The 57,671-nt window shown below is 65.3% G+C and carries 39 protein-coding genes (1 of these 39 running past the window's edge); 12 read left to right on the top strand and 27 right to left on the bottom strand.

Annotated elements, in window-relative coordinates; translation table 11 throughout:
- The 6 genes in view from ATE70_RS14700 to ATE70_RS14675 are tightly spaced (at most 52 nt apart) and all read right to left on the bottom strand, a layout consistent with a single transcriptional unit that may run on beyond the window.
- A protein-coding gene (locus ATE70_RS14700; RefSeq protein ID WP_037517121.1) for an HlyD family type I secretion periplasmic adaptor subunit crosses the window boundary here: on the bottom strand, positions 1-1,120 show its 5' portion. It extends 137 nt beyond the left edge of the window; 1,120 of the gene's 1,257 nt are visible here — the first part of the coding sequence; its start codon is at positions 1,118-1,120; its stop codon lies beyond the left edge, outside the window.
- Positions 1,121-1,122: 2 nt separating this feature from the next.
- Entirely contained in the window at positions 1,123-2,214 is a 1,092-nt protein-coding gene (locus ATE70_RS14695) for a cell wall hydrolase (protein ID WP_082639569.1), read from the bottom strand.
- Positions 2,211-4,358: a type I secretion system permease/ATPase gene (locus tag ATE70_RS14690; protein ID WP_058538654.1), complete on the bottom strand. Its 2,148-nt coding sequence runs from the start codon at positions 4,356-4,358 to the stop codon at positions 2,211-2,213. Before ATE70_RS14690 ends, ATE70_RS14695 begins: the two co-directional genes overlap by 4 nt.
- Before the next feature lie 35 nt (positions 4,359-4,393).
- Positions 4,394-5,788 carry a TolC family protein gene (locus tag ATE70_RS14685; RefSeq protein ID WP_058538911.1) on the bottom strand — a complete coding sequence of 465 codons (1,395 nt, stop codon included), beginning with the start codon at positions 5,786-5,788 and terminating at the stop codon, positions 4,394-4,396.
- Positions 5,788-6,504, bottom strand: a complete 717-nt coding sequence (locus ATE70_RS14680; protein ID WP_197411467.1) for an OmpA family protein — start codon at positions 6,502-6,504, stop codon at positions 5,788-5,790. Before ATE70_RS14680 ends, ATE70_RS14685 begins: the two co-directional genes overlap by 1 nt.
- Positions 6,505-6,556: 52 nt before the next feature.
- Positions 6,557-20,623, bottom strand: coding sequence for a VCBS domain-containing protein (locus ATE70_RS14675; protein ID WP_058538652.1), 14,067 nt, complete (start codon positions 20,621-20,623; stop codon positions 6,557-6,559).
- A 492-nt stretch (positions 20,624-21,115) separates the two neighbouring features.
- Here ATE70_RS14675 and ATE70_RS14670 point away from each other — a divergent pair, with 492 nt between their 5' ends.
- The gene (locus ATE70_RS14670) at positions 21,116-21,610 is read left to right on the top strand and encodes a PilZ domain-containing protein (RefSeq protein ID WP_197411466.1); all 495 of its coding nucleotides are present in this window, start codon (positions 21,116-21,118) and stop codon (positions 21,608-21,610) included.
- A 46-nt stretch (positions 21,611-21,656) separates the two neighbouring features.
- Here ATE70_RS14670 and ATE70_RS25770 read toward each other — a convergent pair whose 3' ends face one another.
- From ATE70_RS25770 to ATE70_RS14655, 3 genes are all read right to left on the bottom strand, one after another.
- Positions 21,657-22,511: a (R)-mandelonitrile lyase gene (locus ATE70_RS25770; protein ID WP_058799814.1), complete on the bottom strand. Its 855-nt coding sequence runs from the start codon at positions 22,509-22,511 to the stop codon at positions 21,657-21,659.
- A gap of 48 nt (positions 22,512-22,559) precedes the next feature.
- Positions 22,560-23,567, bottom strand: a complete 1,008-nt coding sequence (locus ATE70_RS14660) for an alpha/beta hydrolase (RefSeq protein ID WP_058538649.1) — start codon at positions 23,565-23,567, stop codon at positions 22,560-22,562.
- 112 nt (positions 23,568-23,679) lie between these two features.
- Positions 23,680-24,759: an alpha/beta hydrolase gene (locus ATE70_RS14655; RefSeq protein WP_082639556.1), complete on the bottom strand. Its 1,080-nt coding sequence runs from the start codon at positions 24,757-24,759 to the stop codon at positions 23,680-23,682.
- A 110-nt stretch (positions 24,760-24,869) separates the two neighbouring features.
- Here ATE70_RS14655 and ATE70_RS14650 point away from each other — a divergent pair, with 110 nt between their 5' ends.
- Both ATE70_RS14650 and hutC read left to right on the top strand, forming a co-directional pair.
- The gene (locus ATE70_RS14650; RefSeq protein WP_058538648.1) at positions 24,870-25,766 is read left to right on the top strand and encodes a LysR family transcriptional regulator; all 897 of its coding nucleotides are present in this window, start codon (positions 24,870-24,872) and stop codon (positions 25,764-25,766) included.
- Positions 25,767-25,978: 212 nt separating this feature from the next.
- Positions 25,979-26,779, top strand: a complete 801-nt coding sequence (gene hutC / locus ATE70_RS14645) for a histidine utilization repressor (protein ID WP_058538647.1) — start codon at positions 25,979-25,981, stop codon at positions 26,777-26,779.
- A gap of 11 nt (positions 26,780-26,790) precedes the next feature.
- On the opposite strand, the gene ATE70_RS14640 is transcribed toward hutC, so the two are convergent.
- The 8 genes from ATE70_RS14640 to ATE70_RS14605 form a co-directional block, all read right to left on the bottom strand.
- Complete coding sequence (locus tag ATE70_RS14640; RefSeq protein ID WP_058538646.1) at positions 26,791-27,525, bottom strand: PepSY domain-containing protein; 735 nt, start codon at positions 27,523-27,525, stop codon at positions 26,791-26,793.
- Positions 27,522-28,226, bottom strand: a complete 705-nt coding sequence (locus ATE70_RS14635; protein ID WP_058538645.1) for a PepSY domain-containing protein — start codon at positions 28,224-28,226, stop codon at positions 27,522-27,524. The genes ATE70_RS14640 and ATE70_RS14635 overlap by 4 nt, the downstream gene beginning before the upstream one ends.
- Positions 28,227-28,236: 10 nt before the next feature.
- Positions 28,237-30,939, bottom strand: coding sequence for a TonB-dependent receptor domain-containing protein (locus ATE70_RS14630; RefSeq protein ID WP_058538644.1), 2,703 nt, complete (start codon positions 30,937-30,939; stop codon positions 28,237-28,239).
- Positions 30,940-31,458: 519 nt separating this feature from the next.
- Positions 31,459-32,622, bottom strand: coding sequence for a copper resistance protein B (locus tag ATE70_RS14625; RefSeq protein ID WP_058538643.1), 1,164 nt, complete (start codon positions 32,620-32,622; stop codon positions 31,459-31,461).
- Positions 32,619-34,415: a copper resistance system multicopper oxidase gene (locus ATE70_RS14620; protein ID WP_058538642.1), complete on the bottom strand. Its 1,797-nt coding sequence runs from the start codon at positions 34,413-34,415 to the stop codon at positions 32,619-32,621. The genes ATE70_RS14625 and ATE70_RS14620 overlap by 4 nt, the downstream gene beginning before the upstream one ends.
- 100 nt (positions 34,416-34,515) lie before the next feature.
- Positions 34,516-35,100, bottom strand: coding sequence for an RNA polymerase sigma factor (locus ATE70_RS14615; RefSeq protein WP_058538641.1), 585 nt, complete (start codon positions 35,098-35,100; stop codon positions 34,516-34,518).
- Positions 35,097-35,537, bottom strand: a complete 441-nt coding sequence (locus tag ATE70_RS14610) for a periplasmic heavy metal sensor (RefSeq protein WP_058538640.1) — start codon at positions 35,535-35,537, stop codon at positions 35,097-35,099. Before ATE70_RS14610 ends, ATE70_RS14615 begins: the two co-directional genes overlap by 4 nt.
- The gene (locus ATE70_RS14605) at positions 35,537-35,800 is read right to left on the bottom strand and encodes a hypothetical protein (RefSeq protein ID WP_058538639.1); all 264 of its coding nucleotides are present in this window, start codon (positions 35,798-35,800) and stop codon (positions 35,537-35,539) included. Before ATE70_RS14605 ends, ATE70_RS14610 begins: the two co-directional genes overlap by 1 nt.
- Positions 35,801-35,950: 150 nt before the next feature.
- Here ATE70_RS14605 and ATE70_RS14600 point away from each other — a divergent pair, with 150 nt between their 5' ends.
- The 8 genes from ATE70_RS14600 (at position 35,951) to ATE70_RS14565 (ending at position 44,744) form a co-directional block, all read left to right on the top strand.
- Positions 35,951-36,331, top strand: a complete 381-nt coding sequence (locus tag ATE70_RS14600) for a copper resistance protein CopC (protein WP_058538638.1) — start codon at positions 35,951-35,953, stop codon at positions 36,329-36,331.
- A gap of 4 nt (positions 36,332-36,335) precedes the next feature.
- Positions 36,336-37,274 (top strand): copper homeostasis membrane protein CopD, encoded by a 939-nt coding sequence (gene copD / locus ATE70_RS14595; RefSeq protein WP_058538637.1) that lies wholly within the window; start codon positions 36,336-36,338, stop codon positions 37,272-37,274.
- Positions 37,275-37,430: 156 nt separating this feature from the next.
- Positions 37,431-37,805: a DUF3703 domain-containing protein gene (locus tag ATE70_RS14590; protein ID WP_231732664.1), complete on the top strand. Its 375-nt coding sequence runs from the start codon at positions 37,431-37,433 to the stop codon at positions 37,803-37,805.
- A gap of 13 nt (positions 37,806-37,818) precedes the next feature.
- A complete protein-coding gene (locus ATE70_RS14585) occupies positions 37,819-38,145 on the top strand; it encodes a hypothetical protein (RefSeq protein WP_058538636.1) in 327 nt (108 codons plus the stop codon).
- A gap of 57 nt (positions 38,146-38,202) precedes the next feature.
- Positions 38,203-39,474, top strand: coding sequence for a TolC family protein (locus ATE70_RS14580; RefSeq protein WP_058538635.1), 1,272 nt, complete (start codon positions 38,203-38,205; stop codon positions 39,472-39,474).
- A gap of 4 nt (positions 39,475-39,478) precedes the next feature.
- Entirely contained in the window at positions 39,479-40,627 is a 1,149-nt protein-coding gene (locus ATE70_RS14575; protein WP_058538634.1) for an efflux RND transporter periplasmic adaptor subunit, read from the top strand.
- 3 nt (positions 40,628-40,630) lie between these two features.
- Complete coding sequence (locus ATE70_RS14570) at positions 40,631-43,840, top strand: efflux RND transporter permease subunit (RefSeq protein ID WP_058538633.1); 3,210 nt, start codon at positions 40,631-40,633, stop codon at positions 43,838-43,840.
- Entirely contained in the window at positions 43,824-44,744 is a 921-nt protein-coding gene (locus tag ATE70_RS14565; RefSeq protein WP_058538632.1) for a cation diffusion facilitator family transporter, read from the top strand. Before ATE70_RS14570 ends, ATE70_RS14565 begins: the two co-directional genes overlap by 17 nt.
- A 12-nt stretch (positions 44,745-44,756) precedes the next feature.
- Here the strand turns inward: ATE70_RS14565 and ATE70_RS14560 are convergent, their stop codons facing one another.
- Together ATE70_RS14560 and ATE70_RS14555 are read right to left on the bottom strand one after the other, a co-directional pair.
- Positions 44,757-45,416 (bottom strand): class I SAM-dependent methyltransferase, encoded by a 660-nt coding sequence (locus ATE70_RS14560; RefSeq protein ID WP_058538631.1) that lies wholly within the window; start codon positions 45,414-45,416, stop codon positions 44,757-44,759.
- Between the two features lie 47 nt (positions 45,417-45,463).
- Positions 45,464-46,123 (bottom strand): helix-turn-helix domain-containing protein, encoded by a 660-nt coding sequence (locus tag ATE70_RS14555; protein ID WP_197411464.1) that lies wholly within the window; start codon positions 46,121-46,123, stop codon positions 45,464-45,466.
- Positions 46,124-46,743: 620 nt separating this feature from the next.
- Here ATE70_RS14555 and ATE70_RS14550 point away from each other — a divergent pair.
- The gene (locus tag ATE70_RS14550) at positions 46,744-48,012 is read left to right on the top strand and encodes a site-specific integrase (RefSeq protein ID WP_120218387.1); all 1,269 of its coding nucleotides are present in this window, start codon (positions 46,744-46,746) and stop codon (positions 48,010-48,012) included.
- On the opposite strand, the gene ATE70_RS14545 is transcribed toward ATE70_RS14550, so the two are convergent.
- The 8 genes from ATE70_RS14545 to trbK-alt all read right to left on the bottom strand — a co-directional run.
- The gene (locus ATE70_RS14545) at positions 48,013-51,219 is read right to left on the bottom strand and encodes a hypothetical protein (RefSeq protein ID WP_052182311.1); all 3,207 of its coding nucleotides are present in this window, start codon (positions 51,217-51,219) and stop codon (positions 48,013-48,015) included.
- A 61-nt stretch (positions 51,220-51,280) separates the two neighbouring features.
- Positions 51,281-53,068: a competence protein CoiA family protein gene (locus ATE70_RS14540; RefSeq protein WP_197412335.1), complete on the bottom strand. Its 1,788-nt coding sequence runs from the start codon at positions 53,066-53,068 to the stop codon at positions 51,281-51,283.
- 131 nt (positions 53,069-53,199) lie between these two features.
- Positions 53,200-53,415 (bottom strand): DUF2274 domain-containing protein, encoded by a 216-nt coding sequence (locus tag ATE70_RS14535; protein ID WP_037556048.1) that lies wholly within the window; start codon positions 53,413-53,415, stop codon positions 53,200-53,202.
- Complete coding sequence (locus ATE70_RS14530; protein WP_052182310.1) at positions 53,412-54,635, bottom strand: TrbI/VirB10 family protein; 1,224 nt, start codon at positions 54,633-54,635, stop codon at positions 53,412-53,414. The genes ATE70_RS14535 and ATE70_RS14530 overlap by 4 nt, the downstream gene beginning before the upstream one ends.
- Entirely contained in the window at positions 54,632-55,468 is an 837-nt protein-coding gene (gene trbG, locus ATE70_RS14525) for a P-type conjugative transfer protein TrbG (RefSeq protein WP_081933119.1), read from the bottom strand. The genes ATE70_RS14530 and trbG overlap by 4 nt, the downstream gene beginning before the upstream one ends.
- Entirely contained in the window at positions 55,465-56,148 is a 684-nt protein-coding gene (gene trbF / locus ATE70_RS14520; protein ID WP_037556047.1) for a conjugal transfer protein TrbF, read from the bottom strand. Before trbF ends, trbG begins: the two co-directional genes overlap by 4 nt.
- Positions 56,149-56,152: 4 nt before the next feature.
- Entirely contained in the window at positions 56,153-57,439 is a 1,287-nt protein-coding gene (gene trbL / locus ATE70_RS14515) for a P-type conjugative transfer protein TrbL (protein ID WP_037556046.1), read from the bottom strand.
- On the bottom strand, positions 57,436-57,671 hold a 236-nt coding region (gene trbK-alt, locus ATE70_RS14510), incomplete at its 5' end, for a putative entry exclusion protein TrbK-alt (RefSeq protein WP_081933118.1). The genes trbL and trbK-alt, both read right to left, overlap by 4 nt.

Below are 57,671 nucleotides of genomic sequence, written 5' to 3'. Positions count from 1 at the left end.
TCAGATAGCTGTTGGTCGTTTCGACGACGACGGTGAAATAAGCCTGCCGTTCGACCTCGTCATAGATGCTGTCCGCCGACACCCGGACGACCTTGCCGTTGAGCCCGCCATAGATTGAAAAGTCGTACGCAGTGACCTTGACGTTCGCGGGGTCGCCGACCTTGATGAACGCGATGTCGCGCGGGGTGACGCGCGTTTCGATCAGCAATTTGTCGCCGAGCGGCACGATCTGCATGATCTTTTCGCCCGCATTCACATAACCGCCGAGAGTGTTGACGAGCAGGTCGTTGACGACGCCGCGCGTTGGCGAACGGATCTCCGATCGCGCCAGCCGCCCTTCGGCGCCGCGGATCGTTTCCTCATTCACCGCCATCTTGGTCGTTAGCTGGCTGCGTTCGTTGAGCGCTTCCTGCTGGAAATCGAAGCGCGCGCGCGACACTTCGGCGCCCGCTTCGCGCACCGCGGCCTGCGAGCGCGAAATCGCCTGGCGCGCCGCGGCGAGCCGGCCCTGGATGTCGACGACCTCGCGCTGCGCGGTCAGCAGCTCGGTCTGCGGCACGACGCCCTTTGCCGCGAGCGGCGCGAGCATCGCGACCTGTTCGCGCGCGAGGCTCAGGCTGCTTTCGAGCGACGAGGCGGTCGCCTGCGCTTCGCCCATATCGCGGCGGCGCTGCTCGACGCTGGCCGACAGCGCCGCGAGCTGGCTTTGCAGCGACGAGCGCCGGACCTCGGCCAGCCGCGTTTCGTCGCCGCAGCTTGTCCCAATGCAACCCGCCCCGCCGCCTTCGCCCGCAAGGCGCGCGGCGCGCTGCGCGAGGCGGGCATTTTCGGTTTCGAGCTGGCCGAGTTCGGACTGCGACGTCGTATTGTCGAGCCGCACGAGCAGTTGGCCCTTTTTCACTGTCTGCCCCGATCGCACGAGGATTTCGCGGATCGTCGAGGGTTCGGCCGATTGGATGATCTGCACCTTCGACGAAGGGATCACGCGGCCCTGCCCGCGCGACACCTCATCGACGCGCGCGATGCTCGCCCACAGCAGGAACAGCACGAAACCCGCCGCTGCCGCGACCATGATCTGCTCGCTTCCACGGAGGCGCTGCCAGAATTTCACGATTCCCATGGTTATGTTCCGGGCTGGATTTCGGGTGTGGCTGCGGTGCCCTGCTGGCTCGTCAGGCTGTCGAAGCGCGACTTGCTCTGCGTCGGGTCGGGAATATTGGGAACCCAGCCCTTGGTCATATCGACGCGGCCGCCGACGTCATTGTCGGCGCGGTGGTCGGTCGGGTCGCGCGGCGGGGGCACACCCTCGACCGCGATCGCTTCGCCGGGTAGCGCCACCACAGCGGCAGTACTGCCTTGATAGAGCTGGCTAAACGCGGGGATCCACTCGGCACCGGCATAGGCGTCGGAGAAAGCCCCCGGCTTCCCCCACGAACCCGGCCAGCGATAGAAGATATGCGCGCCGATCTGCTCGATCTTGGTGAGCTTCGGCGCCCAGCGCGGCAGCACATAATTGGCGTGATAATGCGTCGCCATGCCGACGCTCGTCTCGACATGGCCCGACAGCGCGGCGCGCGCGATCTCGGCCGAACGGCGCCACAGCGCGGGTACCGGCGGGCGGCGCATCGATCCGTCGCAGGCAAAGCTGAACTGGCAACCCGGGCGCGAACTGCCTTGATAGATCACGCCGCAGACGGTGTTCGGATAGGCTGGGTGCTTCATCCGGTTGAGAATGACCTGCGCGACCGCGGCCTTGCCCGCATCGGATTCGGTCGCCGCCTCATAATAGATCGCCTGCGTCAGACAGCGCTGCGCGTTGGTCGCCTGCGCCAGCGAGATCGTCGGCATCAGGAACGGCCGCGCCGCCTCGACCGGCAGCGTCGAGACCGGGAGTAGCGCGTTGCGCGCGACGGCATCGGCGCCTTCGGCGGTGGGAACGACGGAGTTGGTTTCGGTTTCGGTGATCAGCTTTGCAATCGCCTGTTGCTTCGCCGCCTTGGCGGCTTCGACGGGATCGGCGGTCCAACTGGCGACGACGCCTTCGACGAAGCGCGACAGGCGATCGTTGGACGAGGCGAACAGGATCGCGGCCGCGAACAGCGCGAGACCCAGCAGGATCCGCTTCAGGCTCTTGGGCGCCCCCTGCCGGGCATCGGCCCAGGGTGCGTCGGCGGCCGCGGCGCCATCGCGCCCGATGTTAAGCTCAGGGATCATGATGCCGGTTCCTTGGTCGATCGCGCGAGGACTTCGGCGCGCGGGCCGTCGGCGACGATCCGCCCGCCGTCGATGACGATGATGCGGTCGCACATCTGCAGGATCGCCTCGCGGTGCGTCGCGATGATCACCGTCTGCGATTTCGCGACGGCGCTATCGAGCGCGTTGATGAAAAGCCGTTCGCTCTGTGTGTCCATCGCGCCGGTCGGTTCGTCGAGGAAGAGCAGCCGCGAGGGCGAGGCCAGCGCGCGCGCGATGGTGAGGAAGCCGCGCTGGCCGCCCGAAAGCTGGGCGCCGCGCTCGCCGGTGCCGCGGTCGAGTCCGGTTTCGTCGCGGCCCATGAAGCGGTCGGCGCCGATCGACTGCAAGGTCGCGAGCAACTCGGCGTCGGTCGCGGCGGGCGCGCAAAACTGCATATTCTGCTTGATCGAGCCGCTGAACAGCACCGCATCCTGCCCGACGAAGCGGAATTGCGAGCGCAGGTAGATCGGCGAATGCTGACGGCTGTCGAGCCCGTCGATGAAGATATTGCCCGCCTCGGGCGCGTACAGGCCGCAGAGCAGGCGCCCCAGCGTCGACTTGCCCGACGCGACGCGGCCGACGATCGCGATCCGCTCGCCCGCCGCGATCTTGAGATCGATGTCGGTGAGCGACGGTGCCGCGGCGCCCGGATAGGTGAAGGACAGTCCCTCGACCGAGACATTGCCCGTGTCGATCGTGAGGTTCAGCGCGCTGCTGCCCATGCGGCGTTCGTCGTCGGCCTCGATCATCTGCTGGATGCTCGCCATCGTCGTCAGCGCCTGGCGCCCGCGCGTCATCAGGAAGGCGAGCTGCCCGACGGGGGCCATCGAGCGGCCGGCGAGCATGACGATCGCGATGATCGCGCCCATCGAAATCTTGCCCGCATCGAACAAGTAAAAGCCGCCGACGACGAGCGCGAGGCTGGAAAATTGCTGGCCCAGCGTCGCGAGGTTGATCGCCGCGGCGCCCGTGCGGCGCATCGTCGCCTGCGTCCGCGCGCTGGTGTCGACCATCCGGCGCCACTGGCCGAGCACCTGTCCCTCGGCGGCGCAGCTCTTGACCGTTTCGGCCCCGCCGATCGCCTCGACGAGCATCGCATGCTGGATGCTCATGTCGGCCTGATTGTCGAGCGACGCCTGCGCCATGCGTCGCTGCAGGAAATAGCCGGCAACGCCCATCGCGACGATGATCGCCAGCGGGACGAGCGCGAGCCAGCCCGCGAGCACCGCGATCATGATCAGGAACAGCACGAGGAAGACGACATCGACGATCAGCACGATCGTCGTCGAGGCGAAGAAATCGCGAATGCTTTCGAATTCGGAGACGCGCCGCGCGAGCATGCCGGTGCTGCCGCGGCGGTCGGCGAGCGGCATGTTCAGCACTTTGGAGAAGATCTTCTCCGACAATTTGACGTCGAGTTCGCGGCCGAGATCGTCGAGCAAGGTCGAACGCGCGAGGCGGAGCGTGAATTCGACCGCGAAGGCGAGCAGCGCGCCCACCGCGAGAACCCACAGGCTCGACACCGCCTTGTTCGGGATGACGCGGTCATAGACGTTCATCGTGAACAGCGGCAGCGCAAAGCCGAGCAGGTTGATCATCAGCGCCGCGCCGAGCACCGGATAGAAGGAACGGCGCATCCGCCGGACCTCGCTCCAGAACCAGTGGCGCTTGGCTTGTTCGTCCCACGGCCGTTCTTCGGCGCGGATCGCGGTCGGATCGGCGGCCACCGCCACCGCCTGCCCCGCATAGCTTTCCTCGACACTGTCTTCGTCGGCCCAAACTGGCGCTTCGGCGCCCGGTTCCCAGACGAGATACTGGCTATCGCGCGCTTCGATCAGCACCGCGCACGATCCATCGGTGCGCCGGATGATCGCCGGCAGCTCGCGCGCAAGGTTCCGCACCTTGCGCGCATAGAGCCGCTCATTGTTGATGAAGCAGAGGTCGAGCGCGGCTTCGGCCTGATGAAAGGGGAGGAAACCCCTCTCATCGCGCGCGAGCGCCGAGAGCGCGCCGCGCTGGAAATTCTGACCGAAATGCTGCGCGACAAAGAGGATGCAGGCGATCAGCGGATCGCCCGGCACCTCTTTACCGATACGCGCAATCGAGGATTGATTCTGCACCATATTGAAATTTTCTACTTGGAATCAATCCACTGACATCATTGCGGATAGTGGCGGCGCTGCAGTTCGGCCGGGGCCGGCGGACCGTAACCGACCTTCTCGCGCGCATAGACGCGGCGCGCTTCGGGGGCGGTCAGGTTGAACGCCTCCAGCAAGCTGTTGGTCGATGCGAGGATTTGATAGACCGCGAACATCTCCGAGAAACGCGCCGTTTCGGCGCGGACCTGAACGTTGAAACGCGTGTTTTGCGCATCGAGCACGTCGAGCAGCGAACGGCGGCCGACCGAGAATTGCTCGCGGTACGACAGCAGGAGTTCGTCGGTCGACTTGCTCTGATCGACAAGATCCCGGAACACCGCGGTCTGCGTCTCGCGGCTGTTCCACGCGCGGCGCGTATCGGCCTCGGCGTTGCGCTCGGTTTCATGCAGGCGGAAGCGGCTCTCGCTCGCGCGGCGTATCATCTCCTGATATTTCGCCTGGTTGATCCCGCCATTGAAAATATCCCAGCGCAGGACAACACGGCCCAACAGGTCGGTCGTCTCGCCGCGGAACGCGTCGATATCCTCGCCCACCCGGCCCGAAAATTCGAGGCCGATCGTAGGGAAGATATCGCCCTTTTCCTTCTTCGCCTCGGCATTCGCCGCATCGACGTCGGCCTGCGCTTCGAGCACCTTGGGGTGCCGCGACCGGGTCAGGCCGACCGCTTCGCTCAGGCTGACGGGCAGCTTTTCGGCCATCGCCGGCGGCATCTGCACCTCTTCAACTTCGAGCCCGCTGAGCGCGAGCAGCTCGATCCTTGCATTCTGCAGCGCTTCCTTGGCTTCGGACACGCGCACGCTTGCCGCCTTGGCGCGTTCCTGCGCCTGCTGCAGGTCGGCGACGCTGATCGATCCGGCGGTCACGCCGCTCGACAGGTCGGACACCAGGCTGTTGTGAAAGGTCATATTGTCTTCGGCAGCGGCGACGACGCGCTGCTGGAGCAAGACGTCGAGATATTGCCGCGCCGATTGCAGGGCAATGAACTCGGATCGTTCGACCACGCGGAGCGCCGCACCGTCGACACGCGCCGCCTGACGCAGCTTTTCGCCGTGGCGCCGGCCGAAATCGATCAGCGTCTGCTCGGCGCGGATCCCCGCTTCGAGCGGATAGAGTTCGTCATTGGCGATGCCGAGGTTGCGGCGCGTCGCATTTTCGAGGCGGCGGACCCCCGCGGACAATTCGAGCGAAACGCGCGGCAGATACAGGCCCTTCGCCTGTTCGAGTTCGAACTCGATTGCCTGCTTGTTCATTTCCGCCTGATTGATCTGCGGATTGGAATCGATCGCGACCGCCATGACATTCTGCATGCTGGTCGGCTCGGCAAAAGCCTGGCCTGCGAAAAGGGATATGGCGAGCGCCGAGGCAAAGCCGGCGAGCTTATGTTGCGGTTTCATCACAGTCCCCCATTCACTTCGACTTCGACACGCCGGTTCTCCGGCGTGCGCTGGCCATCCACGGTCTGGACGCGCGGCTTGCGTTCGCCCATGCCCGATACGGCGATGGCATCGGCCGGAATGCCGGCCACGCCCATCATGTCGGCGATCACGCGTGCCCGGCGCAGCGCCAGACCGTCATTATATCTGTCGGAGCCCGACCGGTCGGTGTGACCGACGACGGTGAAGCTGCGCCAACCGCAGCGCGTGCGGTTTTCGGCCATGAAGGCCACCGACTGGCTCGCGTCGGCGGGCGCGACGGTCGAATCCCAGTCGAAATAGAAGGTCGAGGCGACCTCGGGCGGGCAATTTTCCGTCGGCGGTGCCGGCGGTACGAGCGGCGCCTCGGGCGTCGGCGGCGGCTGGTTCCGCATCATGCCATAGGCGAAATCGCAGCGACGCAGGCTTTCGGCGTCTTTGTTGCCCGACTTCAGGAAGCCTTTTGCGATGCCGCACTGCACCTTGGCTTCGGACGCCCAGGTATAGGTGTTGCTGTTGGCGGCGACGACCGATCGATCAGTGGTCAGCGCCAAGGCCGCGTCGTACCGGGTCTGGACCTCGGTCCGCACCTGATCGATCGGCAGATCGGCAAGAGCCTGCGCATATGCGCTGCCAGGCTGGGCGAAGGCCAGCGCGGCGAATGCCCCCGCCATCCATTTTCCCGGTTGATGTGCCATTTCGTATCGCCCTCCCGTTATTCTCTGTTCCACTGGTCCTAAATTTGCTCGATCAGGCCGCCGCCATATGGTGAAGATCCACTGCCAGCGGCTGGCTGGCCGGGAACGCCACATCGGGCGCGACCTGTTGATCGAGGAACTGCGCCAGATCGAAAGCGGGCGTCTCACCGGCCGCGATCTGCACCGGTTCATGGCCGCCCGTGACGGCGTGGATCAGCTGATCGACCGCGCTGCCGCCGCTCTCCAGGACCTCGGCAAGCACCGCAGTCGCCGCCGGATCATGCGCCGCGGCATCCGAACCCGCGGCAACCGCATCGGCGGGCACCGCCGCCAGCGCGAGCAGACCGTCCATTACGCCCGGATCGAACGAGCCGCGATCCGCGATCATGTCGGCCAGCGAATCCGAGCTGTCGGCGTCGGCATTGTCGGTGGTTTCGCTGCGCCAGCCGCTGTCCTGCACGCCGTCGATCGCGGCGGGGCTCGCGTCGTCGGAATGCAGCGTGGCCGATGTGTCGGGCGCGGCGGTTTTCGGCGTTTCGGCAAGGCCGTCGCTGGCGGCGCTCGAAGGCGCGGCCGTCGCCGCAGCATCGATGGATGCCGCTGCGACGCCGCCGTCGGCCTGCTCGATACCCGGCTCGTTCTTCGCCGCGACGATCGGCGATGCGCCGTTGTCGGGCTGCGCGCCCTGAATCCCCACGATCAGCGACGCGGCGACCAGCGAGCTCGTCAGCGCCTGATTGCCCGCGGCGCGCTGGACGTCTTCCGCCTCGCGCGCCGGTGCGCGGGCACCGAGCTGTGTGTCGAGCTGAACTTCGATATAGTCGCCGCTCGTGCCGTCCTCGCGGGTGAAGCCGCCGCGTGCGGTCACCGCTTGGCCATCGACCTGCTCGTCAGTGGGGGTGGCGCCCGTCGCAATCGAGGCGATCCCCCGATCGGCAAGGCTCGAAAGCTCGCCCGCATCGCTGACGCCGTCGGCGTTGGCGTCCTGCCAGATCAGGAGGTTGGCAAAAGCCGCGTCGGCCGCGTCGATGATGCCGTCGCCATTGCCGTCGAGCGAAGCGAGCGCCGCGACGCCGCTGGCGAAATTGCCGCCACCGAAGCCGGGGGTGAAAATCTCGGTTCCGCTATCGATCTTGCCATTGCCGTTGAGGTCGACCGCCAGAATGCCGTCGTTCGACGAATTCCACGTCACCCGATCGGCCGCGCCGTCGGCATTGATGTCGAATGCGGCGGTCGCGCCAAAGGCATAGCCGTCGCCGCCCAGATCGAGGATGATCGGGTCGGCGGTTCCGACGAAGTTGGCGGCGGAAAGATTGCCGTAACCGACACCGTTGATCGTCATGATATGTTCGACGGCCATCCCGCCCTGGGTGGGGTTGGCCGAGCCGGTGATCGACACCGAATAGATGCCCGCATTCGCCGAACCGCCCGTGCCCGAATAGACGATGAACGTATAGATCCCGACCGGAATGCCGTCGGTTGCGCTCTGAATGAAACCCTCGATCGTCGATCCGTCGCCGTCATTGCCAAGCGAACCCGTCACCCAGGCACTATTGACCAGTTCGACGACTTCGACCCCGGCGCCGATGGTGGTCTGCGTTGCCGTCACGGTCACGAAGCTGCCGTCGGTGCGGCTGGTGCCGCCCATCGACACCGCGATCCGGTCGTTCGTCGTCGAGAAATTGCTGACGGTGGCGACCGTGTTGTCGCCAAACCCCAGGGCCGTGTGGCTAAAGACGATCTTGTCCACTGCGCCATCGCCGTTGCCGAGGTCGACCGTCCAGGCGCGCGTCGTCAGCGCCGCGGCGTTGATGGTGACCGTATCGCCCCCAGACCCGGCGTTGACCACGCTGTTGTTGCCGGTGCTCGCGGTGAGTGCGTCGCCGCTCGCCGACCCGGTGATTGTCATCGTCTCGGTCTGGGCGCCGAGGTTGATCGTCACGCCGGCCGCCGCTCCCGATGCGGAAACCGTCTCGACATTCACCAGCCTGCCATCGGCGAGGCCGTTGAGGTCGGCCGAGGTCGAGGTGAGTGCGATCGTATCGCTGTTGTTCGCGCCAAGGTCGATCGTGCCGGCCGCCTGGATGATCGCATCGAGCTGCGCGCCGGTCAGCGTCAGCGTGTCCGCACCGCCCGAGCCGGTGAGGTTGCTCGTCTCGACATTGCTGACCGTCGGCGCGCCCGCGGCGGAAATATTCACCGCGCCGCTGACCGCGATGTTCAGCACGTCGGCGCCACCGGCAAGGTCGATCGTGGCGAACGACGCCCACTGCGCCGCGGACATCGAGACCGTGTCGATACCGCTGCTGCCCGTCAGCGTTTCGACGCCGCTGATCGTGCCGCCCGCGAAATTGACCGTCGTGGCATTGGTCAGCAGGATGGTGTCGCTGTTCGCGGCGCCGTTGATCGTTTCGCCCGCCCCAAATTCGCCATTGGCAAGCCAGAAAATATCGTTGCCGATGCCACCGGTTAGCGTGTCCGAACCGGTGCCGCCCGAAATGATGTCATCGCCATCGCCACCGTCGATGATGTCATTGCCTTCCTGGCCGAAGACGATGTCGTTCCCGGTGCCGGCGTTGATTGTGTCGTTGCCGCCGGTCCGTCCGCTTTCCTGTGCCAGCGCGCTGTAATTCGTGCGGATATAGGCGATCGTATCCTGACGGGTCCAATCGGCGCCATTGAGTCCGGGATCGATCGATTCCAGATTTGCCCGACCTTCGAGCGTCTGGAAGACGGCCCAGCCCGACCCGGCGGGAAGGCTCACGCCTAGCTGGGTCGCCAGCGTATCGGTGAACAGGACGTCGCCGAAGATCACGTCGCCCCCGGCGCCGCCGTTGATGGTGTCATTCGCCGCGGCGGCGAGGTCGGTCGAGCCGCCCAGAACCTGGAGCACGGCAGCCAGTTCTTCGGCCGAGGTCGCGTTGGTCGCGCTGCCCGTCCCGCCCGATGCAACGCCGTCCTCGACATCGCTGAGCCGTGCAAGCAGCGTCGCATTGACGTTGATCCCGATCGAATCGATCGAATAGCCGGTCGCGAGTATCTGCTGCGGCTCGTTCGAGCCGTCGGTGCCGAGCACCTGGTCCATCGCATTCTGGACGTTGGTGGCGTCGGAATCGCTGCCGTTGCCGCCAGTATTCCATAGGGTTGGAAGACCGTCGGAAACGAAGACGACCTTATTGATGTCGGCGCCGACAATGCCGTTCCCGCCGTTGATCCAACTCAGCGCATCCTGGAGGCCGTCTTCATAGTTGGTGCCGCCGCCCGCCGACATGTCCTCGACCGCCTGTTTGGCATCGTTGACCTCTTGCGTCTGGACGACCCCGTTGACGATCAGGTCGAAGGTGCCAAGATTGTCCCCATCCGCGTCGAAATCGATGATCGTGATACGGATGTCCTTGGCCCCCGACGCCGCCAGGCTGTCGATCAGCGCCTGCACACCATCCTCAAGCGCTTGTTGCCGCGAGATCGTGCTGTTTCCGAACGGAATCTGCGTCGTCATGCTGCCCGAACTGTCAAGCACCAGAACGATATTCGCCTGTTGCCCTTCGGTGATCGTCACCGATCCCGGATCACCGACCAGCGTATCGTCGAAAGCACTGCCCTGGATCGCGCCGTCGACCTGGCCTTGCGGATTGGCGACGACATGGTCGGTCGGCTCGCCAGCGACGTCACCGGTTGCCGAACCGATCACCAGCAGCGGTGAAGCCGTGGTGATCGCCAGCGATGCTTGCGCGGTGTCGCCGTCGCGATCGACGATGGTGACCGGGACGTTGAAGTTCACCGGGTTTTCGGTCTGCACCACCGCACCGAAGTCGCCGATCTTGAACGTATCGCCGCCGGCATGGTGGAATTCGATGCTGTTGTATCCGTCGGCGGTAAAACCGGCGACGACGGTATTCGCGACGACACCGGCGACGGTCGCTTCGCCGTTGGCGAAGGTCACGGTGAAGTTCTGGCCGCCGACATTATAGGTGCCATTCGCCGTCACGCTGAGCGTCGCATTGTTGAAGCTGATTGCGACCTTGGTGATCGTATCCTTCACACCGTCGCCGATGTCGTTGTCGGTGTCGATGTCGTCGCGCGCGACAAGCCGGACGCTGCTGCTGGAGCCGATATTCGTAAACAGCGCCGACGCGCCGTTCGCATTATAATGCGAGTCGAAGGCATGGTTCTGGTTGGCGGGCGTGGCATAGTTCGCGCCGCTGTTCGGCGATCCGGTCAGGTCAACGACGAAATCGACCCGCATCGCCTCACCAGCCTTGATCGACTGGCCATCACTGATCCCACCCGTGCCATTGTTGGTGTTCACGGTCCCGCCATCGATCCCGCCCGTCATCGGCGTCAACAGCAAGTCCTGACTGTTATTGTCGCCCGCCACCGTAAAGCCGGCCCATGACGTGTTGCCGCCGACGAAGTTGTAACTGCCGCTGTCGAAATCGACCGTCTGAGTCGAATCGAGCTTCTGGACCATCTGGACCTGATACTGGTCGGCATGGCCGGCCGGCTGCAGGCGGATGATAAAGACATCGTCGCCGTTCGGCTTTTCGGCGGTCAGAATGGTGCCACCGGCCGAGATGACGTAGTTCAGCGCCAGACCGCCCGCCGTCAGATTCTGCGCCTGGAGCGCCGCGATCGTCGCGGCGGTGAAGATCACGCTGCCCGGGCCGTCGCCACCATAATTATTGTCGACGTCATTGTCGGTATCGAGCGATTGATACACCGACGAGCCGGGGGCATTGATCAGCGCCGCGGCAAGCGGCGCGATCGCGATCGGCGAGTCGTCCTCGAGCCCGATGGTCAGCGCCGTCGCGTTGGTCACCGTCGTCGTGCCGTCGTTGACGCTGACGGGAACGACGAGCGACAGCGCGTCTTCCAAGGTCGTGTTGGGATGATCGATCGGCCGCGACAGCGTCACGGTGAAGTTGCCGCTGTTGTTGATCGATACGCTGATGATCGTATTGGCACCGACCTTGCCCAGCAGCAGCTGCGGATTGGTCGTATCCCAGACGATCGGCTGACCGCCCGAGAACAGCGCCGTCGCCGGTGCGCCGAGCGAGAAGGTCAAAGCGTCGCCGTCGGGATCCGTCGCCGTGATCGTTCCGTTCCGGACCGTCTCGTTCGTCGTATCGACGGTGCCCGTCGTATCGGGGAAGCCGCCCGCAAGTCCCTCGTCCGATACCGCGGTCGTCGCCGTCCCGATCGTCGGCAGGTCGTTCGAGCCGTTGATCGTGATTTTCAGCGTCGTCGTCGACCGATCGCCATCGCCGTCGGTGATGGTGTAGGTAAAGGTTTCGGTCAGCGTCTCGTTGACCCCCAGCGCCTGCACCGTCGCATTACCGTTGTTCAGCGCATAGCTGTAGCCGCCATTGGCGTTCAGCGTCAGCGAGCCATAGGTGCCCGCGAGCGGCGTTCCAACATTGCCCGCCACCGCGCCCCCGGACGTGCCGGCGATGACGCCTGTCACGCTGGCGCCGTCGGCGCCCTGCGTGTCGGCGCTTCCGGGCGCATTGGTCGTCCCGACGCCGGTCACGACATTGCCGGTGGCGGGACTCGCCGCATCCTCGGTCACCGCATCGGTGTCGGGACGCGCGGTCGCCAAATCGTCCGAGATGGTGACCGTGACGGTGCCGGTCGCCGTATCGCCATCACTGTCGGTGGCGACGACGCCGACCGAGCCGAGGTTCGCGAGATCGTCGACATCGATGCCGGTGTGGTTGTCATGATTGTCGTTGAGCGTCGCGGTGACCGATGCATTGTTGCCCACGCGCACCAGGTCGAGCGTCACGACGAGACGCGCGCCGTCCGAGCCGGTGATCTGCGTATCGGAGACGCGCACCCAGGTCAGGCCGCCGCCCAGCCCGGCAACGCTGGCCGCGAAGACGATCGAGGCGATGGCGTCCGAGCCGGGCGTGAAGACAAGCGATGCGTTCGCCGAATCGGGGCCGGCGGGGGTCGAGCCGTCGACCAGATTCTGGTCGTCGAGCGCGAGCGTGATCGATCCGCCCCCAATCGGATTGGCGCCGTCGGTCAGGCTGATCGCCTGCGTCGACGTCGCCGGATCGCCGTCGCCGTCGGTGATCGTGTAGCTGAAGCCCGCATTCGCCGCCGCGGCATTGCTCACGGGGTTCGGATCGAAGGTCCATGCGCCGGCCGCAGTGAAGGTGTAGACCCCGTTCGCCGTGGTAATCGTCGTCGTGCCGACGGCATTGATCGCGGTGGTCGTCGCCCCGATCATCACCGACGTCACCGTCGCGCCATCGGCGCCGCGCGTGTCGTTGGTCAGCAGATTTCCTCCGACCGCGGGGCCATCTTCGGCGACGACGATGTCGGCATCGGGCCGCGCGGTCGGGACGTCGTCGATGATATTCACCGACAGCGTGCTGCTGGTCGTATCATTGTCGACGTCGGTCAGGCTGACGACAAAATTCTCGAACAGGCTGTTCTCGCTGGCGCCCGTCGCATGGGCCTCGGCGGCAGCCAGCGTGTAGCTATAGCTGATCTCGCCAGTTGCCGCATTATAAGCCGTGATATTCAGCGTATTGCCGAGCGGGGTAGGAATCGTCGCCGGCGTGAACACGCCATTGTTGATGACCTGCACGCCATGGATCGTGAGGTTCGCGACGCCGTCGGGTGCCGAGATATTGAAGGTGCCGGTCTGGGTGAGCGATTCCTTCGCCGTATCCGAACCCGCGGGCAGGTCGTCTTCATCGACCGAGACATCGCCACCCTGCGCCTCGGGCACCAGGTTGGTGATCGTCACGCCGTCGTCGGTGCCGGTCAGCGTGACCGTCAGCGTCGCGGGGTCGCTGTCACCGTCCTTGTCGGTCAGGGTGTAGGTAAAGATGTCGGTCAGCGTCGCCCCGGGCGCCAGCGCGTTGATCGCGGTCTGGCCAGCGGCGGTCAGCGTATAGGTCTGCGTGCCGTCGGGGTTAAGCGTGATCGTACCATAGGTGCCCGTGAGGCTGGTGAAGGTGCGGCTGCCCAAACCGTCGGCGCCGTCGGTGTCGTTGGTGTCGACGTCGAAGGTGACCGAGATCGGGCCGCCTTCGGTAAGGCCCGCTATATCGTCATTCGCCACCGGCGCATCGTCTTCGAATACCAGATTCTGGCCGATATTGGCGGTGGCGGTCGCCGTGTCGCCATCGGCATCGGTAACCGTTGCGGTCAGCGTGATCAGATTGTCGGCCGACAGGCTCGTCGGCTGATCGGGTCCGCTGTTCGGCGTGTGGACCACCGCGCGACTCTGGTCGAGCGTGACCGTGCCGTTCGCCGCGACGCTGACCGTGAAGACCAGCTCGTTCGAGGTCGAGGTCCGGCCCTCGACCACGCCGCCGACGACGCTGAGCACCACCGCCTGGGTCGTCAGCGTGTCGACAAGACCCGTCGGTCCGGCCGTGATGCCGAGCGCATAGGTCGTCGAATTCGTCGCCGCGGCGCCATCGGCGCCAAAGGTCGGGGTAAAGACCGATGCGAAGCTGAACGGCGCGTCGGTGCCAAATGCCGATTCATCGACCGTCAGCACCGGCTGCGTGGTGTTGGCAACCACCGTCGGCGCATCGTCGTCGAAGCTGATCTGGAGCGTGCCGGGCGCCGTCGATCCGTCGCTGTCGCTGACGGTGAAGCCCAGCACCACCGTGGCGTCATTCTCGTCGCCGCCCGATGTGTGGAGGACATTGTCGACCAGCGTCACCTTGTACGCGCCGGTCGTGGGGTTGGTGACCTCGACGGTGAACAGCACGCCGCGCGGACCGGTGCCGGTCAGCGTGTTGGTGCCCGCGTTCCAGCCAAGCTGGACCGATTCCTGGCCGACAATGACGAACAGGCCGTTCATCGCGGCGAAGTTCACCGAACCCGGGCCGTCGCCACCGAAATTGAGGTTGAGCAGGCCGCTGAAGGTCGCCTGATTATTGTCGCCGTCGCTGTTCGGATCGGCCAGGTCGCCGGTTGTGCTGGCGGGATTGCCGCCGGCGAGCGCATCGTCGTCGACCGAAGCCTGCGTCTGGCCCGCGGTCGGGACGTTGGCGTCGGTGATCGTGAAGCTGATCGACGCTGTCGCGGTGTCGTTGTCACCATCGGTGACCGTGTAGGTCGCGGCGGCGCTGCCGGCGCCGGTCACCGATGCATCGGCGGTGAAGCTGTAGCTGCCGTCGGCCTTCACCTTGATCGTGCCGTGGCCGATATCGATGGCCTGCGAGAAGCCGTCGCCACCGAAGACCAGCGCCGTGCCGTTGATCTGGGTGACAGTCGCGCCGTCGGCGCCCTGCACGAAGTCGAGCGTGCCGGTGACCGTCGCGCCCTCGGCGACATTCTGGTTCGCTTCGGGCGAGGCGGCGGGCACGTCGTCGGTGATACGGATGTCGATCGTCGCGCTGGCGGTCGACCCGTCGATGTCGGTGACGGTCACGCCGACGCTGTCGTTGCGATTATCCTCGCCCGCTGCCGGATGGTCGGTGCGATTGTCGTTCAGCGTGTAGCTATAGGTGAACGTCCCGCCGATCACCGAACCGTCGGCGCCGGTCACCGCGGTGAAGCCGGTGACATTGAGCGTGCCATAGGCGCTCGCAACCGACTGCGGCGTGAAGGTGCCATTCGCGACGACGAGCGTCAGCGGGGTACCGAGCGGCACGCCGTTGAAGCTGGTCAGCACCACCGTGCCCATGCCATCGGGAGTCGACACGGTGAAACTGTCGCTGTCGGTCAAACTGTCGGGCGTCGTGTCCGAACCCGCGGGCTCGCCGGGACGCACCGGCAGATCGTCTTCGTCGACGAACAGCTCGGCGCCCGCGGCGTCGAGGCCGTTGATCGTGACGCCGTCGTTGGCGCCGTTGATCGTGATCGTCAGCGTCGTCGTCGCCGGATCGCCGTCGCCGTCGGTGATCGTATAGCTAAAGATCTCGGTCAGCGTCTGACCGGCCGAAAGGCCCTGCACCGGCTGCGCCGCATTGTTCAGAACATAGCTATAGCTGCCGTCGGCGTTCAGCGTCAGCGTGCCATAAGCGCCCGCCAGCCCCGCGCCCACGGCGCCGACCGTTGCACCGAAGCTCACGCCCGTGACGGTCGCGCCGTCTGCCCCTTGGGTATCGGCAGCGCCATCGGTCGCATTGCCGTCGGTGCCACCCGTACCGGTCAGAACATTTCCGTCGGCGGTCAGCGGACCATCCTCGGTCACGCTGTCGGCGTCGGGCTTGGCGGCCGGAACATCGTCGGCGACCTGCACGGTGACAACGCCCGTTGCAGCGTCACCGTCGGTATCGGTCGCCTGCACCGTGACGGCGCCGAGCGCCTGCGTCTGCGCCGCCATCGCCAGCGCGTGGGGCAGGTTGTCGGCAAGCGTGACGGTAACCGTGGCGATTCCCGACAGGCCGGGCGGGATCGATGCGGGGGCCGTCAGGCTGATCGTGATCGCGGCCGGACCACCCAGCGTGAGCGAGCCGACGATCGTCTGCCCTCCGGGCGCCATCGACCAGAAAAGATCGATGCCCGTCCCGTCGAGATTGGCGACAAGCCCGGCGACGCCGGTGAAGGCGAAGCCCGAAAGTGTGTCCGAGCCCGCGGAGAAAATGAGGTCGCCGCTGGTCATTTCGGCGGGGCTCGCCGGGTTGCTGCCGATCGCATTGATCGCGGCTTCGTCGACCGTGAGCGTGATCGGGGAGGCGTTCTTCGGGTTCGCGCCGTCGGTGATCGCGATCGTCAGGCTGTCCGACGTCGGATCGCCGTCGCGGTCGACCGCCGACAGGGTGAAGCTGGCGGACGGATTCGTGGCGTTGTTCTGGTTGCCCGCAGCGGCAAAGCTGAAGGTGCCGTTGGCGTTGACCGTCAGCGCGCCCGTCGGCTGGGTGATCGACACACTGCTTCCGGGGGCAAGCGACAGCGTCGCGCTGCCGCTGCCGAAGCTGACATTGACCGACGAAACGCCGTCGGCGCCGCGGTCGAGCGTCCAGGTGCCGGTCGCGGTCGCGCCTTCGACGACGGTCGTCGGCGTATCCGAAAGGCTCAGCGTCGGCAGGTCGTCGACGATCGTGACGCCGAACGCGCCCGACGCGGTGGTGCCGTCATTGTCGGTGACGGTGAAGCCGATCCCCGCAAGGAAATCGCTATCCTCGCTGCCCGGAACCGCCTGGTCGATCGCCTGCGACAGGGTGACCGTATAGCCATAGGTGACCTGCGTCGCGCCGGGGCCCGCGGCCGGGGTGGTCAGGCTGATGCGGATCACCTCATTGCCGCCGACCGAACCGACAAGATCGTTGCCGACCTTGTCGAAGGTCACCGGCACGCCGCCAACGGTCAGATGCGTGTCGAGCGCGGCGCTGTCGTTGAGGACGAGCGAGCCCGCGAGCGTCGCCGGCACGTCGCTGCCGAAATCGACGGTAATCGTGCCGTTGGCGCTGGCGCTGCCGGTCGAGGTGACTTCACCGGACAGGCCGTTGTCGGCATTGGCGCCCACGAGGCCATCCTCGTCGACGGTGACATCGGCGGTCTTGCCGATCTGCGGCGCCGAATCGGCGACGAGCGTGATCGTCGCGGTGGCGACGTCGGTGTCGCCGTCGCCGTCGGTGATCCGGTACTGGAAGCTGACGCTGCCTGTTTCCTGCGCACCGGGCGTGTAGGTGAAGCTGCCATCACCGTTGTTGACGAGCGTGCCGGTGCCGGTGAGCGAACCCGCGACGAGCTGGACCGCCGAAGGCTGGACGCCGTCGGCGCCGCGCACATCGTTGGCGAGCACGTCGATCGTGACCGGCGCATTTTCGACCGCCTGCGTCGTACCATCGTCCGCCGCGGTCGGGACATCGTCGATGATCCGGACGTCGAGGCTGGCGTTGGCGGTCGATCCGTCGCTGTCGGTCACGACAACGGCGAAACTGTCGCCGACGAAGTCCTCGCCCTGGCTGCTGTGCGTCAGCGTGTTGTCCGAAAGGACATAATTATAGGTGAAGGTCCCGCCGATCACCGAGCCATCGGCGCCGATCACCGGCGTGAAGCCCGTGATGTTGACGGTCCCCAGCGGGCTCGTCACGGTGCCCGCGGTGAACACGCCGTTCGTCACGACCTGCGTGCCGCCGATCGTTACATTGCCGAGCCCGTCGGGGGTCGAAACGGTGAAATTGTCCGTCTGCGTCAGCGCCGCCGCATCGGGCGACGAACCGTCGGACAGGTCGTCCTCGTTGACGACAACCTCGGCGCCTTCGGCGTTCAGGCCATTGATCGTGACGCCATCGTCGGCGCCGTTGATCGTGATTGTCAGCGTCGCGGCCGCGGTGTCGCCGTCGCCGTCGGTGATCGTGTAGGTGAAGGTCTCGGTCAGCGTTTCGCCGGCCGAAAGGCCCTGCACCGGCTGCGCCTGGTTGTTCAGCACATAGCGATAGCTGCCGTCGGCGTTCAGCGTCAGCGAGCCATAGGCGCCGGCAAAGGCCTCGCCCAGCGCGCCGCCCGCGACGGCCGTGACCGTCGCGCCATCGGCGCCTTGAGTGTCGGCGACCCCGTCGGTCGCGTTGGCGTCGCCGCCACCCAAGCCCGTCAGAACATTGCCATCGGCAGCCGGCGGATTGTCGCCGTTTCCGCTATCCTCGGTCACGCTGTCGACATCGTCGCGCGCGGTCGGAACATCGTCGATGATGCGCACGTCGATGCTGTCGGTGCCGGTCGATCCGTCGCTGTCGGTGACGACCACCGCAAAGCTGTCGATGACATTGTCCTCGCCCTGCGCGCCATGCGTCAACGTGTTGTCGCCCAGCACATAATTATAGGTGAAGGTGCCGCCGATCACCGACCCGTCGGCGCCCGTGACCGGGGTGAAGCCGGTGATGTTGATCAGCCCAAGCGGACTCGTCGCGGTGCCCGGCGTGAAGACGCCGTTCGTCACGACCTGCGTCCCGCCGATCGTCACATTGCCCAGCCCGTCGGGGGTCGAGATCGAGAGGCTGCCGGCCTGCGTGAGCGCCGCGGCGTCGGGCGACGATCCGTCGGCCAGATCATCCTCATCGACAGTCAGATCGCCGCCTTCGGTATTGATGCCATTGATCGTGACGCCGTCGTCGGCGCCATTGATTATGATCGTCAGCGTCGTCGTCGACGTGTCGCCGTCGCCGTCGGTGATCGTATAGGTGAAGGTCTCGGTCAGCGTCTGCCCGGCCGCGAGGCCCTGCACCGCCTGTGCCGCATTGTTGAGGGCGTAGCTGTAGCTGCCGTCGCTGTTCAGCGTCAGCGCACCGTAAGCGCCGGCGAGCGGTTCGCCCACCGCGCCGCCCGCGACCGCGGTCACGGCCGCGCCGTCGGCGCCCTGCACGTCGGCGACGCCGTCGGTGCCATTGGAATCTTCGCCGCCGCTGCCGGTCAGCACGTTGCCGTCGGCGACCGTCGGGCCGTCCTCGGTCACGCTGTCGCTGTCGGCGCGCGCGGTCGGCGTGTCGTCGACGATATCGATGTCGAGCGTGTCCGTCGCGGTGTCGCCGTCGGCGTCAGTGATGACGAGGGCGAAGCTCACCGTCGTGCCATCGCCGTCGAGCGTGTTGTCGATCAGCGTATAGGCATAGGTGATCGAGCCCTCGCCCGTCGCGGCGTTGAAACTATAGCCGGTGACGACAAGCGTCCCGGTCGCGTCGCTGGAAATCGTCTGCGGCAGCGAACCGGGGGTCACGGTTATGCCGCCGATCGACACGCTGCCGACGCCGTCGACCGCGGTGAAAGTGATTGTGCCGCTGGTCGAGGCGTCGCTGCCGGCAAAGGCCGAACCCGGCGCCTCACCTTCGCGCGGGCCGAGGTCGGCCTCATAAACGACCGTCCCGCCATCACCCTCGCCATCGCCCGGGACGAAGGTGATGACGGTCGGCGCGTCGGCGATACTGATGGTAAGGGTCGCCGTCGACGTATCGCCGTCACCGTCGGTAATCTGATAGCTGAAGACGTCGTTGACGCCGCCGGCGGTGCCCGGATTCCGGACATAGGTGTAGCCGCCTTGGGCATTGATCGTCAGCGTGCCATACTGGCCCTGCACCGTGCCCGGCGCCGAAAATCCGCCTTCGCCGCTCGCAGCGCGGATCCCCGTCAGGCTCGCGCCGTCGGCGCCCGGCGTGTCGGCCCCTGCCGCCCCGCTGGTCGTGCCCGTTCCGGTCAGGACATTGCCCGTCTCGGGCGCAAAGCTGCCTGCGGCGACCCGGTCGGTGTCGCCCCGCGCGGTCGGCACGTCGTCAACGACCGAGACGGTCAGCGTCGCGGTCGCGGTGTCGCCGTCATTGTCGGTGACGACGACGGTGAGCGGGTCGGTCAGATTGGCGTTCGCATTGGTATTGTCGGTGAGCGTGTAGCTGTAGCCGACATTGCCCGGCGTCAGGCTGGTGATCGTCAGCTGGCCAAGCGGCGTCGTGATGACCTGGCCGACCGCCGTAATGGCGATGCCGTTGATCGTGATCGTGTCGAGACCGTCGCCGGCGTCATAGACGATCGAACCCGTCGTGGTTTCGCTGTTCGCGGCGCTGTTGCTGCCCGCGGGCTCGTTGCCGCGCGCGGGAAGCCCGGCTTCGTTGACGCTGGCGGTTGCGGCGGTCAGCCCCGCGGGCTGATCGGGCGTGACGATCAGAATCGTCGGTTCCTCGTCGGAAACGGCCGGCAGCAGTTCGCGGTCTTCGGGCTGCGGAAACGCAAGCTGCGTGTAAGGCAGCAGGTCGCCGAGCGCATAAGCATCCTGGATCGGGCCTTCGGGATCGGCGAAATTGCCGCCCGAGCTGCGGACGCCGGCTTCGGGGTTCAGCTCGCCCAGATTCTCCAGCAGCTGCGCCACCGTGCTCGCCGGCACCGTATCGCCATCGACGACGATCGACGGAACATCGACCGCACCGCCGGGAATGATGAACACCTGACCGTTCGGCAGGGTGATGACCAGGTCGGTTCCCGAAATCGTGATATCGTCGATCGATGCGCCCGCGGGCAGGACGACGCGGCCGCTTGCGTCGGGAACGAGGATGGCCTGGATCGCCAGCGGTATGATCGACGCGGCGGCGGTCACGTTCGCCGCGGCGGCAAGAAACTCGCCGCCCGGTGCGGCCCGGCTCGACTGCTCGTTCGATGCGCCGTCGCGCGCGGGACCGGTGATTCCATTCCGCGCCGGATTGTCGAAAGCATCCATGTCAATTTCCCTCGAACGCACCTCGCCCTGCCGCAAAAACGGCACAGCAAAATTTCCACCAATGTCAGTGCGACCCACTGTCCGAGCGACTCGGACCTTCCCCACCCATTAGGAAACATGGATTCCCGGGACTCCGCAAGCGCGTTAACACATTTTTAGCAATCGCTAATTTTGGCTGAACGGCCGATCATTCTTCCGCGGTCTGGAGAATAAAATACAACGTATATTCAATGCGATAATCCGGCCGCCTTTTCAGGATCGCCCGCCGCGAAAGGCGTGCCGCCGTCCCAATTAGAACCACAAATTAACACGGCTCGTCGCATCCAAGGCGCCGTCGAGGCGGCGAATCGCCCCCGCGCTCCGCGCGGCGTTAAGTGGGTCCGACCCGATCTTAGCGAGGCCAGTTGCGCTCGACTGGCGCACCCGAGAACCGCGGCGAAAATGCAATATTAAGGGTTGCCGGGCGATAAGGGATCACCAAAGGAGACGTTGGTGAGATCCTTGCTGGCGCATATCGCGAACCCCATCGAAACGACCGATCGCAGGCGAACGAGCCGCCGCACGCTCCGGCTCGATGTCGCGGCGCGCACGGCCACGGCCGAATCCGCGGTGATCATCCGCAACCTGTCGCGGACCGGCCTGCTGATCGAAACCGGAGCGGGCTTTTCCATCGGCGAAACCTTCCTGCTGGTCTTGCCGGAACTCGGCGCCGCCCCCGCGCGCGTCGTTCGCCACGACGGCAGGCTCTTCGGCTGTGAGTTTCTGACGCCCGTCCCCGCGAGCGCGATCAGCGCGGCGCTGCTCAAAGCAGCCCCCGACGAGGAAGCGGACGATATGGCCGATGCGGCGAGCGCGAGCGATGCCAAAGAACTTTATGCGCGGCGGCCGTCGAGCGCGATCCTGTTCACGGCGCTGACCGCTTTGTTCACGGCCGTGGCTCTTCTCTTCGTCTTTGCCCTCGTGTCGCTGAACTTCTCGGCGGGCTGAGCGCCGGGCAGCTGCTCGACGCGCGCAAGTCAATCTGGCGGACGGATCAGCGATCCGACCCTCGATATTGCGCATTGTCCACCTGTTCCATCCACGTCACCGATTGCCCGTCCTGTGCCTCGGCGATCGCCACATGAACCATGCTGTCAGTTGCGCTTGCACCATGCCAATGCTTGACGCCCGGCGGGATCCAGACGAGGTCGCCAATGCCGATCGGCTGCACGGGGCCGCCCCAATGCTGGACCAGCCCGCGGCCCTCGGTCACAATCAGCGTTTGACCGAGCGGGTGACTGTGCCAGGCGGTCCGGGCTCCCGGCTCGAAGGTCACGATGCCGCCGCCGGTGCGCGCGGGAAGCGGGCGCTGGAAGCGCATGTCGACCCGGACGGCGCCGGTAAAATTGGCGGCGGCGCCGGCTACCGACGGCTGCGAGCCAGCCTTGGTCACGACGACGGCGTCATTCGTGGCTGACGGGGGCTTTCCTTTCTGCGCATCATTCTCGGCGAAGACCTCGCGTGCGACGCCAACCGCGGCGATTGCGTTGGGCCAGCCCGAATAGAAGGCAAGCTGCGTGATCGTCTCGACCAGTTCCGCTTCGGCGACCCCGTTCTGGCGCGCGAGCCGCATATGCGAACGAAGCTGTTCGGGGCGGTTGAGCGCGATCAGCGCCGCGACGGTGATCAGGCTGCGGTCGCGCTTCGCCAGGCCGGACCGCTCCCACACATCGCCGAAGAGGACATCGTCGGTGAGTTCGGCGAGCTTGGGCGCGATGTCACCCATGAGCTGCTGGGCACGCGATTGTCCGGTTTCCATCGAAGAAGCCTCCTGTGACTGCGCCTGAGCGGGAACGATAGCCATGCCGAGCAATAGCCCCGCCAACGATGCGATTTTAACGATGTTCATGATCAATTCCTTGGAGTGGCGGGCGAGGCAGACCGGCGGACTGCCGGCCTACAGCGTCCGCGCGAAGAATGACGACAGCTTGCCCATCGCGGCGTCGACATATTCGGGAACCCAATAGGTCTCGATGTGCGTGGCGCCTTCGATCGTGAACAACGCCTTGTCGCTCGCCCCTCTGGCCTTCGAGAAGGCCTCCTCGGTCATGTAGAGGCTGTCGGCCTTGCTGCCCGCAATCATCAGCAACGGCTGGTCGATCAGGTCGATCTGATCGGTGGCATCCCAGCGCATCAGGTCGAGCAGGCCGCTCATCGTATATTTGAAGGTCGAATTCGGGTGCACGTGGGTCCGCCAGTAATATTCGTAACCCTGTCGGTACATTTCGAACGGCAGCGCCGCGATCTGTGCGTCGGTCATGTCGGCATCGCCGGCATAAAGGATTTCTCCCCCCGCCATCTCCTGGGCACGCGCGGCCGAAGCCCGCCGCAACCGCTCCTGGGTCGTATCGAGCTGCGAGTCCGCAAAGCCGTTGCGGCGCACCCGGCCAGAGTTGAACATGCTCAGCGTCGCGACCGATTTGAAGCGCTTGTCGGTTTTTGCCGCGGACAGCGAGTATCCGCCGCCACCGCAAATGCCGAACAGGCCCAGCCGCGCGGCATCGACGCCCGGGTAATGCGTGATGAAATCCGCCATGCCGTGGATGTCCTCGATGCGGTATTGGGGCTTGTCGACGCTCCGCGGCTGGCCACCACTTCCGCCCTGGTAAGCGGCATCCGCGGTGATCGCGACATAGCCCTGTTCGGCGAGACGCTGCGCATACAGACCCGCGACCTGTTCCTTCACCCCGCCGTTCGGATGCGCGAGAATGATGGCAGGATAAGCCTTTGCCGGATCATAGTTTGCCGGCGTGTAGACGTTCGCGACGATGTCGAGACCGTTCAGCCTGTATTGGACCGGGTGGATATTGACCTTACCCGCCACGTTCTGCGTGATCGCGCCGCGATAGACGAGTCCCAGCGGGTTCCGGTTGGTGTTGGCGGTCGAAGGGGTGGCACTGGCCATTGCGGTCGCTCCTGACATTGCGCCCGAGAATAGGAGCGCGGATGCGCCGAGGAACGCGCGCCTCTGGGTGTCGATGGGTCGGTCGGTCATTCGAAATCCAATCCTGATGCGCTCAATCCAGCTTCTTCTCGGCAAGGAACTGCGAGACCTGCTCCGCGATCTCGACATTGTTGAGGTCCGACATCAGGAAATGCGTGTTGCCGCGAATGCCGATCTCCGGGAGATGCACCAGCCGCGCGTCGCCGCCGCGCTTGTTGATGGCGTCGACCCAGAGCCGGGCCATCGCGAGCCGCACCCGCCAATTGTCCTGTCCGCGCTCGGCGGTCGGCTCGACCGGGAAATTGTCGCCATAATAGATGATGATCGGAATGCGCGTGAGCTTCTCGAAATCCGCCAGCGGCACCGCCTCGGGCGACAGGGTGCCGGCGGCGCTCGGCATTGCCGGGGGTAGTTCGCCTTGTGGAAAGATGAAGCCGCTGCCCGGCTCGAACGCGACGATCGCCTTGACGTTCGGGTTTCGGATCGCGGTCAGCCAGCCAGGACCACCGCCTTGCGAGTGGGTGAAAAGGATGCCCGGCCCGGTCCGGTCGAACAGTGCCGACATCGCATCCGCGATGACCCCGGCATCATAAGGACCGGTGTTCGGCGTCACCGAGCGGAAGAACTGGTCGAGCGTCTCGGGCTTGCGATCGAACTGCACGCCTTCGAAATAGTTTGGCCATTTACCGATCCGGAACTGATCGAAGAAAAGCTGATCGTTGGGCGCCGGCTCGATCGTCGCCGCGACGCTGCTGTTACCGGCGCGGCCGCGGCGCGGCTGATCGACCAGATAGACCGGGAAACGGCGGCGAAGGAACAGCGTCTGAAAGCCTTCGCGGCCGTCGGGCGCCGTCTCCCAGCTGCGCGCTGACTGGAAGGCACCGTGCAGCATGACGATCGGTAGCGCCCTGGAGTTCTGCGGCGCCTGGTAAAAGGCATAGAGATGATCGGCGTGCAGCGTCTGTCCCGCGGCGGTGGGTTTGTTATTGTCGTATGCGCCGGGGGTGGCCGTCACCGTGCCGCCGACCGCGAAACTGCCTTGATCCGCGATGATCAACGGATCGGCCTGCGCCGCGTGACTCATTGCGGCGGGGGCCGCGGCGATGCAGCAACAGATCCAAAGCGGCATGACATATCTCTTCCGGCGGCTCATCGGACGCTCCTTGGCGAAGGGGGAGCCACCTTTTACCGCAAAGCCCCTCGTGCAATTAGCCGCGCAATGTGAGATGAACTTGTGAATAATATTCAGCAATGGAGAGGCGCGTGCCGCGGCAGAATCTGGCAGATCTCGAAGCCTTTGCGGTGGTCGCGCAGGAAGGGAGCTTCACGCGCGCGGCGGCGCGCCTTCGCGTCTCGCCCTCGGCGCTCAGCCACCGGATGCGCAAGCTGGAGGCCCGGCTCGGTCTCCGGCTTCTCGCCCGGACCACGCGCCGCGTCGCGACGACCGAGGCCGGGGAGCGGCTGCTCGATGCGCTGCGCCCGGCCATCGAAACGATCGACCGGCAGCTTGCCGAGCTCAGCGAGCTGCGTGAGCGCCCCTCGGGAAACATTCGCATCACCGCCTCGGACCATGCGACACGGACCTTGCTCTGGCCGGCGATCGACGGCTTTCTCAGGCGTTATCCGGATATCAAGGTCGAGATCAACGCCGAGTCCGGGCTCACCGACATTGTCGCCGAACGCTATGACGCGGGCGTCCGGCTTGGCGAACAGGTCGCCAAGGACATGATCGCGGTACGGATAGGGCCGCCGCTGCGCATGGTGGCGGTCGCGGCGCCCACCTATCTGGAAGTCCATGGAATCCCGCAGACCCCGCACGATCTTACACAGCACAAGTGCATCAACCTGCGCATGTGGAGTTCGGGCGGCCTTTATGCCTGGGAGTTTGAGAAGGATGGGCAAGCCGTCAATGTTCGCGTCGAGGGACAGGTCATATTGAACAGCGGCCATTTGATCCTCGAGGCTGCACTAGCGGGGCATGGCATCGGCTTCCTTATGGACGATTATGTCGTCCAAGGCGTCGAGACGGGCCAGCTGCTGTACATACTTGAAGACTGGTGCCCGCCATTCGACGGCTACCATCTCTATTATCCGAGCCGCCGGCAACCGACGCCGGCGTTCAATCTGCTCGTAGAAGCGCTACGTTATCGGCCGACGTGAGCGGCCCATATTGTTGCTCTTTGTCCACGGCGTGGCTCCAACGCGCCCTCCGAAGCCGGCGCGCATCGCCGAAAGCAGCTCTTCGGTCCGAAGGCCAGGTCCGGTGCAGCCCCGAACGTCATGGCCAGATCACCGGGATCCTGCCGGGCGTCTGAGAGCGCCCTGCAACAGCGTGCTTGGCTTCTGCCGACCGCAACCTGTATAGACGGGCTATGGATTTTACCACTCGCACGCCCGGACGCGGATCAAAGCTTTCGACTGGATCCGCGGCCGCCCGGCCCCGCGGCTCCGACGAAGAAAATGACCGGTCTCCGCCTCGTTACGCCGCCATCAAGCAGAGCATTTGCGATGCCGTTCGCGACGGGCATCTGAAGCCGGGAGACCGGGTGCCGTCGGAAGCCGAGCTGGTCCAACAGTTCGACGTGTCGCGCATGACCGCCAATCGGGCCCTACGCGAGCTACAGGCCGCGGGCGTTCTCGTGCGCCGCGCGGGCAGCGGATCGTTCATCGCCGAGCCCAAGCCGATCGGCCAGATGATCGAAATCCGCAATATCGCCGAAGAAATCCGGGAGCGCGGGCATATCTATCGGGCGCGCGTCGTGCAGAATGACGAGATACGCGCCAATGCCGACATGGCGGCGCTGCTCGAGGTTCCGATCGGGACCAGGCTGTTCCACTCGATCATCGTGCATCATGAAGCCGAGTTCCCGATCCAGCTCGAAGAGCGTTTCGTGCTCGCGTCGGCCGCCCCCGACTATGGCAAGATCGACTTCACGCAGATGACGCCGAACGAATATCTGACAAGGACGGCGCCGCTCGAGCGCGTCGAGCATCGGGTTCGCGCCGAGATGCCCGACGCGCGCACCCACAGCATGCTGGGGCTCTCGGACGGCGAACCCGTGCTGCGGATGACGCGCCGGACATGGAGTCATTCGCGCCTCGTCAGCCACGCCTGGCTGACGCATCCCGGATCGCGCTTCGAGCTGTCGGCCGCCTTCTCGATCGACGACTGACCGCGGGCAGGTCAGGCCCCGCTGCGGGTGACGACGGGTTTGCGGCGTCGGCGCAGCCAGCGAAAGTCGGCGCGGCTGAAACTCTTGAACAGCAGGTAGAAGCCGGTGCCCGAGAGCCATAACGCGCCGAAGGCGACGAAGATGATCAGCGGGTGGTTGAAGCTCTTCCGGTTCACATAGTCCATATTGTGGAGCATCCAGAAGAAATCCCAGGTCCGCCATGTGTCGCCGCGGATGACAAGAAAGCGCGCGGTGTCGAGCGAGACATAGGCGCTGCTATTCTCGGCATCGGCGAAGTCGACCCGCCACATCGCGCCTTCATGATCGCGCGATTCGAGGTTGGGCTTCGCGAGCACGCTCACCTTACGGATCGGCGCCTCGTTCATCATCGATGCGATGTCGCGCGCCATCTGCTCGTCGACATGGACCGTCTCGCCGCTCGTCGCATCGACGAGGCGCGTGCCCTTGGTCGTGCGAAGTTCATAGATCGGGCGCGCGCCGAGATCGCGCAGAACGATCCCGGTGACGGGTTCGTGGCGCGGCAGCGCCGCAACGTCGAAATATTCGCCGGCCGGCAGCGGGTGCGCGTGCGACATGCCGCCGCCGTGCCCGCCGACCTTGTCCTTGTCGAGCAGCGCCATCACCGAGCCGCTCAGGGCCCAGAGCAGGAATTGAAGCCCGAGGATCAGGCCGACCCATTTGTGGATGCGCCGGAAAAATAGCGGCGTCAGGCGTATCTTCTTCATGCCTTCTTCCCTTTGCGGCGCTTGAAAGACCAGATCAGCAGCCAGGCCCCCGTGAGCGCCATGGCAAAGGCGCTCCATGTCGCGACGCGAAGCAGCGGATTGTTGACGTCGGTCCGCTCGTCATAATCCATGATATGCAACATCCAGGCGAAGTCGAAGACGCGCCAGAGTGCGTGGCGCCGCGAAATCAGCTCGCCCGTCTGCGGCGAGAGGTAGAGCGTCGGGCGGTTCCAGCCCTCGAACTCGACCTGCCAATAGGGCGGCTCCCGCGACTGCATTTCCTGCGGCGCCTTGGTCAGCAGGCGTACCGACAAGATCTTGCCGTCGCCGGTGTAGATGCGCCGCGCCTGCGCGCGGACCTGGGACTCGGTAAGCGCAGGCAGCGGCGCACCCGAGCGGGCATCGAACAGCCGCGCCCCCTCGGGAGTTTCTGCGCGCCAGACGGGGCGATCGAAGAACCGCTGCAAGCGAACCTCGGACGCACCGGGCGCGGCCGCAACGATCCGCGACGGCGGCGCCAGGCCCGCCAAGTCGAATGATTGGGTCATCGGCGCGCGCACGAGATGGTCGCCATGGATGGTGTCGATATGCACGACCACCATGTAGAAGCCGGTCAGCGTCCAGAGCAGAGCCTGGACGCCGACCACCAGGGCCAGCCATTTGTGCGTTCGCCGGACGAGCAGAGGCCAACGGATCGCCATGTCGATACCCTCAGAAAGCCGTCCGGAAGCCGACGTAGAAACGCCGTCCGAGCAGGTCATAGGTCATCGTGTCGGTGTTCGCATCGGTGAAGCTCTGGATATAGGGCGCCTTGCGATCGAAAAGATTGTCGACGCCGACCTGGAAGCGGGTCTTCTCGTCGATTTCGAAAGCGACCTGGAGATTGTGGTAGAAGACATTGGGCGTGCTGTAGCCGATTTCGCCGGGTGCCGCATTGAAGTCGGTCGCCTTGCCGACCCACTGCGTCGACCAGGTCGCGCTGACACCATCCTTTTCAGCGGTCAGCACGCCATAGCCGCGCCATTTCGGATAACCACCATTGCCGCCGCCGATAAAGCCGTCGAAGTCGATCGGCGCGCCGCCCGGAAAGGGCAGGACGACATATTTGTTGAGATACGTCAGGTTGACGTCGAGCGAGATATTCACGCTGCCGATGCCGCCCGCATATACGAGGCCGAGATCGAGCCCGTTCATCTCCTCGCGGCCGGTATTGATCGGCTGGGCGGAGAGGAATGTCACTTCGCCGGTCAGCGGGCTGCGCGTGAAATCATCGCAGAAGGGATGCGACAGGTTCGTACTCGCGTAGCAGATGGCGAGCTTAGTCGAGCCCGGAATCGCGCGGATCGCGTCCTTGATCTTGATGTCGAACCAGTCGGCGGTGAGCGACAGGCCCGGGATCAGCCCCTTAGGCGAAACGACCGTCCCGACCGTCCAGGTGGTCGAACTTTCGGGTTTCAGATTCTCGTTGCCGCCGACGGTGGTGAGGATCGTCGTGCCGAGCTGGACATAGTTTGCCGGCACGCCCGACGCCTGACAATTGGCGATCAGCCCGGCATTGCCGCTGGTCGAATAGCGCGAGCAGGGATCGGTCGTCGTCAGATTGCCTTCGGACACGCCGCCGAACAATTCGGGGACGTTCGGAATGCGAAAACCGGTGCCATAGGTACCGCGCAGGCGGAAGCTGTCGTTGATGACCCAGTCGAGGCTGCCCTTGTAGTTCCAGTCGCTGCCAAACAGATCATAGTTCGAATAGCGGACCGCGCCGCCCGCCGTCAGCGCCTGAAAGAAGGGCGTATCGGCAAGGATCGGCACCGACAGCTCGAGATAAGCTTCCTTGGCGGTGCTGGTTCCCGAAATCGGGCTCTGCTGGTTGGTGTTGGCGATACCGAGCACGGTCAGCGGATCGGGATCGCGCCAGCCCTTTTCCTTGCGATAGACCACACCTGCCGCGAAGGAGACGGGTCCCGCGGGCAGCTTGAACAGGTCGCCGTTGATATCGGCAGTGACCGTCGCGAGCTCATTGCCGCCGCGGTCGCGCGAGGTGAAGAGAATATAGTCGAGAACCTCCGGCGTCAGGTCGCCGAAACCGAGATAGTCGGCGCACGGGATCGTCGCACCGGCGGCGAGGCTGCACTTGGTCGTGTCGATCGTGTTGCGGACACGCTCGAGATTGGCGATGTTCGTCGAACCGTCGACCGCGGTGTTGCGACCGAACGCGCCGGCGATTTCCCATCCCCAATTGTTCGAGAGCTTGCCGCGGAGGCCAAAGGTGCCCTGCCAGGTGTCGGTTTCCTGAAAAAACTGGCGCGGGCCGGGCTCGGCGAGGCGGCGCTGGATGAGGACGATATTCTGCCCCGTCGGATTGGTGGGATTGCTCGCCGCGATCGAAAGATTTCGCAGCGTTCCGGGCGTCGCGATCTGGTTCGATTTGCGGAAGGTATAAAGGAATTCGCCGAACGCCTCGATATCGTCGGTCAACTCATAGTCGGCGAAGAAGGCCGTGCTGACGCGCTCGACGGGGCTCACCGCGTTGAGGAACGGGTTGGAATTGAAATTATGCTTCGCCGCGCTGTATGGCTCGAAGAAATTGCCGTTGCCGCCCAGCACCTGATTGAAGTTGATCTGCTGCCCGTTCGGCAGCACCGCGCGGCCGCCGATCGTCGAGGCGCTGTTGACGCAGCTCAGCATGCCGGGCGTGGTTTCCGCCAGCGAGCAGGGCGCGCGGCTCGCCATGTTGACCGCCTTGGTCTTCTGATAGGTGACTGCCGCCATGAAGCCGCCGCGATCATTGCGGACGCCCCAGAGGAGGTCGGCGGTAAAGTCCGACCCGTCGCCCTTTTCGGTGATACCCTGACGCACGCTGAGGCCAAGACCTTCATAGTCGGTGCGGGTCACGAGGTTGACGACGCCCGCCATCGCGTCGGCGCCGTAGATCGCCGAGGCGCCGTCCTTGAGCACATCGGTGCGTGCGAGCGCCGCGACGGGAATCATGTTGAGGTCGGGCGAGGAGTTCGCCCCGGTGCCGCCCGCGACGAGGCGGCGGCCGTTGAGCAGGACGAGGGTGCGCTTGATGCCGAGACCGCGCAGGTTCACCTGCGCCGTGCCATATCCATTGTTCGCCCAATAGGCCGAGGTCTGGTTGCCCGCGAAGCCGGCGTTGGCGGGCAAGCGCTGCAGCACCGTCTCGATATTGACGACACCGGTATTTTCGATCTGCTCGGCAGATACCACGGTCGCCGGTCCGACCCCGGCGAGATCCTGGCGGCGAATGCGCGACCCGGTCACAACGATATCGCTGCCGCTCGTCGCGCCTTCAGCGCCCGTCTCGGGTGCCGACTCGGCCTGCGCGAATGCTGGCGCGGAAATGCCCGCACAAGCCGCTGCGCCGGCGAGCAAAACTGTCCTGATCTTCATCGCGAAACCCCCTTCTGGTTGCGTTACCCACCTCAGAGAGCATCAAATGTATATACAGGTCAACAAAAAATTACGTTGAAGATCAATATCTTAGATACGCATCGGCAGCGCACAGCCGGTCGATATAATACGCATCCGAAGCATCTACCCCTCACGCCGAATGACATTTTTTTGAATGCGGACGGCAATGCGTGCCGGGTGTCGGCCAGGCCGCAAAAACCAAAGACGGACCCTCGCCGCCGAAGGCCGCCACGTCGGAGGCGTTCCTGCTCCCATCGGGCATTTCCATCCCCGGCGAATCGTGCGGGATGCCGGAACCGCGAGTCCCTTCATCGCTTTGGTCGTTCGCGAAGGAGCGGCGGCGCGAGATTCCGTTGCCTTCGGCCGGGCCGGGCCTGCGCCCGGGTCGGGCGATGATCACCAGCTAGATGGCGGCGTCGCCTGCCAAAGCCTGGAGCGCAAGGCGGCGATAGGAGTGCATCACGATGTGCCTCCTCCCGATGCGCCGCCCGCCGCAGCTCAAAACCAGGCGCGTATCCCCATGACGAAGCTGACCCCGCTCGGATCCTCGCCCGCCGCGCGGGCAAAGCGCGCGGTATCGCCCACCTTGCGCGCCCATTCGACACCGACATAGGGCGCGAACTCCCTGACGATTTCGTAGCGCAGGCGAAGCCCGAGCTCGACGTCGGACAACCCCGAGCCAACGCCGATCTCGGGCACGTCCTGCAGCGCAAAATTGATCTCGGTCATCGGCTGGAGGATCAGCCTCTGGGTGATCCGCTGATCATAATAGCCGCCCAGCCGGGCGTGCAGATCGCCCTTGTTCGACAGGAAGAACGCGCCCTCGACCTCGAACCAATAGGGCGCGAGCCCTTCGAAACCGACCGTGGCATAGGTGCGGTCGGGGCTCTGTCCGAAATCCTGCCTGATGCCCGCCTGCGCGTTGAAATAGGGTCCGATCGCGCGGCTGTAGAGAACCTGGGTCTCGACGGTTTCAATGCCCTCGCCGAAGACGGTCTCGCCTTCACTTTTGAGCGTGAACCGGTTGATGTCGCCGCCATACCAGGCTTCGCCTTCCCAGCGCAGACCGTCGCGGCCCTTGCGCGCCTGATATTCGGCAAGGTTGAGGCTAATGAAGCCGATGGTCTGTCCGCCATTTTCCATCATCATCTCGTGGCGCGAATGTTCCATTTCAGCGCTCGGATAGACGCGGTCGGCATACCAGTCGGACGGCGGCGCGGGCGCGGTGGCGTCGCCGGGGGGTAAATCGGTGCCGCTGGCGCCGCTCTTGGCTTCCATCGTGCCCGCGGCCTTCGGCGTGCAATGGCCCATGCTCGCATGCTCGGGCGGGCAGTCGGGATCGGACGGCGACATCGCGCCATGGTCCATCGCGTCCATTGAGCGTCCGCCGTTGTTCATGGGCCCGGGCTTGAGCGTGCAATGGCTCATCGCCGCATGTTCGGGCGCGCAGTCCGGGGCTTCGACCGGGGGGCCCATATCCTGCATGGTACCATGATCCATCGGCTCAGCCGGCGCGTCGCCGGTGGTCGCGGGGGCGGGCGCAGGCTTGGGTTCCGGCGTCGGCGCCGTTCCGTGCATCGAATGATCCATCGACTGGGCCGCCGCGGGGGCGGCGAAGGCAAACGGCGCGATGCCGCAAAGAAGGGCAGCGACACGGGTCATTTCGCGTCTCCCTTCGGGCGGACGCTGACGACGCGCATCATCCCCGCGTGCATGTGATAGAGAAGGTGACAGTGGAATGCCCAGTCGCCGAGCGCGTCGGCGGTGAAATCGAAGCTCGCGGTGCCGCCCGGCTGGACGAGCACCGTATGCTTGCGCGGCGAGCGATCGCCCTTGCCCGTGACCAGTTCGAAGAAGTGGCCGTGCAGGTGGATCGGATGGCTCATCATCGAATCGTTGATGAGGTTGATCCGGACCCGCTCGCCCTCGATGAAGGGGATCGGTTCGTGATAGTCCGACATCTTCACGCCGTCGAACGACCACATGAAGCGTTCCATGTTGCCGGTGAGGTGGATGTCGAGCGAGCGCGAGGCGGCGCGCACGTCGGGATTGCGTTCGAGCGCGACAAGGTCGTGATAGGTCAGCACTTTGTGCCCGACATCCTCGAGCCCCTGCCCCGGCTCGCCCATGCGGTCGGTGGGCATCGGCGAGATCGTCTGGACGCTCGGGTCGCGCTTGACCTGCGGCGCGACGCTGAAGTCGCGCATGCTGTGCTGCATGGCCGCGCCGCCAGCTGCCCCGCCCGCCGCGCCGTGGGCGCTATGATCCTCGGCGGGCGCAGGCGTGCAATGGCCCATCGCGGCATGTTCGGGCGCGCACGCCGCGTCGCCGCCGCCCGCCGCCATCGCGCCCATCCCCATATCCTTCATCGTCGCCAGAGGGCGTTCGCGGAGCGGCGGCACCTCGGCCGCCATGCCGGCGCGCGGCGCGAGCGTCGCGCGACCCATGCCCGAACGGTCGTTCGCCTCGGCCACCAGCGTATAGGCGCGGTCCTCGACCGGCGTGACGATGACGTCATAGGTTTCGGCAACCGCGATCTGGAATTCGTCGATCTCGGTCGGCACGACGTTGAGCCCGTCGGCCTGGACGACGGTCATCCTGAGACCCGGGATGCGGACATTGAAGATCGTCATCGCTGAGGCGTTGACGATCCGCAGCCGCACACGCTCGCCGGGGTGGAACAGCGCGGTCCAATTGTCGCGCGGGCCATGCCCGTTGACGAGGAAGCTATAGGTCGATCCGCTGACGTCCGCGACATCGGTCGGATCCATCCGCATCGCGCCCCACTCGACACGTTCCTTCAGCGACTGGTCCTTGCCGGCGAGCAGCCCGGACAGCGTCTGGCGCTGCATGTTGAAATGGCCCGGGTTGACCTTGAGCTTTCGGAAGATCGCCTCGGGCGACAATTGGCTATGATCCGAGAGGACGACGACATGCTCGCGATCATAACCGATCGGATCGGCGCCGGCGGGATCGATGACGATCGGGCCGTAATGACCAAGCTGTTCCTGAAGCCCCGAATGGCTGTGATACCAATAGGTCCCCGACTGGACGACGGGAAACTCGTAGACGAAGCGCGATCGCGGCTTGATCCCGGGGAAGCTGACGCCGGGCACGCCGTCCATATGGAACGGCAGGATCAGCCCGTGCCAATGGATCGAGCTGTCCTCATCGAGGTCGTTGATGACGGTGAGCCGGGCCGTCTGGCCTTCCTTCAGGCGCACGAGCGGCGCGGGCACGGTGCCGTTGATCCCGATCGCGCGGCTGAGCTTGCCGTCGACCCGCATCGTCTGGCGCGCGATGCGCAGGGTGATGTCATTGCCCGATACCGTCGGCAGCGGCGCGACGATGCCGGGCGACACCGACTGCGCCCAAGCCGGAAACCAGGGGGCAAGCGCGGCGACGGTCCCGCCGCCCAATGCTCCCGTCACGAAACGACGCCTGTCTATCTGCATAAAATTCCCGGATATTGCCTTGTCTCAATGTTCATACGCGGCGCGCCAACTTGCCCCTCACCCGAGGGACGAAAATAGCGAGCGCGCCCCGCGCGATATTTCAGCCCGGCATGCGCGAGGCCGGTTCGCCGAGCAGCGTCTTCAATTTCGCGCGCGCGCGATAGAGCCGCATTTCGACCGTCTTTTCGCTCGTCTGAAGGAGCTCGGCGGTTTCGGCCTGCGTGAGATCCTCGACGCCGCGAAGCACGAGAACCTCGCGCAGATTCGACGGCAGGCGGGCCATGGCGGCGCGGACGCGGGCGAGTTCGGCGCGATCGGCCGCCTCGGCATCGGGCGCCGGGCCGTCGCTCGCGACATCGTGGGCGCTTTCGAGCGGCAGCGCCCGCGCGAAGAAGGAACGCACCGTGCGGCGGCGCGCCCAGTCGCGGCACTTGTTGAGCGCGATCCGGGCGATCCATATCCGGAACGGCCGGTCGGCATCATAGCGGCCGATCGCCCCAAACCCGGCGACGAAGGTTTCCTGCGTCAGGTCCATCGCCTCGTCGGGATCGCCGATATTGCTTTGGATCAGGCGAAAGACGGGCGCCTTGTAGCGCCGCAGCAATTCCCGATAGACTTGTTGCTGCCCGGCGCGGGCAAGTGCGGCGAGCTCGCGGTCGCTACATTGCGAAAGATCGAGACTCACCGCGCATCGGCGGTCAGCGCCCGGACCACGCTCTTGTCGAACATCGCGGCCTGATCGCGGTCGAGAACGACACGCATCGCAAACAGATGCTGGAGCGTTTCCTTCTGCAGCTCCCCCATCACCCGGTGGGTCTCGTCGATCGCCTCGGTAACGCGGGGCCCATAGCCATGTTCGGCCTCGATCGCCTGCGCGAGCCGGATATTGGCGGCGCGCATGTCGAGTTCGAGCGCATCGCGCCGGGTCGCGAATTTCGCCTCGATCTTGTCGAGCTTCACCTGCTGCGCGGGCGAAAGCTTCAACTCGCGATGGAGAAGCGCGTGAAGTTCGGTTTCGCTGGCACGCGGCGCCTCGACGACGAGGCGTCCGGCGAGCACGCCAGCGAGTGCTGCGACGAACGCGACCAGACCGAAGAGCAGCAAACGGCGCGACGACGTCATCAACGCGAATCCAGCAAGGTCGAGGGCGCCAGCGGACTGGCCGGAATGAGCGGCGTGATCGGGCTCGCGGCAACGGCGGGCGGAACGACGGCGCTGCCGACAACGAAGCCACCACCCAGCGAAACGAAAGCGGCAATCGCCATCATGCGCCGCACCGCCGACGCCTCGCGCTGCCGACCCGCGAGCGCGGACAGCACACGCTCGTCGAGCGTTTCGAGCGCCGCCGGGACGGGCGCTTCATTCAAAATCCGGAGTTCGTCCATCGGCCTTTCCCGCCAGTCCTTCCAAACAGCATACGCGGACGATCGCATCACCCCTCAGAAATAGTCCAACAAAGTCTTGTCGAAATTCCGAGGGCTGTGCCGCCGCCTTGCGTATTTAGCAGGACAGACCCGGATTTGGAGGTTTTTATAATGAAGTCATTTCTCCCCGCTGCAACCGCCGCCCTCGCGCTGCTTCTGACGCCCGTCGCGGCGGGCGCGCATACCAAGCTGGTGGGCTCGACCCCGGCCGCGAATGCGACCGCCTCGAAGGTGACCTCGGTCAACCTGCGCTTCAACGAAAAGCTGATCGCCTCGACCGTGAAAGCCGAGCTGGTGATGACCGGCATGCCGGGCATGGCCAATCACGCGCCGATGAAGATTCCCGCGACGTCGACGATGGGCAAGGACGGCAAGTCGCTGACGCTCACCGCCAAGCGCGCGCTCGTCCCCGGCACCTACAAGGTCACATGGTCGGCAGCGGGCGCCGATACGCACCGCATGGGAAGCGAATTCAGCTTCACGGTGAAATAAGGCCGTGGCCGATCTCCTGCTGATGGGTATCCGGTTCGCGCTGTTCGCTGTCCTGATGCTCATCACGGGACTCGCCGCTTTCCCGCTCCATGCGCTGGAGCCTGGCGAGCGACGGGATCCCGAACTGGGATCGATCCTCTCCCGGCCGCTGCCGTGGCTCTGCGCCGCGGCGCTGTTCCTTTCGCTCATGGGCATGGCGGTCCTGACCGCCAGCATGCAGGGGGTCGGGATCTTCGCCATCGACCCGGCAATGGTCGTCGCGCTCGTGGACGAGACCGATGTCGGCGTCGCCTGGCTCGTGCGCATGGCAGCCCTGCTTGTCACCGCGGTCGCCGCTTTCCGTATCGCCCGCAACCCGGTCGCGGCGACAATGATCGTCGCCGTCGCCGGAGCCGTCGCGCTGGCGACGCTGGTCTGGTCGGGCCATGCCGGCGCGAGCGAAGGCACCGCCGGATGGATTCACCGGGCAAGCGACGCCCTCCATATGATTGCCGCCGCGATCTGGCTGGGCGCGATTGCCGGCTTCCTCCTGATGCTCCGTCCGGGCGAACCGGCCGCAAAAGGCCGTCTCGCGATGACGGCCCGAAGCCTCGACCGGTTCGCGCCGGTGGGGACATTGTGCGTGCTCCTGATCGCGGCGACCGGACTGGTGAACGGCCAGATGATCGTCGGGGCCGCGAATATCGGGCGGTCGATCGCCTCGCCCTATGGTCAGCTTCTCGCGATAAAGCTCCTCCTGTTCGCCGCGATGCTGGCGCTCGCCGCCGCCAACCGCTGGCGCCTCACCCCCGCGCTCGGGCGCGCATGCGACGAACCCGATACCGATCCTGCCAGCGCCGCGCGCGCGATGCGCCGCAGCCTGGTCCTCGAAGCCCTGGCGGGTCTCGCAATCCTCGCGCTCGTCGCATGGTTCGGCATGCTGGAGCCCTTCAACCCCGCGTGACCGGCACCCGCCGCGCTTCAACATCACGGTCGCGACAAGTCGGTAGCATGGCGCCAATCCGAAAATGCGTGGCGCCGTGTCGATCGATCGGCAGGCTTGACCCTGTAGTAGCTACAGGGTGCATAAGGGCAGCGAATCGAGCGAAGGGATAGTCGCATGAGCATGTTGAACCGTCGGGACGCGGCCGCCCTGATCGCGGCCGAGATGGCGCAATATCGTGCCGCGCACCGCGACGGCGACCATCCCACCGCCTGGAACGCCATCGGACGCGCGCACATCGTCGCGCAGCCCTTCCTCGCGCTTCACCTGTCTGCGCACTGGCACATGCTCGGTTTTGCGATTGCCCTTCGCGACTGCCGCGAGGCGGCCGGCCAGCTGCTGCGGCTCGCCCTAGTTCCGCTGGGATCGCTAACCGGAAGGCTGCCCGTCGGCAACACCGGCCGCGCACGGATCAGCGCCTTCCGTCCAATGCCGGTGCCGCCCGATCTCGCCAAGATGATTTCGCCACACGACAAACCGGTTTCGCGCTGATAAGGGAACGGCCATGCCGAATGCGTTCATGCGACTGCTGATGATCATCGGGGTGCTGCTTTGCAGCATGCACGTCGCCGAACCGGCGTCGGCACATTTCACGGCAACCGAAACCGCCTTTCACCTGTCGGCCGGCGACGGCGAACAGGACAGGCCGAATCCCGCATCGACGCCCGTGCATGGCGGGCATCATCATTGCCCTGTCGCGCCGGACCTCAAGGCCACGTCGACCGACACCCCAGCGCAGCCAGCCCGCGCGCCGCTTTTTGCCGCGCCCGTGACCCAGCTCGCTTCACGCGTCCTGCCCCCGCTACTCGATCCGCCGCTCCTCGCGATCTGAGCACGCTCGCCGCTTTTTATGCGGCGATCTCTCCGATCAACCGAGGATGGAATCTTTATGTTCAGGTTCGTTGCTGCCCTGGTGGCAGCCACATCGTGCGTCGCAATCGCGCACGCACAGGAGGCCGGCACCGAAAGCCGCCAGATATCGGGTCCGCTTCTGACGCTCGGCGAGGCCGTCGCGCTCGCGGGCGGCAGCGCGCCCGCGGCCGAAGCCGCGGCGGCGGACGTCGATGCCGCGAACGCCGCGCGCCGCGCGGCGGGGCTCCGGCCCAATCCCGCGCTTTCGGTCGAAGTCGAGAATTTCGTCGGCACCGGGCCCTATAATGGCATCAATGGCGCCGACGTGACGGCAAGCGTCGCGATCCCGCTCGAACTCGGCGGCAAGCGGCAAGCGCGCGTCGCGGTTGCCGATGCAGCGACGCACCGCGCGCAAATCGCCCAAGCGATCGCCCGGGCGGACATAAGGCTGCAAGTGACCGAACTCTATATCCAGGCCTCCGCGGCCGAAGTGCGGGTCGCGATTGCCGAGGACCAGTATCGTATCGCGGGCGACACCGCGCGTGCCGCGACAATCCGGGTGCAGGCAGGGCGCGCATCGCCGCTCGAACAGGAGCGCGCCGAAGTCGCGCGCCTGACCGCGGAAGCCGAAGCCGACAAGGCGCGGCGCCTCGCCGATGCCGCCCGTGCCAACCTCGCGCGGCGCGTCGGACGTCCGGTCGCCGGCCCGCTCGACATAGCGGTGCTCGGCGGACCCGGAAACGGAACGACGGGCCCACCCCGCCCTGTTTCGGCGTCGGGCACGCTCGCGTTGGCGGCGTCCGACGCCGATCTCCGGGCAGCCGATGCCGGCGTCCAGCTGGCACGCTCGCAGCGCGTGCCCGACGTCACGGTTGGGCCGGGGGTTCGCCGGCTCGAGGCGACCAACGACGTGGCGGCGGTGTTCAGCGTCTCGGTGCCGCTGCCGCTGTTCAACAACGGACGCGCGGCGGTCGATCAGGCGAATGCCGAGCGGCGGCGCGCCGACGCGCAGCGCCGTGTCACAGCGCTCGACGTCGAGCAGGCGATCAGCGATGCCGAGGTGGAGGCCGCCAATGCGGCAGCGGCGGCGCGGGTCGCGAGCGGCCCCGCCCTCTCGGCAGCGATGGAAGCGGCCCGGATCGCGCGCATCGGCTACCGCGAGGGCAAATTCGGGCAGCTCGACCTGCTCGATGCCGAACGGACGCTGACCGAGATGCGGGTCGCGTCGATCGAAGCGCTCGCCTCCTATCAACTTGCCAAGGCCCGGTTGGAACGCCTCACGGCTCCCGCGCCCCTCGAAGGAAATTGACGCCATGACCATCAACATCAGCCGAAAGCTGCTGCTCGCCGCGACACTGCCATTCCTCCTCGCGGCGTGCGGCGGCGGCGAGAGCGCCAAGCCCGCCGACGAGCATGGCGAGGAAGAGGCCGGCCATGCCGACGAAGGAAAAATCGCGCTCACGAACGAACAGGTCAAGATCGCCGGGATCGCCCTCGGTCGCCCGACGGTCGGCAGCGCCGGCGCCCTGCAATTGCCGGCGACGATCGAAGGCGATCCGCAAGCAACCCAGGCCGTGTCGGCCGCGATCGGCGGGCGCGTCGTCGCCCTCAATCGCAATCTCGGGCAGACCATCGGCCGGGGACAGACGCTCGCGATCATCGAAAGCCGCGAGGCCGCGCAGCTCCAGGGCGAGGTGCAGGCCACGCGCGCGCGTCTCGCGCTCGCCAACTCCCATCTCGCCCGCGAGGAACGGCTGTTCGCGCAGCGCGTGTCGCCCGAGCAGGATGTCATTGCGGCGCGAACCGCCGCGACCGAGGCGCGGATCGCCTATCAGCTCGCCCAGCAACAGGTATCGGCAGCGGGCGGCGGTGGCGGCCAGCTCAACCGGATCGCGATTGCCGCACCGATCTCGGGGCAGGTGATCGCGCGCAGCGTCGTTCTCGGACAGACCGTCGCCGCCGACGCCGAGCTTTACCGCATCGCGAACCTGTCGCGCGTTTCGCTGTCGCTGAACCTTCAGCCCGCGGACGCAGGACGCATCCGCCCGGGCGCTATCGTTTCGGTCAGCGCGCCCGGACGCCAGGCGACCGGCAAGATCAGCTTCGTCTCGCCCGCGCTCGATCCGGCCACGAAGCTCGTGCCCGCGATCGCGATCCTCGATAATCGCGCCGGACAATGGCGCGTCGGCGAAGCGGTGACCGCCTCGGTCGCGCTCGCTGGCGCCGACGGCGATACATCGATCAGCGCTCCCTCGACCGCGATCCAGACCGTCGAAGGCAAGAGTGTCGTGTTCGTTCGCACCAAAGAGGGTTTTAAGGTCGTTCCGGTCGTGCTGGGCGACCGCGCCGGCGCCAATGTGATCATACGCTCGGGACTGAAAGGCACCGAACAGATCGCCATCACCAACAGCTTCGCGCTCAAGTCGGAAATCGGCAAGGGCGAAGCAGGCCATGAGGATTAAGCCATGATCGCCCGCACCGTTACCTGGGCGGTCGAGAAGCGCTGGCTTGTCGTCCTGCTCACCGCCATCGCCGCCGTCATCGGAGCCTTCGCGCTGTCGCGCCTGCCGATCGACGCGGTTCCCGACATCACCAACAACCAGATCCAGATCAACGTCCGCGCGCCCGCGCTTTCACCCGAACTTGTCGAGAAGCAGGTCGCCTTCCCGATCGAGACCGCGCTCGCGGGGATTCCAGGGCTTGAATATACACGCTCGCTGAGCCGCAACGGTTTCGCACAGGTCACCGCCGTTTTCACCGATGGGACCGATATCTATTTTGCGCGCCAGCAGGTCGGCGAACGCCTCAATGAAGCGACCGAAACCATGCCCGACGGCGTCCGGCCCGAGATGGGTCCGATCGCGACGGGGCTCGGCGAAGTCTATATGTGGACGGTGCGTCTCGCGCACCGCAAGGATGATGTGCACAAGCCCGGCGAACCCGGCCTCCAACCCGACGGCAGCTACGTAACGCCCGAGGGCGAGCGCCTCGTCACCGAGGCGGACAAGGCCACCTATCTTCGCACCGCGCAGGACTGGATCGTCACGCCGCTGCTCCGCACCGTCCCGGGCGTCGCCGGGATCGATGCGATCGGCGGTTATTCGAAGCAATATATGGTCGTGCCCGATGTGCAGAGGCTGGCGGCGCTCGACCTCAGCCTCACCGATCTTGCCGAAGCACTCGAACGCAACAACACAAGCGTCGGCGGCGGGGTCGTCGAACGCAACGGCGAAGGGCTTGCCGTCCGCTCCGATGCGCTCATTCGCGATACCGCCGAGCTGTCGCGGGTCGTGGTCGCGACGCGATCGGGCGTGCCGATCACACTCGACCAGGTGGCAAGCGTCCGCACCGGCCAAGCCGTACGCATGGGCTCAGCATCGGAGAATGGCACCGAGGTCGTCGTCGGCACCGCGATCATGCGCATCGGCGAGAACAGCCGGGCCGTCGCGACCGCGGTTGCCGACCGGCTCGATGCGACCAACGCGTCGCTCCCGCCCGACGTCGTCATCGAACCGGTTCTCGATCGCACCAAGCTCGTCAATTCGACGATCTGGACGGTCGGCAAGAATCTGACCGAGGGCGCGCTGCTTGTTATCGTCGTGCTCTTCCTGCTGCTCGGCAATTTCCGCGCGGCGCTGATCGCGGCGCTCGTCATCCCGATCACCATGCTCCTCACCAGCTTCGGTATGCTGCGCGCGGGCGTGTCGGCGAACCTGATGAGCCTCGGCGCACTCGACTTCGGCCTGATCGTCGATGGCGCCGTCATCATCGTCGAAAATGCGCTTCGCCGCATGGCCGAGTTCCAGCACCGCGAGGGGCGGATCCTGACGCTTCAGGAGAGGCTCGCTTCGGTCGCAGCGGCGGCGCGCGAGATGGTGCGCCCCTCGGTCTATGGCCAGGCGATCATCATCCTCGTCTATGTGCCTTTGCTCACCTTGAGCGGGGTTGAGGGCAAGACCTTCATTCCGATGGCGTTGACCGTGATCATTGCGCTCGGCTTCGCTTTCATCCTCTCGCTGACCTTCGTGCCGGCCGCGATCGCCATCTGGCTCTCCAAGCGCGTCGAGGAGAAGGAGGGCCGAATCATGACCTGGCTCAAGCAGCGCTACGAACCCGGTCTCGACCGGGCGATGAGCAAACCCAAGGTCACGCTCGGCGCCGGGATCGGCGGGTTCGTCGTCGCGATCCTTGCCTTCTTCTCGCTCGGCCAGGTGTTCCTGCCTCAGCTCGACGAGGGCGACCTGCTTATCCAGGCGTTCCGCGTTCCCTCGACCTCGGTCCAGCAGAGCCAGGCGATGCAGGTTCCGATCGAACGGATGCTCTCGAAGCAGCCCGAGATCGACATCGTCTTTTCGAAGACAGGCACCGCAGACCTCGCCTCCGATCCGATGCCGCCCAATGCGACCGACAATTTCGTGATCCTGAAACCCCGAAAGGAGTGGCCCGACCCCAGCCTGCCCAAGGCCGAACTGGTCGAACGGCTGGAAAGGGAGCTGAACAAGATTCCCGGCAATGCCTATGAGATCACCCAGCCGATCCAGATGCGCTTCAACGAGCTCATCGCCGGCGTACGCGGCGACATTGCCGTCAAAGTCTATGGCGACGACTTCGACGCCATGAACCGGACCGCGCAGGAAATCGCCGCGATCTTGCGGAACACCGATGGCGCGACCGATGTGCGTGTCGAAGAAACCGAAGGTCTCTCGATGCTCGATATTCGGGCGAACCGCGAGGCGATGGCGCGGCTCGGCGTCACCGCACAGGATGTGCAGGACGTCGTAACCGCGACGATCGGCGGCCGCCAGGCCGGCACGATCTTCGAGGGCGACCGCCGCTTCCCCGTGGTTGTCCGGCTGTCGGACGCGCAGCGCTCGGACCTCTCGGTGCTCGAACAGGTGCAGGTCCGCGTTCCCGGCGGCTCTTTCGTGCCGCTCGCCAGCGTCGCCGACATCCGCGTCGTCGATGGACCCAACCAGATCAGTCGCGAAAATGGCAAGCGGCGCATCGTCGTCCAGGCCAATGTTCGCGGCCGCGCGATTTCCGACGTCGTCGCCGATGCCAAGGCAGGTATCGCGAAGGGTGTCCGCTTACCCGCGGGCAGCTACCTCGAATGGGGCGGCCAGTTCGAGAATCTGGCCTCCGCTCGCGATCGGCTCCTGCTCGTCATCCCGGCGTGTTTCATCCTGATCCTGCTGCTGCTCTACGGCGCGCTTCGTTCGCCGCGCGACGCGGCGATCGTGTTCACCGGGGTGCCGCTGGCGTTGATCGGCGGCGTGCTTGCCCTGTTCCTTCGCGGCATGGACTTCTCCATCTCGGCAGCAGTCGGGTTCATCGCGCTGTCGGGTATCGCGGTGCTCAACGGGCTCGTGATGGTGTCGTCGATCCAGGAGCTGATGCGCTCGGGCATGGCGCGGGCGGAAGCCGCGCGGCAAGGCGCGCTCATGCGCCTGCGTCCCGTGGTGATGACCGCGCTTGTCGCAAGTCTCGGATTCGTGCCGATGGCGCTCGCGACCGGCGCCGGCGCCGAGGTGCAGAAACCGCTCGCAACGGTGGTGATCGGGGGGCTGATCTCGGCCACCTTGCTCACTCTCTTCGTACTTCCGACCCTCTACGCGCGTTATGGAGGCGGACGCGCGCAGAAGGACGAAAGGATCGACGATGGCGCATTCGCATAGTCAAGAAGAGGGCGGCCATTCCGGGCACGACCATATGGCGGGCGCGAACAGCCGGAACCTGACGATCGCGCTGGCGCTGACGGGCACATTTCTCGTCGCCGAACTGGTGGGGGCGTGGCTGTTCAACAGCCTCGCCCTGCTCTCCGATGCGGCGCATATGTTCACCGATGCGGCCGCGCTCGCGATTGCGCTGGCCGCGATCCGCATCGGTCGCCGCCCCGCCGACGTCAAGCGAACCTATGGCTACCGCCGCTTCGAAATCCTCGCCGCAGCGTTCAATGCCCTGCTGCTCTTCGCGGTTGCCGCTTATATTCTCTACGAAGGGATCAAGCGTTTCGTCGAGCCGCAGGAGGTCCAGTCGCTCGGCATGCTGGCGGTTGCCGCCGCAGGGCTCATCATCAATCTTGTATCGATGCGAATGCTTTCGGGCGGCAAGGACGAGAGCCTCAACGTCAAGGGCGCCTATCTCGAGGTCTGGGCCGATATGCTCGGTTCGCTCGGGGTCATCGGGGCCGCGATCCTGATCTATTTCACCGGCTGGAGCTGGGTCGACCCGATCGTCGCCATCGCGATCGGCCTCTGGGTGCTGCCGCGGACGTGGATTCTTCTGCGCGACACCACCAATATCCTGCTGCAAGGCGTTCCGCGCGGCGTCGATCTTGGGGCGGTGCGCGCAAGCATCGCAGCTGTCGATGGTGTGGCCGAAGTCCACGACCTCCATCTCTGGTCCATCGCTGGCCGCGATATGAGCCTGACGGCGCATGTCGTCCTGACGCCGGGGCGTGAAGCGGACGCCGTTCGGCTGGGGGTTTCGGAAGCGTTACACGACGCGTTCGAAATCTCGCACGCAACATTGCAGATGGAATCCGCCAGCGAGCAATGCGCCGAGCCGGAGCATGACTAGCCGCGGCGCGAGCTAGCGCTCCGCCCGATAAAGGGAGATCGATCCCGTCGGGGTCTGGATGGCCCGGACTTCCTCGACATCGCGAAAACCCGCGTCGTGCAGGATTTCGGGGACGCAGCCCCGCGCATTCGGCTCGGTAAGCTCAAAGCCATCGATCATCTGGACCTGCCGGAACAAAGTTCGCATCAGGAGCGAGCGTTGCTCGCCATAGTCGGCGATGTAGAGCCCGCCGCCCGGTTTCAGCAGCCGCCACATCTGACCGACGATCGCTTCCTTCACGTCCATCGGGCATTGATGGAGCACAAGGCTCGAGACGATCTTGTCGCATTGCTGGAGCGGGCCGATTTGATCGAGCGCATCGCCCATCGCCTCGAACCAGAGGATGTCCGCATCCGCCTCTCCTGCCTTTCTCCGGGCGATGTCGAGTATATCCGGATCGGGATCGACGCCCAAGATAATGCTGGTCGGGGTCGCCGCCTTGAGCGCTATTGCAAGCGTTCCGGTGCCGCATCCGATATCGACGATCGTCTCGCCGACCGCCGGAGCGACGAGCTTCACCAGCTCGCCCCGCCACCTCTTTTCGCGCGTCATCAAGGCGAGAACAGCATCGTATCGCTCGATATTGCCCGCCTTGCCCAGCGCGGGCACGAAATCTCGATTTGTGTCTGCCATGATCAGGACACTAGTCCCGCGGGGACCGGCACGCTTGAACGATGCGGCTATCGCTCCAGAATGATATCGCTGGCGCGGATGCCGAACATGGCCTTGATCGTCCGGGCAAAATGCGCGGCGTCGGCAAAGCCGGCTGCATGGGCCGCCTCGGTGATGTTCGATCCTGCCAGAAGCCCCTCGAACGCCGCGCTCAGGCGCCGCCACAGGACATAGCGTTGGAACGGCATGCCAATCTCGGAAGCGAACAGGTGCCGAAGCCGGCCGACCGAAAGCCGGGTCCCGGCGGCGACGTCGAACAGACGAACCGCGCCGAGCGGGAGGCGCCGTTCGATCGTCGCAGTCATGTCCGAGATGCGCGTATCGATGCTTCGCCGCGGGGCGCGCATCATCCAGTCCTGCCAGAAGGAACGCGTCACAGCGCCCGGCACGATCTGAAACCGGCCTGCTTCGATGCGATCCCGCAACGTGTCGGGCGGACCGAAACCGGCGGTCGGTTCGACAAAACAGATATCCGCACCGGCGGACGGGAGCAGTTGGTGCCGGGCGTTGGGTTCGATCAACAGGCAGGTGCCAGAAATTTCGCGGCCGTCGCTCCCGATGGCTCGCACGGGCGAGTCCGCGAAAACCGCCTGGGCCGCAAAATGACGATGGGGAATCGCATCGCCGATCGTGCCCGACCACCAGGCCGTCTCGCCCTCGATGCGCAAGGCGCCCTGCCAGAAATTCTTCGCCATCGACGGGTAGGCTACCTCGGCGATCCGGCGCCGTCATTCGTCGATTGTCTCGGCGGACGGGATAATTCGAACAGGATGATGGCCGATCTCCGCGACGAGCGCCTGGAGCCTCTCCCAGCCATTGTCCGTCCCGGAAGTCCGGAATCCTTCTCGCTCTCCTTGCGCCCCGTCCGGAACAAGCGGCTCCCGCGGGGACGCACCGCCGCCGGGCGCAGCCCCGTGTCGACACTACGCGAGATACCGCCGACCTGTCCGGATCCTCGCCTGGAGCTGGTGACAATATGGAGACAAAGCTCCGTCCCCACAGGCTTGCCACCAGTGACGACGCAATCCGCGCTTTCACTAAATCACTGATTTTATGAAGAAAACTGGAGCGGGCGAAGGGATTCGAACCCTCGACCCCAACCTTGGCAAGAAATTACTGCAAATACCCCAGAGCTTCTTTTTCTACGCCAAGGTACGAAAATCCAAGCATTTGTTGACTTCGGCCTACGATAATTTATCCTAGCCCTACCCTGCGAAGCGGTGATTTTCTATTACGTCCTCATTACTTTTCGAATCGGCCACCCTCGCGTAATATGATGGAGGAACTTGTGGCGCTTGCGAAGCTCAATAAGCGGACGGTCGATGCGCTGGCTGCACCAGCGACAGGCCAGGCATTTCTTTGGGATACCGAGATCAAAGGTTTCGGTGTCCGTGTCGGCGCAACCGGGACGAAAACCTTCGTCATCCAGTATATGAATGAGGAAGGCCGGGTTCGGCGAGTGAAGATCGGGCGCTTCGGCGTGATGACGGTCGAGCAAGCCCGCGAGCTCGCGAAGATTCAGTTGGGCAAGGTCGCCTCTGGCGAAGATCCCGCAGAGGAGTCGCGCCGGGTCCGGAAGGATCTCAATGTCGCCGAGATGTGCGAATGGTATCTCGTCGAAGCGCGAGCCGGCCGCATTCTTGGACGGAAGAACCGCCCGATCAAGGACACCTCGCTCAACATGGATGAGAGCCGCATCCTGACGCATATCATCCCGCTGATGGGCAAACGCCTCGTGCGGAAGCTGACGATCGCCGACGTCGAGGCAATGCAAAATGACATTGCAACCGGTCAGACCCGAAAGCCTCCTTCGGGCGGGCGCGGCGGCCGCCCGACGGGCGGTGCCGGCGTTGCCGGGAGGAGCCTCGGCACCCTCCAGGCCATCCTAGGCCATGCAAAGCACAAGGGACTGATTGCGGAACATCCTACGAAGGGCGCGAAGAAGCTCGCGACCAAGAAAAGGACCCGGCGTCTCAGCATCGCCGAGATCGAGCTGCTGGGTCGGGCGATCGGCCGGGCCGAACTGGGTTCCGAGAACCCCGTTGCGCTCGCAATTGTCAGGACGCTCCTTCTGACCGGCTATCGGCGCGAAGAGGCGCAGGCGCTGCAGCGGCAGTGGGTTAACCCCATGGGCGGCTACGTCGCGTTCCCCGACACGAAGAGCGATGCACAATTTCGGGCGATCGGACCCGAGGCGATCAAGATCGTCGTCGCTCAACCCGAAATAGCCGGCTGCCCCTACGTCTTTCCCGCGTCGAATGGCGAAGGCCCGTTTACCGCCGTCAGCGACTGCTTGGCCCGACTATGCCGCTCGGCCGGCATTGAGGGCGTAACGCCGCATACGCTGCGCCACACCTTCGGCAGCATGGCGGGCGAACTCGGCTTCTCCGAGCTCACGATCCGCGCGATGCTAGGCCACGCGTCGCAAAGTGTGACGCAGGACTATGTTCATATCGATGAAGCCGTGAAGCTGGCGGTCAGCCGCACTTCGGACGAGATCGCAAAACATCTTGAGACTGGCGTGCGGAAGGCGGCAAAGATGAAGTTCGCCGCCTGATCAAGGCGGCGAACCGTCGCGCGCCTCCATTTGCTCGAGAAGCTGCACTCCGATGATTTCCAAATCGGACTTGCCGATATCGGCAACTCTCCGGATCGAGAGGTCATGCTTTAGTATGGCAAGGTCCATCATCAGATCGGGCTCGCCATTCTCCTTCACGTAAGTGGGAACCAGAATGAACGAGCCACCCGCGGGATAGTTATCGAGAAAGAACCTCAGATTCGTGTCGGCGGCAGGTTCGAGCAGCTTGAGGCGGCTCGGCATGCTCACCAGCGTACCAGCGAAATCCCCTGGCTCAGTTCCCGCCATCAATAGCACCGCATAGTGGGACGGGGGCCGACCAGGTAGTTCGCGCAAGATCGCGATGTGGATAGCCCCTTTGGCATCTCGTGCGCCGAACCGTTCGCGCCAACGCTCGAAAATTTGGCGTCCCGCCTCGCGATCCTCAAAGTGCAATCCGACGATCGGGAGATCATGCTGCAGACCGAGCATCACGCCGATCCAGCGGGCCTGCTCCCATTGCGGAATGTCCAAGATCGAGCGCACTTCGACGCTGCGGTGATCGCCAGTCGCGTATCGCTCGCTGATTGTTTCTTCTTCGGGATCAGCCTCTGGCACCCTTACAATTACCGGCCGGTCGGCCTTCGGCGGAAACCGCTCGAGCGATAGCTCGTTCCAATCCGTCAGTCGCGACGCTGGACTGTTCATCGCCCGGATGCGGCTGTTCGAACTCGCGACTGCGGCGCTGACGCGCTCAAGGAGTGATTCTTCCCGAAAAAGCTTCTCCAGAGATATTTTTTGCCGGTCGGCGAGTGAGGTCGCGACGAGCATCAGCGTTGAGAGAAGCAGGAATTGGCTATGGGTTCCGCTCTCACCGAGATGATCGGCGGGTGTCGATCCGGCAGGCCAATGAAGTTTGGCGCGCATGTTATTGCCATCGAAATCAACGTTCGGTGCTGTGGCAACATCGCTTTCCACGAGATCGATATCAAAGCGCTCGACGAATGCTCCGATCCGCAGGCCGATAACCGTAGCAAACAGCGTGTCGATAACCGCCAGCAGGGTTTGGCCGGCGAGCAGCGCTGTGTCGCTGCCCGATAGATGCACCGCGACGCGCATGCCGATAACGCGGGTCTCGATGCTGTGCGGTCGCGGGCTGCCGGTAACCAGCGGCCGACCACCGAGGTCGCCCGCTGGCTGGTTGGCCGCGCGCGCGAACATGCCTTCAAGTCCCCCTTCCGGCTCCTCCTCGGGCTGACGTTCACCCAGGCGCTCCGCATAGCCCAAGGCGTAGAGAAGCGCGCCGCAGGACATAGGCAAACCAAGGCGTTCCAGAACCGTCGGGAGGCCCGCCATCGCCTCGAAGTCATCGGCCGAGCTGTTGAGAAACTGGCAAGTGAGGACGCCATCAAATTCCTTCAACCTCTCGTCGACGCGAACCTTCGAAGCGTCGTCGAGCGGCAGCAACTTTCGGCAACCATTCACCATCCGGATCGCGTCGAGCGCCTCGGGCAGCAGCCGCAACTCGATGTCTATCCAGATGAGGAGCATCAACGCGGGAACGAGGGTGACCGATGGATGGCTATCGTGCTCCGAATCTGCAATTATCGATGCGACAGCAAACAGCGCCGCGGCACGCGCAGCCCAGAGCGTACCGGTGCCCCGATAGGCGACCGCGAGCATGTAGCTCGCTTCGATGAGCTCTTCCGCATATTCGCGCTTGGTGAGTTGATGCGTGGCCCGTCCGAGCAGACGAATTATCTCAAGACGGTCCGCATTTGTGTCGAGCCGCCGCGCCCTTCGCAGCAAAATACGTCCACTCTCGCCTTCGCCGACCCGCTTGCCCATGAAGTCTGCGAGCTTGTCGACCAGTTCACCATAGGCCGGATCGTTCCCGGCAAGCGGCCCCACCTCCTCGATCAGCTGCGCGAGCCGCTCGGCATCATATTCAGCGAGCCCCGACGCCGCTTCGAGGATAGCTTCGGCTTCCTGCCAAAAGGGGGAGATTTCGTCGCGTCGATCGAACGCAAGGGAGGTGATCTCGAGCATTAGGGAGGTCGTGCGCGCTTCGAGCGCATTGTTGGGACGGTCCTTCTGACCCGCAAAAAATTCGAGGCGAGCGACCAACGCGGACCGGCGTTCCGAGAGGCGAACCTGTTCGGCTGAACGATAGCCCTGTGCGACCGCCGTAATCAGGCATTGCAGAAGGTTTGCAAGGCGTTCCGCGTGTCGCGCCGCGGGCGAGCCAAACGCGAGTTCAGCGAACGCGTCAAACTCGCGGTCCAGGAGGTCAAACTCGTCGAACCAGTAGAAGGCCGTCCAAAGCCGCTGATAGCGTGCTTCGATCTGCTGGCTGAGCAGACCATGTTGATCGGCGATGCGGATCGCCCGATCAAATCGCCCATGGGTCTCGAAAGGCGGCCGCTCCAACTCCTTCGAAAGCGTCGCAGCGAGCAGGGCGTCGGTCACGCGCTGCGCCTCGATGCCGGCATAAGCGGCAGGGTCCTGGATTGCCTTCTCCAGATCTTCGAGTTGCTGCGACCGCGCGTAGTCGGCTGGCCCGACACGCGCCTTCTCGTTTCGCTTACCGACTCCGAGATAGTCGACAGCGATATCCTGATTTCCGTGCGTCAGAACCCGGTCGATGATCCAGCTTCGGTCGAATATCTCGACGCGAAAGCCGAATTTCTCTGACAGCTCATCCTGAATCTTGGCGACATCTTTGGAGCGGCCATAACGCGAGGTGACGACGAACACCTTCGTATAGGGACGCCCAGTCGCCGCGATCCCCTCGATGTCCGATCGCGCCTTCTGCTGCCACTGCTTCTTCGCGCTGAAAGCAAACGCCCAGCGCTCGCTTCCAGAGTTGGCCTCGCCGACATAGTGAAGTGTCGTAATCTCGTCGGAGACCGCAAAGGTCTCACTGTCGGCCTTGCTGTCACCGCCGCCCTCCGGGCCCGTCGCAGGCTTCAGATTCTTGCAGACGATCCGCTCGCAAAGCTTCCGACAGAAAATCTCGAAATCATGGGTCTCGTTGCGCGCCGTGACATACTCGAGGCGCTGCTCCAGCTCATAGGCTTCGAGGATGAAGGCAGGCTCGGACCCGCTATCGGAAAACTCGTCGGGTCTCAGCTGGCGCATGAATTCCGAGGGAAGGATGGCGCGTGTTGCCGCAAGCTGATCGGCCGAATCGTCGGGCTGGTCCATAGAACAAGTCTAGAACATCGCGATTTCACACGCGAGCGGGAATTCCTTCCGGCCTGCTCCGCTACACTTTCGGGAGAAGCGCCAGAGCGACTCTCAAATCCGCATCGGTCTCACAAGCTTCGATCGGGCGACGACCGGCAAGCTTCGGGTGCGCACTGTTGAGAAAAAGGTGCGCGCGGTCGGGATCGCGGAAGGCCTTGTTGGAGGCGGTCGTGAGCCGCTTGCGAAATTCCTCCGCCGCTTCCGCCGCCAAAACCCGGCGCTTCCTCACGTCCTCGGCGCGCTCGATATGGCTGAAGGCTCGCCAATAGAGATCGTCGCTGCCACACGCCCACTCGGTGATCGGCACTCCATCGACCACCGTCGATGCGAGCCAGGTCTCGGCCTCGTCCTTGAGCGCGTTTTTCGCGGCAATGGCGAAGTTCCGCCGCCGGCTTTCCTTTGCGTCTTCGATCCGCTTGCGCTCGGCGGCTTCCTTCGCCTCGCGCTTCTGTCGGATACCGTCGCGCCACTCCTGAAAGGGCAATCCGCAAAGATCGTCGACGATGGGAAGGTCGCGATAGCTGCGCGACATGTCGAAGATCGCCCGGACCCGCTTGTCCAGCGCGTGAAAATCATCGCCGCCTTCCGCCGCCACCTTCCAAGGATTTCGGCCGTCGACATTATATCGCCGCATCCAGCGCCGGCTGAAACCATCGGGATCGGGATGGCCGGCATCCTTGGCGATGCAGGCAACGGTGCGCTCAAGGTCGTAGCGATTGTGAACGCGGGCATGAAGATCGGGGTCGACATAGAAGCGCTGCTCGTCACGCTCCCACACCACAGCCTGCCGATCGGTGAAGAGATTGAAGAGATATTCGGTCACGGCTTGGCTGGGCGACCCGAAACTCTCCCGCGAGTAGCCGGCCGCTGCCAGCGCGTTCGGTTTGTAATTGCTGAGGTCGGTGCGCAGCATCCATGTCGGCAGCACGCTCTCGAGATTGGCCTCGTTCGGCCACTCGCCATGGATATGGATGTCCGATCCCGCCGAGTATTTGATGCTCGGCGTGTAGATCAGGGCATGCACGAGCGCCGCCTGCCAAAGCTGCGGCCTTACCGTGAACCAATGGCCCATCCGGCTCTTGGCCCCGAACAGATAGTCCAGTTCGGCATATTGCAGGTCGGCCATGATCTCCGCGACCCATTCGGTATCGACGGGAGGCTTCTGCGGTCGCTCCCGGATATGCCATCGGAGCGCCTCGCCCTTGCGCGTCGCTTCCGCCGTGACCCGCTCGGACAGGCGCTGCGCGGAACGCTCGCGATCCGGATGATGGATCCAGTGCCGCGGTGCGTCGTGCAAAATCTGCTGGTCGAGTTCGGCGCCATCAAGCTGGCGCCAACGCACTCCGTAAAGATCGATCTCGATCATCGGGCAGCCTGCGCGCGCGACCTTCTGCTGCTTCTCCTCATCGACCGCGTGCGACACCTTGAATTCCACCGCGCGGCGATCGGACCCGATCCACACCATGGCATCGGGCTGAAAATCGCCCTCCGATGTCTCTAGCCTCACCTCGTCGAGCGCGAATTGCCCGCCTTCGAAAACGACCTCCTCCAATCGCTCCTCGCGGAGGACAAGGCTTGGCAGGGTGACCCACCGGACAGCAGCCAGCAGCAGCTTGGCGTAGAGATGCAGGGCCGTCTCGCCTGAGCATCGGCTGTCGGACTGGTGCGCGAAATGCTTCCGCATCTTCTTCGGGAGCCGAAGGGTCAGTCGTTCCTTGCATCCAAGGCAGGTAAAGGGGCCGTCGCGGTGCGATACGATCTGTTCGACGTGCCGAACCACGCCATCGCCGCATGCAGCGAATGGCACCCGCAAGCCCGAGGGATCGGGCTTCGTTGTGCAAGGCCGCGGAGGTTGGGTCGGCCGCTCAGGAGCAAAATGCTCGTCCACAGGGCGATCATAATCGACCCTGTGTGCGCATACAAAATACTCTTTACCGCCTAACGCCGCGCCTTCGCAAAACCGCGATCGGTCGCGACGAACCGTTCCAGCATCGGCGGTATGAGCCGTTCGATCGACAACGGCTCCGACAGGCCATTTTCCTTCGCATGTGCCGCGGCATAGTCAGCGAGATCGCGCGCAAGCTTGCCCGTGAGTTCGACAGTAGCCTTGACCGGCTTCTCCTCGACGATCGGCCCAAGTCGCAGCCGACTCATCTCCAATCCGCCTGCGGCTCGAGAATAAGGTCGCGGGTGACGACTACGCGGAGCGCGAAACCCGGCCGGATGGTGAGCGTCGGACGCACCGCCAGTTCGCGCTCGACGATGCGGCGCCCGGCCTGGCTCGTGCTGTCCTGCATCCCGTAGCGGAGCGCCCGGGCGAGTTCGTCGTCGCCGCCGACGCTGAGCTCGCTCCCGACCCCGAGCAGGGTCGAGACGAGCGCGGCGCGGACCATCCGGCCCCAATGATTGTTCACCCGATCCTCCAGCCCCGACATGCCTGCGGCGTCGGCGCCGGGCTGCCGTTCGAGGCGGATCGATCGTCCGCCGGGCAAGATGAGGCGATCCCATGCGAGGAGCACCCGGCTCTGTCCCGCCGCGATCTCGCTGTCATATTCGCCGATCAACCGCGACCCTTGCGGGATGAGCAGGATACGCCCGGTCGGACTGTCATAGATATTCTGCGTCACCTGCGCGCTGATCTGGCCCGGAAGGTCCGAGCGTATGCCCGTGATGAGCGCTGCCGGAATGACAGTCCCGGCCTGGACGATCAGCGCGGAGCTCGGGGCGATCAGCCGCTCGCCACTTTCGAGGGGCCGTTTCGAACCCGATGCCAGAAACTGACGCCGCCCCTCATTGGCCGTGCGAGGCTCCGCCGCCTGTTCGGGCGCGGCCGCCTCGGCGGGCACAATATCTGTTGCTGCGGAACTTGCGGTTCCGCCCCCCAGAAAGAGCCGGCTCGTCTGGGCGCTCTCGCGCTCCTGCAGTGCCCGCTGCCGCGCCTGTTCGGCGGCCGCCACGCGCGGATCGGGAGGATTGCGCCCTTCCGCGCCGATCGGCGGGACGGGGATGGCTTCGCCGCTCCCCTGCGCCGCAACGATCGGCCGGCCAAGGTCGCCGGGGAGCGGCGGACCGAGCTTCGGCACGGCGCCATAATCGGCGGGTGCTCCGGGGACCGCGTCGGGCCGCGCATTGTTGCTCGCTTCATAGAGCTCCCGACGCTCGGCCGGGGCCGGCGTTCGCAGCGCCCACATGAGCGATGCCGCAATCGCAAGACCGCCGGCCCCGCCGATAACCGCCAGCGTTTTCCGTGACAGACGCATGACCCGCGGAGTCTCACCCGCCAAGCGGAACGCATCGGGGCTCGCAGGGGCGATCGGCGCAACCTCGGCCTCGGCGGGCACAGCTTCCGTGCCCGGCTGTTCGGGCGCCGTCACGACCGGCCTCGCGCGCGCGGCGTTTCGCGTTCGATCCGCACGGCCTTGGCGCCGCGCCCGCTCCCCAGCCGGAGTTCAGCGCGATCGAAAAGGCGGTCGACGATCATGTAACGGCCGTCGACCCGGTAGTTGAGCAGCTCCGCCGCGCCTTTCTCGCCGACCGCGAACAGCGGGGGCATGTCCGCGGTTGCGATCGCAGCACCGAACTCGACGAAGAGCTGGCGCCCATCGTCGAAAACGCGCACCGGCCGCCAGGGGACCTTCGCGCCGGAGATGCGATACGCAAAACTCAACGCCGCGAAATCGATCCCGCCTGCAACCGGAGCGAGCCGCGCCTGTTCGGTCTCGGCGGAGCGAAGCGCGATCAGCTCGTCCTGCGGATAGGACCAGGAGACCGCCGCCATATAGGTGGCGGGGGTCGCGCGCAGCTCGATGTGATAGGTCCGACGGCTGGTGTTGATGACCAGATTCGTCATGATGTCGGGGCGCGTGGGCTTCACCAAAATATGGACGCGGCGCGACGCGCCCGTCCCGCTCACCGTATCGCCGATCACCCAGCGCACGGTGTCGCCGGCCGCGACAGGCCCCGGACCGACAAGCTCCTCGCCTTCCTGCAATGCGATGTCGGTGACCTGTCCGGGGGCGGTGTAGACTTGGAACAGCGCGCCATCGGCCCAGGCATATTTCTGGATGGCGTTGAGGAAGGTCGCGCGCTCGGGCTGGACGCGCGCCGCGTCGTTCGCGCGGCCGACCTGCGTGCGCGGATCGGCGGGTGCCGCCTGCGCCGGCAGCGCGAGCGCGGCAGCGCCGAGAAGAAGGGTAAGGCGGATCATTGGCTGAGCTCCTTCGACCAAGAAATAGCGGTGACAAAAACGCCGAGCGGGTTCCGGCGCAGGGCGTCGGGAGTGCGGGGCGGCTGGATCGAGGTGGTCAGGATCGCCGACCAGCGCGACGTCTCGACCAGGCTGCCATCCTGATAGCGGCGCTCGGTCCAGGCGATGCGAAAGCTGTCGCGCGATGCGCGGATGACGCTCGATACATCGACGGCGACCTGCATCTTGCCGACTTCGGCAAAGGGATCGTTCGCGCGGGCGTGATCGCTCAGCGCCTGCGCGCCCTTGGGCGTGGTGAAGTCATAGGCGCTGAGCCAGTCCTTTCGGAGCACCACCGGATCGGCCGGGATCGAGCGGACATGCTCGATGAAGCGCGCGAGATGGAATGCGATCTGCGGGTCGGTCGGCGAAAAGTCGGCATCGGCGGGCGCCACCGATCTTGCCTCGCCGAGCTTGTCGACCTCGACGACCCAAGGGGTGATCGTGCCGCGGAGCGACTGCCACACGAGCGCCGAGGCGAGTCCGCCCGAAAGCGCGAGACAGCCGAAGAAGGCGAGGCGCCAGCTTTTCGCCTGGGTGCGGGCCGAGCCGATGCGGTCGTCCCAGACCTGCGCCGCGCGCTGGTAGGGCGTAACCGGGACCGGGGACTTGCCATAATGTTGGGACGGGCGTCGAAACATGGGTTCAATCCTTCTGGCTGATGTCGGGAGCGGAGCCGGCGCCATGGCTGTCGCCGGCCTTGAGGGTCTGCGAGGCGATGGTGGCGCCCGAGGTGACGGCCTGACGTCGCTTCATGGCGGCCGCCCAGGTCGGGGGCGACGCCGCGCCGTCGCTCGCGGTGGCAGCGCCGGCCACGGACTTGCCCGCCTGCCCCGCGGCATAGCTTTGACGCAGGCGGTCAGCCGCGGCGCGGAGCGGCGAACCCGCGCCGCGCGCCGTGTCACGCGCCACATTGGCGAGCCCCGCACCGAACGCCCGCATCCCGCTCTTCCCGGCCGCGCCCCGGGCATAGGATGCCGAAGCGCTGCCGGACGCGCGCGAGGCGCCGAGCGCGGTGCGACCGACGGCGCTGCTCGCCGCGCCCGCCGCCAGCGTCGCGCCGGCGGCCCCGGCGGCGATCGTGGCGCCGGCCGCGAGGGTCGTGCCTGCGGCGGCGCCTGCGCCGAGCTGCGGGCCGCCCGCCACGATGCCGTTGGCGACGCTCGGACCGAAGATGCCGAGACCGAGCAGGGTCAAGGCGCCGAGGGCGATCGCCATCACCTCGCGGATGTCGGGTTCGGTCCCGAGCCCCGCGTCCATGAAGCGCTGGAAGAGGGTCGTGCCGATGCCGGTGATGACCGCGAGCACGAGCAGCTTGATGCCCGAGGAGATGATATGGCCGAGGACGCGCTCGGCCATGAAGGCGGTACGTCCGAAGAAGGCGAAGGGCAGCAGGACGAAGCCCGCGAGCGTCACCAATTTAAACTCCAGGATCGTGACGAAGACCTGCACCGCGAGAATGAAGAAGGCGATCACGACGATCACCCAGGCGATCAGCAGGATCAGGATCTGGACGAAGTTGGTGAAGAGCCCCACCGGGCCGACAAGATCGGCGGTCGCGTCGAGCAAGGGCTCGGCGGCATCGAGGCCGGTGGACGCGATCATGCCGGGGCGCATGAAATCGCCGATCGCCATCGCGCTTCCTGCCGCTTTCAGGCCCAGCCCGGCGAAGCTCTCGAGCAATATCGTGGCCAGCGCCTGGAAATTGCCGATGATGAAGGCGAAGACGCCGATATAGAGCGTCTTCTTCACCAGCCGCTGCAGCACATCCTCGTCGGTGCCCCATGCCCAGAAGAGCGCCGCGATCGTTATGTCGATCACGATCAGCGTCGAGGACAGGAAGCCGACCTCGCCGCCGAGCAGACCGAACCCGCTGTCGATATAGGTCGAGAAGACCGACAGGAAATTATCGATGACGCCGGTGTCGTTCATGGCTTGCTCTTTTCGGTCCGGAAGAAATGGCGCCGCTTCGCTTCCCAGGCCGCCTCGCATTCGGGATCGGCTTCGGTGGCGGTTCGGCAGCGACGAAGCGTGTCGCCATAATCGGGGGGTGCGTCCGCCCCGGAGATCGCGGGGGCGGACGCACGGGGCGCGGGCGGATCGAGCGCGGCGACAAGGGCAAGGGTCAGCGCAAGACCCAGGACGATTGCCCCCATCACCAGCC

Source organism: Sphingopyxis sp. H053, assembly GCF_001468225.1.
Classification (GTDB): domain Bacteria; phylum Pseudomonadota; class Alphaproteobacteria; order Sphingomonadales; family Sphingomonadaceae; genus Sphingopyxis.
Note: the sequence above shows the minus strand (reverse complement) of the source record. Positions and strands in the feature narration are given on the sequence as shown.

Coding starts and splice junctions, on each gene's coding strand:
- trbL (WP_037556046.1), bottom strand. CDS start 57,439: ATGAACGACACCGGCGTCATCGATAATTTCCTGTCGGTCTTCTCGACC.
- ATE70_RS14640 (WP_058538646.1), bottom strand. CDS start 27,525: ATGAAGAAGATACGCCTGACGCCGCTATTTTTCCGGCGCATCCACAAA.
- trbF (WP_037556047.1), bottom strand. CDS start 56,148: ATGTTTCGACGCCCGTCCCAACATTATGGCAAGTCCCCGGTCCCGGTT.
- ATE70_RS14565 (WP_058538632.1), top strand. CDS start 43,824: ATGGCGCATTCGCATAGTCAAGAAGAGGGCGGCCATTCCGGGCACGAC.
- ATE70_RS14695 (WP_082639569.1), bottom strand. CDS start 2,214: ATGATCCCTGAGCTTAACATCGGGCGCGATGGCGCCGCGGCCGCCGAC.
- ATE70_RS14575 (WP_058538634.1), top strand. CDS start 39,479: ATGACCATCAACATCAGCCGAAAGCTGCTGCTCGCCGCGACACTGCCA.
- ATE70_RS14610 (WP_058538640.1), bottom strand. CDS start 35,537: ATGACGTCGTCGCGCCGTTTGCTGCTCTTCGGTCTGGTCGCGTTCGTC.
- ATE70_RS14625 (WP_058538643.1), bottom strand. CDS start 32,622: ATGACCCGTGTCGCTGCCCTTCTTTGCGGCATCGCGCCGTTTGCCTTC.
- ATE70_RS14535 (WP_037556048.1), bottom strand. CDS start 53,415: ATGAGTCGGCTGCGACTTGGGCCGATCGTCGAGGAGAAGCCGGTCAAG.
- ATE70_RS14570 (WP_058538633.1), top strand. CDS start 40,631: ATGATCGCCCGCACCGTTACCTGGGCGGTCGAGAAGCGCTGGCTTGTC.
- ATE70_RS14560 (WP_058538631.1), bottom strand. CDS start 45,416: ATGGCAGACACAAATCGAGATTTCGTGCCCGCGCTGGGCAAGGCGGGC.
- ATE70_RS14545 (WP_052182311.1), bottom strand. CDS start 51,219: ATGGACCAGCCCGACGATTCGGCCGATCAGCTTGCGGCAACACGCGCC.
- ATE70_RS14660 (WP_058538649.1), bottom strand. CDS start 23,567: ATGGCCAGTGCCACCCCTTCGACCGCCAACACCAACCGGAACCCGCTG.
- ATE70_RS14630 (WP_058538644.1), bottom strand. CDS start 30,939: ATGAAGATCAGGACAGTTTTGCTCGCCGGCGCAGCGGCTTGTGCGGGC.
- ATE70_RS14655 (WP_082639556.1), bottom strand. CDS start 24,759: ATGAGCCGCCGGAAGAGATATGTCATGCCGCTTTGGATCTGTTGCTGC.
- ATE70_RS14600 (WP_058538638.1), top strand. CDS start 35,951: ATGAAGTCATTTCTCCCCGCTGCAACCGCCGCCCTCGCGCTGCTTCTG.
- ATE70_RS14620 (WP_058538642.1), bottom strand. CDS start 34,415: ATGCAGATAGACAGGCGTCGTTTCGTGACGGGAGCATTGGGCGGCGGG.
- ATE70_RS14635 (WP_058538645.1), bottom strand. CDS start 28,226: ATGGCGATCCGTTGGCCTCTGCTCGTCCGGCGAACGCACAAATGGCTG.
- ATE70_RS14605 (WP_058538639.1), bottom strand. CDS start 35,800: ATGGACGAACTCCGGATTTTGAATGAAGCGCCCGTCCCGGCGGCGCTC.
- ATE70_RS14690 (WP_058538654.1), bottom strand. CDS start 4,358: ATGGTGCAGAATCAATCCTCGATTGCGCGTATCGGTAAAGAGGTGCCG.
- ATE70_RS14580 (WP_058538635.1), top strand. CDS start 38,203: ATGTTCAGGTTCGTTGCTGCCCTGGTGGCAGCCACATCGTGCGTCGCA.
- hutC (WP_058538647.1), top strand. CDS start 25,979: ATGGATTTTACCACTCGCACGCCCGGACGCGGATCAAAGCTTTCGACT.
- ATE70_RS25770 (WP_058799814.1), bottom strand. CDS start 22,511: ATGAACATCGTTAAAATCGCATCGTTGGCGGGGCTATTGCTCGGCATG.
- ATE70_RS14680 (WP_197411467.1), bottom strand. CDS start 6,504: ATGGCACATCAACCGGGAAAATGGATGGCGGGGGCATTCGCCGCGCTG.
- ATE70_RS14675 (WP_058538652.1), bottom strand. CDS start 20,623: ATGGATGCTTTCGACAATCCGGCGCGGAATGGAATCACCGGTCCCGCG.
- ATE70_RS14585 (WP_058538636.1), top strand. CDS start 37,819: ATGCCGAATGCGTTCATGCGACTGCTGATGATCATCGGGGTGCTGCTT.
- ATE70_RS14685 (WP_058538911.1), bottom strand. CDS start 5,788: ATGAAACCGCAACATAAGCTCGCCGGCTTTGCCTCGGCGCTCGCCATA.
- trbG (WP_081933119.1), bottom strand. CDS start 55,468: ATGATCCGCCTTACCCTTCTTCTCGGCGCTGCCGCGCTCGCGCTGCCG.
- ATE70_RS14590 (WP_231732664.1), top strand. CDS start 37,431: ATGAGCATGTTGAACCGTCGGGACGCGGCCGCCCTGATCGCGGCCGAG.